The organism is Sphingomonas psychrolutea (assembly GCF_014636175.1).
GTDB lineage: Bacteria > Pseudomonadota > Alphaproteobacteria > Sphingomonadales > Sphingomonadaceae > Sphingomonas > Sphingomonas psychrolutea.
This window is the reverse complement of sequence record NZ_BMDW01000024.1, coordinates 1-57,470: the sequence shown is the minus strand read 5'-3', so window position 1 is coordinate 57,470 and position 57,470 is coordinate 1. Positions and strand designations below refer to the sequence as shown.

Annotated in this window: 52 protein-coding genes, 1 tRNA gene and 3 pseudogenes (1 of these 56 running past the window's edge); 17 read left to right on the top strand and 39 right to left on the bottom strand. The window is 65.2% G+C overall.

The window, feature by feature from the left end:
* The 8 genes from IEV62_RS15895 to IEV62_RS15860 form a co-directional block, all read right to left on the bottom strand.
* Positions 1 to 518: the 5' portion of an RNA polymerase sigma factor gene (locus IEV62_RS15895; RefSeq protein ID WP_229733271.1), read on the bottom strand. It extends 82 nt beyond the left edge of the window; only the first 518 of its 600 coding nucleotides appear in the window; its start codon is at positions 516 to 518; its stop codon lies beyond the left edge, outside the window.
* Between the two features lie 323 nt (positions 519 to 841).
* Entirely contained in the window at positions 842 to 1,762 is a 921-nt protein-coding gene (locus IEV62_RS15890) for a HEPN domain-containing protein (RefSeq protein ID WP_188449208.1), read from the bottom strand.
* A 273-nt stretch (positions 1,763 to 2,035) separates the two neighbouring features.
* On the bottom strand, positions 2,036 to 2,719 hold the full coding sequence (locus IEV62_RS15885) for a ZIP family metal transporter (protein WP_188449206.1): 684 nt from the start codon (positions 2,717 to 2,719) through the stop codon (positions 2,036 to 2,038).
* Positions 2,716 to 2,943: a hypothetical protein gene (locus IEV62_RS15880; protein ID WP_188449203.1), complete on the bottom strand. Its 228-nt coding sequence runs from the start codon at positions 2,941 to 2,943 to the stop codon at positions 2,716 to 2,718. The genes IEV62_RS15885 and IEV62_RS15880 overlap by 4 nt, the downstream gene beginning before the upstream one ends.
* 23 nt (positions 2,944 to 2,966) lie before the next feature.
* Positions 2,967 to 6,221 carry an efflux RND transporter permease subunit gene (locus IEV62_RS15875; protein ID WP_188449202.1) on the bottom strand — a complete coding sequence of 1,085 codons (3,255 nt, stop codon included), beginning with the start codon at positions 6,219 to 6,221 and terminating at the stop codon, positions 2,967 to 2,969.
* Positions 6,222 to 6,224: 3 nt separating this feature from the next.
* Positions 6,225 to 7,385 (bottom strand): efflux RND transporter periplasmic adaptor subunit, encoded by a 1,161-nt coding sequence (locus IEV62_RS15870; protein WP_188449200.1) that lies wholly within the window; start codon positions 7,383 to 7,385, stop codon positions 6,225 to 6,227.
* Positions 7,386 to 7,389: 4 nt separating this feature from the next.
* Entirely contained in the window at positions 7,390 to 8,658 is a 1,269-nt protein-coding gene (locus IEV62_RS15865) for a TolC family protein (RefSeq protein ID WP_188449198.1), read from the bottom strand.
* Between the two features lie 12 nt (positions 8,659 to 8,670).
* A complete protein-coding gene (locus IEV62_RS15860; RefSeq protein WP_188449195.1) occupies positions 8,671 to 9,303 on the bottom strand; it encodes a cation efflux transmembrane domain-containing protein in 633 nt (210 codons plus the stop codon).
* 81 nt (positions 9,304 to 9,384) lie between these two features.
* On the opposite strand from IEV62_RS15860, the gene IEV62_RS15855 reads away from it, so the two are divergent.
* The 3 genes from IEV62_RS15855 (at position 9,385) to IEV62_RS15845 (ending at position 13,188) form a co-directional block, all read left to right on the top strand.
* Positions 9,385 to 9,780, top strand: a complete 396-nt coding sequence (locus tag IEV62_RS15855; protein WP_188449193.1) for a MerR family transcriptional regulator — start codon at positions 9,385 to 9,387, stop codon at positions 9,778 to 9,780.
* 105 nt (positions 9,781 to 9,885) lie between these two features.
* Positions 9,886 to 11,112 carry an aspartyl protease family protein gene (locus IEV62_RS15850; RefSeq protein WP_229733269.1) on the top strand — a complete coding sequence of 409 codons (1,227 nt, stop codon included), beginning with the start codon at positions 9,886 to 9,888 and terminating at the stop codon, positions 11,110 to 11,112.
* A gap of 114 nt (positions 11,113 to 11,226) precedes the next feature.
* Positions 11,227 to 13,188, top strand: coding sequence for a cytochrome c/FTR1 family iron permease (locus tag IEV62_RS15845; protein WP_188449191.1), 1,962 nt, complete (start codon positions 11,227 to 11,229; stop codon positions 13,186 to 13,188).
* Between the two features lie 195 nt (positions 13,189 to 13,383).
* Here IEV62_RS15845 and IEV62_RS15840 read toward each other — a convergent pair whose 3' ends face one another.
* From IEV62_RS15840 to IEV62_RS15830, 3 genes are all read right to left on the bottom strand, one after another.
* Complete coding sequence (locus tag IEV62_RS15840) at positions 13,384 to 14,691, bottom strand: ABC transporter ATP-binding protein (RefSeq protein WP_188449189.1); 1,308 nt, start codon at positions 14,689 to 14,691, stop codon at positions 13,384 to 13,386.
* A gap of 27 nt (positions 14,692 to 14,718) precedes the next feature.
* On the bottom strand, positions 14,719 to 16,464 hold the full coding sequence (locus IEV62_RS15835; protein ID WP_188449186.1) for an ABC transporter permease: 1,746 nt from the start codon (positions 16,462 to 16,464) through the stop codon (positions 14,719 to 14,721).
* Between the two features lie 150 nt (positions 16,465 to 16,614).
* Entirely contained in the window at positions 16,615 to 17,946 is a 1,332-nt protein-coding gene (locus tag IEV62_RS15830) for a carbohydrate porin (RefSeq protein WP_188449184.1), read from the bottom strand.
* A 434-nt stretch (positions 17,947 to 18,380) separates the two neighbouring features.
* Here IEV62_RS15830 and IEV62_RS15825 point away from each other — a divergent pair, with 434 nt between their 5' ends.
* Positions 18,381 to 18,659: a metal/formaldehyde-sensitive transcriptional repressor gene (locus IEV62_RS15825; protein ID WP_093450672.1), complete on the top strand. Its 279-nt coding sequence runs from the start codon at positions 18,381 to 18,383 to the stop codon at positions 18,657 to 18,659.
* A 41-nt stretch (positions 18,660 to 18,700) separates the two neighbouring features.
* The gene (locus tag IEV62_RS15820) at positions 18,701 to 19,657 is read left to right on the top strand and encodes a cation diffusion facilitator family transporter (RefSeq protein ID WP_188449182.1); all 957 of its coding nucleotides are present in this window, start codon (positions 18,701 to 18,703) and stop codon (positions 19,655 to 19,657) included.
* A gap of 87 nt (positions 19,658 to 19,744) precedes the next feature.
* On the opposite strand, the gene IEV62_RS15815 is transcribed toward IEV62_RS15820, so the two are convergent.
* The 8 genes from IEV62_RS15815 to IEV62_RS15780 form a co-directional block, all read right to left on the bottom strand.
* Positions 19,745 to 20,137, bottom strand: a complete 393-nt coding sequence (locus IEV62_RS15815) for a copper-binding protein (RefSeq protein ID WP_188449181.1) — start codon at positions 20,135 to 20,137, stop codon at positions 19,745 to 19,747.
* A gap of 17 nt (positions 20,138 to 20,154) precedes the next feature.
* Positions 20,155 to 23,289 (bottom strand): efflux RND transporter permease subunit, encoded by a 3,135-nt coding sequence (locus IEV62_RS15810; protein ID WP_188449180.1) that lies wholly within the window; start codon positions 23,287 to 23,289, stop codon positions 20,155 to 20,157.
* A complete protein-coding gene (locus IEV62_RS15805; RefSeq protein ID WP_188449179.1) occupies positions 23,286 to 24,776 on the bottom strand; it encodes an efflux RND transporter periplasmic adaptor subunit in 1,491 nt (496 codons plus the stop codon). Before IEV62_RS15805 ends, IEV62_RS15810 begins: the two co-directional genes overlap by 4 nt.
* Positions 24,773 to 26,002, bottom strand: coding sequence for a TolC family protein (locus IEV62_RS15800; protein WP_188449178.1), 1,230 nt, complete (start codon positions 26,000 to 26,002; stop codon positions 24,773 to 24,775). Before IEV62_RS15800 ends, IEV62_RS15805 begins: the two co-directional genes overlap by 4 nt.
* 137 nt (positions 26,003 to 26,139) lie before the next feature.
* A complete protein-coding gene (locus IEV62_RS15795) occupies positions 26,140 to 26,439 on the bottom strand; it encodes a hypothetical protein (protein ID WP_188449176.1) in 300 nt (99 codons plus the stop codon).
* Positions 26,440 to 26,543: 104 nt separating this feature from the next.
* Positions 26,544 to 26,939, bottom strand: coding sequence for a hypothetical protein (locus IEV62_RS15790; protein WP_229733267.1), 396 nt, complete (start codon positions 26,937 to 26,939; stop codon positions 26,544 to 26,546).
* Between the two features lie 150 nt (positions 26,940 to 27,089).
* A complete protein-coding gene (locus tag IEV62_RS15785) occupies positions 27,090 to 28,142 on the bottom strand; it encodes a sensor histidine kinase (protein WP_188449174.1) in 1,053 nt (350 codons plus the stop codon).
* On the bottom strand, positions 28,139 to 28,822 hold the full coding sequence (locus tag IEV62_RS15780) for a response regulator transcription factor (RefSeq protein ID WP_188449172.1): 684 nt from the start codon (positions 28,820 to 28,822) through the stop codon (positions 28,139 to 28,141). Before IEV62_RS15780 ends, IEV62_RS15785 begins: the two co-directional genes overlap by 4 nt.
* 148 nt (positions 28,823 to 28,970) lie before the next feature.
* On the opposite strand from IEV62_RS15780, the gene IEV62_RS15775 reads away from it, so the two are divergent.
* From IEV62_RS15775 to IEV62_RS15755, 5 genes are all read left to right on the top strand, one after another.
* A complete protein-coding gene (locus IEV62_RS15775) occupies positions 28,971 to 29,264 on the top strand; it encodes a hypothetical protein (protein WP_445009365.1) in 294 nt (97 codons plus the stop codon).
* 257 nt (positions 29,265 to 29,521) lie between these two features.
* A complete protein-coding gene (locus IEV62_RS15770) occupies positions 29,522 to 30,793 on the top strand; it encodes a TolC family protein (protein WP_188449170.1) in 1,272 nt (423 codons plus the stop codon).
* Positions 30,790 to 31,833 carry an efflux RND transporter periplasmic adaptor subunit gene (locus tag IEV62_RS15765; protein ID WP_188449169.1) on the top strand — a complete coding sequence of 348 codons (1,044 nt, stop codon included), beginning with the start codon at positions 30,790 to 30,792 and terminating at the stop codon, positions 31,831 to 31,833. Before IEV62_RS15770 ends, IEV62_RS15765 begins: the two co-directional genes overlap by 4 nt.
* A 2-nt stretch (positions 31,834 to 31,835) precedes the next feature.
* On the top strand, positions 31,836 to 34,958 hold the full coding sequence (locus IEV62_RS15760) for an efflux RND transporter permease subunit (protein WP_188449167.1): 3,123 nt from the start codon (positions 31,836 to 31,838) through the stop codon (positions 34,956 to 34,958).
* Positions 34,955 to 36,163, top strand: a complete 1,209-nt coding sequence (locus IEV62_RS15755) for an MFS transporter (RefSeq protein WP_188449165.1) — start codon at positions 34,955 to 34,957, stop codon at positions 36,161 to 36,163. Before IEV62_RS15760 ends, IEV62_RS15755 begins: the two co-directional genes overlap by 4 nt.
* A gap of 465 nt (positions 36,164 to 36,628) precedes the next feature.
* Here IEV62_RS15755 and IEV62_RS15750 read toward each other — a convergent pair.
* A tRNA-Ser gene (locus tag IEV62_RS15750) sits at positions 36,629 to 36,721 on the bottom strand.
* 199 nt (positions 36,722 to 36,920) lie between these two features.
* Here IEV62_RS15750 and IEV62_RS15745 point away from each other — a divergent pair.
* The 3 genes from IEV62_RS15745 to IEV62_RS15735 all read left to right on the top strand — a co-directional run bounded on the left by IEV62_RS15745 (position 36,921) and on the right by IEV62_RS15735 (position 38,381).
* Complete coding sequence (locus tag IEV62_RS15745; RefSeq protein WP_229733263.1) at positions 36,921 to 37,706, top strand: DUF1134 domain-containing protein; 786 nt, start codon at positions 36,921 to 36,923, stop codon at positions 37,704 to 37,706.
* 115 nt (positions 37,707 to 37,821) lie between these two features.
* A complete protein-coding gene (locus IEV62_RS15740) occupies positions 37,822 to 38,235 on the top strand; it encodes a DoxX family protein (RefSeq protein ID WP_188449161.1) in 414 nt (137 codons plus the stop codon).
* Entirely contained in the window at positions 38,232 to 38,381 is a 150-nt protein-coding gene (locus IEV62_RS15735) for a hypothetical protein (RefSeq protein ID WP_188449159.1), read from the top strand. The genes IEV62_RS15740 and IEV62_RS15735 overlap by 4 nt, the downstream gene beginning before the upstream one ends.
* A 9-nt stretch (positions 38,382 to 38,390) precedes the next feature.
* Here IEV62_RS15735 and pyrC read toward each other — a convergent pair whose 3' ends face one another.
* On the bottom strand, positions 38,391 to 39,434 hold the full coding sequence (gene pyrC / locus IEV62_RS15730) for a dihydroorotase (RefSeq protein ID WP_188449158.1): 1,044 nt from the start codon (positions 39,432 to 39,434) through the stop codon (positions 38,391 to 38,393).
* A gap of 79 nt (positions 39,435 to 39,513) precedes the next feature.
* Between pyrC and ygfZ the strand changes: the two genes are divergently transcribed.
* The gene (gene ygfZ / locus IEV62_RS15725) at positions 39,514 to 40,254 is read left to right on the top strand and encodes a CAF17-like 4Fe-4S cluster assembly/insertion protein YgfZ (RefSeq protein ID WP_188449157.1); all 741 of its coding nucleotides are present in this window, start codon (positions 39,514 to 39,516) and stop codon (positions 40,252 to 40,254) included.
* A gap of 30 nt (positions 40,255 to 40,284) precedes the next feature.
* Here the strand turns inward: ygfZ and IEV62_RS15720 are convergent, their stop codons facing one another.
* The 12 genes and pseudogenes from IEV62_RS15720 to IEV62_RS15660 all read right to left on the bottom strand — a co-directional run bounded on the left by IEV62_RS15720 (position 40,285) and on the right by IEV62_RS15660 (position 50,201).
* Positions 40,285 to 41,586: a UDP-glucose dehydrogenase family protein gene (locus IEV62_RS15720; RefSeq protein WP_188449155.1), complete on the bottom strand. Its 1,302-nt coding sequence runs from the start codon at positions 41,584 to 41,586 to the stop codon at positions 40,285 to 40,287.
* A 243-nt stretch (positions 41,587 to 41,829) separates the two neighbouring features.
* Positions 41,830 to 42,960, bottom strand: coding sequence for an OmpA family protein (locus IEV62_RS15715; RefSeq protein WP_373868604.1), 1,131 nt, complete (start codon positions 42,958 to 42,960; stop codon positions 41,830 to 41,832).
* Between the two features lie 140 nt (positions 42,961 to 43,100).
* Complete coding sequence (locus IEV62_RS15710) at positions 43,101 to 43,604, bottom strand: DUF2793 domain-containing protein (RefSeq protein WP_188449153.1); 504 nt, start codon at positions 43,602 to 43,604, stop codon at positions 43,101 to 43,103.
* A 12-nt stretch (positions 43,605 to 43,616) separates the two neighbouring features.
* Positions 43,617 to 45,794, bottom strand: a complete 2,178-nt coding sequence (locus IEV62_RS15705; protein ID WP_188449151.1) for a phage tail protein — start codon at positions 45,792 to 45,794, stop codon at positions 43,617 to 43,619.
* 12 nt (positions 45,795 to 45,806) lie between these two features.
* The gene (locus tag IEV62_RS15700; protein ID WP_188449149.1) at positions 45,807 to 46,208 is read right to left on the bottom strand and encodes an NlpC/P60 family protein; all 402 of its coding nucleotides are present in this window, start codon (positions 46,206 to 46,208) and stop codon (positions 45,807 to 45,809) included.
* Positions 46,205 to 46,699, bottom strand: a pseudogene (locus IEV62_RS15695) (phage/gene transfer agent baseplate hub protein); the annotation flags it as partial. The pseudogene IEV62_RS15695 and the gene IEV62_RS15700, both read right to left, overlap by 4 nt.
* A gap of 28 nt (positions 46,700 to 46,727) precedes the next feature.
* A pseudogene (locus IEV62_RS18435) lies at positions 46,728 to 47,111 on the bottom strand (hypothetical protein); the annotation flags it as partial.
* 200 nt (positions 47,112 to 47,311) lie between these two features.
* Complete coding sequence (locus IEV62_RS15680) at positions 47,312 to 47,977, bottom strand: spermidine synthase (protein WP_188449147.1); 666 nt, start codon at positions 47,975 to 47,977, stop codon at positions 47,312 to 47,314.
* A 144-nt stretch (positions 47,978 to 48,121) separates the two neighbouring features.
* A pseudogene (locus tag IEV62_RS15675) lies at positions 48,122 to 48,661 on the bottom strand (phage terminase large subunit family protein); the annotation flags it as partial.
* A 119-nt stretch (positions 48,662 to 48,780) separates the two neighbouring features.
* Complete coding sequence (locus IEV62_RS15670; RefSeq protein WP_188449144.1) at positions 48,781 to 49,275, bottom strand: hypothetical protein; 495 nt, start codon at positions 49,273 to 49,275, stop codon at positions 48,781 to 48,783.
* A 151-nt stretch (positions 49,276 to 49,426) separates the two neighbouring features.
* Complete coding sequence (locus tag IEV62_RS15665; RefSeq protein WP_188449142.1) at positions 49,427 to 49,750, bottom strand: YciI family protein; 324 nt, start codon at positions 49,748 to 49,750, stop codon at positions 49,427 to 49,429.
* Positions 49,751 to 49,760: 10 nt separating this feature from the next.
* Positions 49,761 to 50,201, bottom strand: coding sequence for an ester cyclase (locus IEV62_RS15660; protein ID WP_188449140.1), 441 nt, complete (start codon positions 50,199 to 50,201; stop codon positions 49,761 to 49,763).
* Between the two features lie 84 nt (positions 50,202 to 50,285).
* Here IEV62_RS15660 and IEV62_RS15655 point away from each other — a divergent pair, with 84 nt between their 5' ends.
* Positions 50,286 to 51,188 (top strand): LysR family transcriptional regulator, encoded by a 903-nt coding sequence (locus IEV62_RS15655; RefSeq protein WP_188449137.1) that lies wholly within the window; start codon positions 50,286 to 50,288, stop codon positions 51,186 to 51,188.
* 227 nt (positions 51,189 to 51,415) lie between these two features.
* Here the strand turns inward: IEV62_RS15655 and IEV62_RS15650 are convergent, their stop codons facing one another.
* The 6 genes from IEV62_RS15650 to IEV62_RS15625 form a co-directional block, all read right to left on the bottom strand.
* On the bottom strand, positions 51,416 to 51,949 hold the full coding sequence (locus IEV62_RS15650; protein WP_188449135.1) for a glycine zipper 2TM domain-containing protein: 534 nt from the start codon (positions 51,947 to 51,949) through the stop codon (positions 51,416 to 51,418).
* A gap of 70 nt (positions 51,950 to 52,019) precedes the next feature.
* Complete coding sequence (gene dapF / locus IEV62_RS15645) at positions 52,020 to 52,958, bottom strand: diaminopimelate epimerase (protein WP_188449133.1); 939 nt, start codon at positions 52,956 to 52,958, stop codon at positions 52,020 to 52,022.
* Between the two features lie 19 nt (positions 52,959 to 52,977).
* A complete protein-coding gene (locus IEV62_RS15640; RefSeq protein ID WP_308511247.1) occupies positions 52,978 to 53,649 on the bottom strand; it encodes a glutathione S-transferase family protein in 672 nt (223 codons plus the stop codon).
* A gap of 63 nt (positions 53,650 to 53,712) precedes the next feature.
* The gene (locus IEV62_RS15635; RefSeq protein ID WP_188449131.1) at positions 53,713 to 54,792 is read right to left on the bottom strand and encodes a DUF2855 family protein; all 1,080 of its coding nucleotides are present in this window, start codon (positions 54,790 to 54,792) and stop codon (positions 53,713 to 53,715) included.
* A 33-nt stretch (positions 54,793 to 54,825) separates the two neighbouring features.
* Positions 54,826 to 55,380: an MOSC domain-containing protein gene (locus IEV62_RS15630; protein WP_188449129.1), complete on the bottom strand. Its 555-nt coding sequence runs from the start codon at positions 55,378 to 55,380 to the stop codon at positions 54,826 to 54,828.
* Positions 55,377 to 55,826 (bottom strand): DUF6456 domain-containing protein, encoded by a 450-nt coding sequence (locus IEV62_RS15625; protein ID WP_188449128.1) that lies wholly within the window; start codon positions 55,824 to 55,826, stop codon positions 55,377 to 55,379. Before IEV62_RS15625 ends, IEV62_RS15630 begins: the two co-directional genes overlap by 4 nt.
* A 91-nt stretch (positions 55,827 to 55,917) precedes the next feature.
* Between IEV62_RS15625 and IEV62_RS15620 the strand changes: the two genes are divergently transcribed.
* Together IEV62_RS15620 and IEV62_RS15615 are read left to right on the top strand one after the other, a co-directional pair.
* Entirely contained in the window at positions 55,918 to 56,481 is a 564-nt protein-coding gene (locus IEV62_RS15620) for a helix-turn-helix domain-containing protein (RefSeq protein WP_188449127.1), read from the top strand.
* A complete protein-coding gene (locus IEV62_RS15615) occupies positions 56,478 to 57,248 on the top strand; it encodes a glutaminyl-peptide cyclotransferase (protein WP_188449126.1) in 771 nt (256 codons plus the stop codon). The genes IEV62_RS15620 and IEV62_RS15615 overlap by 4 nt, the downstream gene beginning before the upstream one ends.
* Positions 57,249 to 57,470: the final 222 nt, after the last annotated feature.

Sequence of the window (57,470 nt, the reverse complement as noted above, 5' to 3'; positions counted from 1 at the left end):
CGCTCCGCGACTTCCGCATAACTATATCCATCGAGTCGACACGCCATGAAGATCTCCCGCGTCCGTGGACGGAGTCGCTGCATAGCCGTTTCGAGGCGATTGATCATATCCCGTGCTTCCAACTGGTCGTGCGGATCGCGGCCGGCGAGTGGAACTTCGTCGATCGACACATGGAAGGCGGCAGAGCGGCGCGCGGCGAACTTCGCGCGATCGCGAAGGAGGTTACCGGCTATCCGGGTAAGATAGGCTTCGGGCCGATCGACGGTGCTGCCGGGATCGTCGTCTCGACGGGCCAGCCGCTCGAACGTCTCGTGGACGAGATCGAGCGCGTCATCGTTCCCGGAACGCCGGGTGAAAAAGCGCAGCAGACGCGGCATCTGCGCCCGGTAGAGTGCTTCGATCGAGTAGTCGGACGCGCGATGCGGGACGCGGTCTTCGGGCGGCAGCGGATCGCCGTCAGCGACGCGCGGCGCCGTGCCGACAACGCCCATTTCGTCCGACGCCAAGTTCAGCCGCATCGGCCGGCACCGCAACGCGGGCTCGATTGATCGGGTGATATCCGTTCTCGGCGCATATCCAGCCTGGCTCCAGATGCGAGGCGGACTTGCGGGAGCCGGGTGTCGAGAACATGCACAAGAACATGCGCCGCCGCCTTCAGCCGGAACGGCCTGGACAGATGCGACGGCAATCCGGCCGCATCGAAGCATACGGCGGATCAATTTCTCAAGCGGGGTTCTCAAGCCCCGGCTACGCTACGCGACGCACCGTCAGACTAGGCCCAGATCAATGGCGAACGCAAGGTGGCCAATATGGCCGCTAAACGCGCGTCATCAGAGGCAAATCATTGCCCGGCTTTAGCGCGAAGCTCTTCGAGACATTCGCGCGAGACCTGCTCGACCACATCGCGCAAGTTCCGGACGCAGGCAAGGATCGCGGTCAATTCGTCGACCTCGATCTGATAGGCGGTGGAATAACGCGCCTCGACATAGGCACGCTTGAGGAGCTGGAAGCGGCGGCGGTCGAGACGCCGGTCACGCGGCCAAACGCCGACCAGCTGCGGCTCGCTGTCTTCGGCGAGCGAACGGAGGAATTTGATGTTGTGCGAGCGTGGGAAATACAAGGTCCGCACGAGCAGGAAGCAGATATAGGCGCGTTCAACTGCCTGATGCAGCGTAAACGCGGCATCTTTGCGCCAACCAAGATCGTCCGTTCCTTTCTGAACTTGATCGCCTGCCGTGGACAATGCGCGATCGATGCTCGGCAACCATTCCTGGAAATAGCCCGTCGCCATCTTGTAGGCATCGGCAGCGGTGAGCGGCATCGGTGTCGCGAGCGGATGGCACGGCATTTCGTAGAGCACGATGCCGTCGCGCGCGATATCGACCCAGAAATACTCGCCGCGTTTGAGCGACTGATTCACCTCGTCGAGCGCATGGACGATGATGTTGACCGGCCGCTTGATCGCCGCGTCGCGCAGGATGTTGTCCTCGGCGACATACCAGTAATGCGCGATATCGGTCAGGTCGCTGTGATTGACGACCACGAGCAGATCGAAATCCGACTGATAACCATTCTCGGGCTCGTCGACCCAATCATCACGCGCATAGCTGCCGAACAGGATGATCTTCAGGATCTTGCCGTTCTTGCGCGACGGTGACGTCGCCTGGCCGATGGCCTCGGCGAATTCGTCCATCAGCACGCGCTGGACGCGGTCCAGTTCGCCCCGCTGCGCTGCGGGCAAATGATCGACATCCTTTTTCATCGCGAGGATTCTGTGCGAGCGGACCGACATTGGCAAGCGTAAGGCTTGTTCACGCCGCGGATTTCGCATTATCACCAATGCGTTCGGCGGTGCTGGATGGCCGGCCTTGTCGGCACGCGGCACTCAAGCGCGTTTCTCAACTTTCGGTGCCGCCGGACACCTTCAGACATGGGTCGACGCCTTTGGCCTCAAGCCGCTTGAACATGCGCGTTTGCCACCCGACCGTATCGATCTCGAGGAAATCCAGGGAATCGCGCGTCGCGGTCGAAGACGTCAGATCAATTCTTCGAGCAACAGAAGCGCGAGGAAACCGACGAAGAACATCGCACTGATGAGCGGGCTGTCCGGCTTCTTATGCGCCTCGACGAGCAATTCTTCGATGACGAGATAGAGGAGCGCGATGAGCCCGAAGCTCAGAAAGCCGGCGACGACGGTCGGTGAAAACGCGGCGACCGGCAGCGCGACCAGCGTTCCCAGCGGCATCAGCAGCGCGAGCGCGGTCGTAATCGCCACGATGCGCAGCTTCGACGTGACGGTCTCGCCCAACTCTTCTGTCACGGTGACCCCGAGGAACAGGACTTCGAGCGTCAGGGCGATCGTCAGCAACAGCCCCGCCTTCGCCCCGGCGATAAACGCAAGCCCAAGCACCAGGCCGTCGATCAACAGGTCTGTGCCGATGGCGCCGATCAGCGCGAGCGGGCCGCGAACACGCTCTTCCAGCGACTTGAGCCCCAACATGACCACAACACCGGCGGCACCGCCCACCAGCGTTGCCAGTGGCGCGCGGCCATGCATCACGTCAGGGAGTATCTCGGTGGCTGCTGCGGCGAAAACGACGCCGGCGGCAAGGTGCTGGATCGCGCTGGTGAGCTTCGGCCCCGGCCGTTTCCATACGGCGACTATCGCGCCGATCAGCACCGCAAGGACCGGAATGATCGTATAGGCTAGCGCCGTCATTCCTGGATATCCCCGTTGTGCCGATAGCCAAGCAATCGCGGCGCGTTGACCACAACAAGCAGGGCCGCGAAAATGCAATGCATGGCAAACTCCTGACGGACCGAAAGAGTCTGGGGCGGATCAGGGCTGAACATCTCGGCGAAGATCAAGGGCGATAGGAGCCGGGCGTTGAGACCACGCTTGAGACATGGGCCGACGCCTTTGGCCGCAAGCGGCTTGGACATCCGCGTCGGCCACCCGGCCGCATTCATATGTTTGAAGTCACAGGACTGATGGGGTCATGCGCTGTCGGCGCTGCGCCCGCTTCCCCTTGGTCGTCGTGCGACCTCGGCAATCCCCGCCGGCCGTATCGCGCATAGAGCGTCGGCAGCACGAACAGGGTCAGCAGCGTCGCCGAGATCAGGCCGCCGATGACGACCGTCGCCAAGGGCTTCTGAACTTCGGCGCCCGCCCCATGCGCAAGCGCCATCGGCACGAAGCCGAGCGACGCCACCAGTGCTGTCATCGCGACGGGGCGAAGCCGGGCCAGGGCGCCGTCTCGGCTCGCCGTCGCCCGGTCGATGCCGTTGCGCATCAAATCCTGGATCGATGTCACCATGACCAGACCGTTGAGCACCGCGATACCGGACAAGGCAATGAAGCCCACGGCGGCCGAGATCGAGAAGGGCATGCCGCGCAGCACAAGCGCGAGGACGCCGCCGACCAACGCAAGCGGAACGCCGGTGAACACGATCGCGGCATCGCGCGCGGAGCCGAGCGCTCCATAGAGAAGCAGGAGGATCAGGGCGAAACAGGCCGGCACCACCAGGGCAAGCCGCGCGCGGGCCGTCGCGAGATTCTCGAACTGACCACCCCATTCGAGATAAGTGCCCGCCGGCAGCCGCACGTCGCGCGCAATCGCCGCCTGCGCTTCAGCCACCACGCTCGCGACATCCCGCCCGCGAACATTAGCCTGGACGACGACGCGCCGTTTGCCATTCTCGCGGCTGATCTGGTTGGGACCGTCGTTGATGCGGATGTCAGCGACGCTGGCCAGTGGCACCGATGCACCGGAGGGAGTCGGCACGGGCACCTGTCCCAGCCTCTCGAAATTGGCGCGATCGACGTCAGACAGACGGATGACCACGGGGAAGTGGCGATCGCCCTCGAAGATGAACCCGGCCTCGCGACCGCCGACCGTTGCGGCAATGGCCGCCTGGACGTCCTTCGCGGTGACGCCGAGGCGTGCCGCCGCATCACGGTTGAAGGCGATGTCGAGCATGGGTAGGCCTTCGGTCTGCTCGACCTTCACGTCCTCGGCGCCTTTTGCCCGGCGAAGCACGGCCGCGACCTTGTCGGCGACGTCGTTCATCTGACCGAAGTCATCGCCGAACACCTTGACCGCGACATCGCTGCGAACGCCGGCAATCAGCTCATTAAAGCGCATCTGAATCGGCTGCGTGACTTCGTAGGAATGGCCCGGAACGCCGGCCAGACGTTTCTCGATACGCTCGACCACCTCCGTCTTCGCCTCACTCGGGTCGGGCCATTGGTCGCGGGGCTTGAGCATGACGAAGGTGTCGGTCGCGTTGGGCGGCATCGGGTCCGACGCCAGCTCGGCCGTGCCGGTCCGCGAGAATACCGTCTTGATCTCGGGCATCCCGGCAAGCGCCTTCTCGATCTGGAACTGCATCTTCTGGCTTTGCTCGACCGACGTGCCCGGCACGCGAAAGGCGGACACGAGAACATTGCCCTCGTCGAGCTGGGGCAGGAACTCCTGGCCGAGAGTCAGATAGCCGCCGACCGCAAGCGCGAGCGACGCGATGGCGACGCCGATCGTGAGCTTGGGACGACTGAGCGCACGGTCGAGCCCCGGTTCGTAGCGGCGGCGCAGCCATCCGACGATTCGGCCTTCATTCTCTTCCACCGGCTTGCTCAGCCAGACGGCGATCGCGGCCGGCACGAATGTGAGCGAGAGGACGAAGGCGAACAGCAGCGCCATGATGACGGTAAGCGCCATAGGCTCGAACGTCTTGCCCTCCACGCCCTGGAGGGTCAGCAGCGGCACATAGACGATGATGATGATCGCCTGCCCATAGACCGAGGGACGGATCATCTCGCGCGCAGCCTGGGCGATCACGGACAGACGCTCACCGAGGTCGAGATGGCGACCATGGCGGTGCTGTCGCTCGGCCAGACGGCGAAGCGCATTTTCGACGATGATGACGGCGCCATCGACGATCAGACCGAAATCGAGTGCGCCGAGGCTCATCAGATTCGCGGAGACGCCGACGCGCAGCATGCCGAAGCTGGTCAGCAGCATCGTGACCGGGATGACGGCAGCCGCGATCAGCGCCGCGCGAAAATTGCCGAGCAGCAGGAACAGGACGACGATCACCAGCACCGCGCCTTCGCCCAAGTTGCGGGCGACGGTCGAGATGGTCGAGTTCACCAATGCGGTGCGATCCAGTACGGGCTCGATCACGACGTCGGGTGGAAGCGACGGGCCGATCTTGCGCAGCCGCTCGCCCACGCCAGTCGAGACGGTGCGGCTGTTCTCGCCGATCCGCATAACAGCGGTGCCGGTCACCACCTCGCGGCCATTCTCCGACGCCGAACCGAGGCGGATGCCCTGGCCGAGACGGACCTCGGCAACCTGCCCGAGCAGGATCGGCACGCCCTCGCGCGTGGCGATTACGGTGTTGCGAAGCTGCGGGATGCTGCGGATACGGGCGTCGGCGCGCACCGCCAGCCCCTCGCCATTGCGATCGACCACGCCAGCCCCGATCGCGCTGTTGTTCGCTTCCAGCGCCTCGGCAAGCTCGGCCAGGCTGAGCCTGAGCGCGGCGAGCTTCTGGACGTCGGGCACGACAAGATATTCCTTGTCGAAGCCGCCGAGCGAATCGACGCCAGCAACGCCGGCGACCGATTTGACCTGCGGCGCAACGATCCATTCCTGGACGCTGTGGAGATAGGTCGCCCGGTCGGCCTCGCTGACGAGCCGGTCCCCTTCCGGCGTTATGTAGCTGCCATCGGGCTGGATGCCGGGCTCGCCGGGCTTGTGCCGCTCATGACCGCGCTCCTGATAGTGGAGCGTCCACATGTAGATGTCGCCAAGGCCGGTCGCGATCGCACCCATTTCCGGCGTGACGCCGGCCGGCAGCGATTCCTTCAGGTCGTTCAGCCGTTCCGCTACCTGCGCCCGCGCAAAATAGATGTCGGTCGTGTCGGAAAAGACCGCCGTGACCTGGGCAAAACCGTTGCGGCTCAGCGACCGTGTGCTCTCCAAACCCTTTATGCCGGCGAGCGCGGTCTCGACGGGGAATGTGACCTGCTTCTCGATCAGCTCGGGCGAAAGCGCTGACGCCCGCACGTTGATCTGCACCTGATTGTTGGTGACGTCAGGAACAGCATCGATGGGGAGTTGCCTGAGCGATACGATTCCGATGATGGCGGCAATGACGGTCAGCAGCAGGACAAGCCAGCGCCGCGCGACCGCAAGGGTGACGATGCGTTCGATCATGGCTCAGTCCTCATCCCCACCCGCACTCTTGCCGAGTTCGGATTTGAGGGTGAAGCTATTGGCGGACGCGACTTGCTCGCGCCCGGTAAGGCCAGAGGCCACGACGATCGTCTCGCCGGACTGGGCGCCGAGCGTCACTGGCGTCGCCCTGAAGCCGCCTTCGGTCCGGACGAACACGACGGATTTTCCATCGATCGTCTGTATGGCCGTGAGCGGCACGCGAATATTGGTGTCGCCCTTGCCGGCAAGCTGGATCGCGGCGGTCACGGATTCGCCGACCCGCCATTGGCCGGCCCGGTTGTCGATGGTCGCGACGACGGGCACGAGCCGCGTCTGTGGATCGAGCGCAGGCGAAACGAAGGTTACGCGGGCCTGCGTCGTCCGTCCCGGCGCCGTCACCTCGACGGCTGCGCCCGGGCGCACCCTGCCTGCATCCGCCGGCGAGAGCGACAGCGAAAGAGAGACCGTCGACAGATTGGCAACGCGGAACAGCTCGGCATCGGCTGCGACGGTCTGCCCAAGCATGGCGTTCCGGCCAATGACCTGGCCGGAGATGGGCGCGACGATGCCGACGCGGTTGAGTGACCCACCGCCGCCGCCGGTCGCGGACAGTTGCTGGCGCGCGAGGCGAAGCGCGATGCTCGCTTCCGTCGCCGCAGTGCGCGCCGCGATCAGATCCTGTTCCGGCGACACGCGCTCGGCATAGAGGCGCTGCTCGCGCGCATAGTTCGACTGCGCGAGCGCGAGCCGTGCGCGCGCCGCCTGGACTTCGCCCTTGAGCGAGGCTGCCTCGCGGCTCTCGATCACCGCCAGCGTCTCGCCGCGCCGGACGGCCTCGCCAAGATTGCGGTTGAGCGCCACCACCCGCCCGGCAATCGCGGCGGACACGATTTGCGTGCCTTGCGGGTTGCCCTCGACGGTCGCCGGCAGTTCGATCGCGCCGCCGTTCCCGCCGATGGTTGGATGCACGATCTCGATTCCGGCCGTCCTGATCTGGTCGGCCGACAGCTTGACCGTGCCGGCCTTCTTGCCGCTCTCGCCCTTGGTTTCCCCGGCCGCTTCGGTCTTTTCGCCGCTATCCTCCTTGGCGGCATGCCCACCACACCCGGCGAGCAGCACGGCGAGGAGGAGCGGCGGGAGCGCCCGGAAACGGGATGAGGTCATCGGATCAGTCCTTGCGTGCGGAAGCGGTCAGGCGATCGAGCTGGGCCTGAGCGTCATGGAAGGCGGCAAGCGCGTCGATGGCGCTCGACCGGGTTTCGGCCAGGGTGCGTTCGGCCTCGAGTAGATCGAGCTGGCCGAACTTGCCTTCGCGATAGCCGATGCGGGCAATGCGCGCTGCCTCCTGCGCAGCGGCGAGCGAAGGCCCGGCGGCGGTCCTGGCGGCCGCTGCGGCGTTAGCGACATCGGCCTGTGCCTGCCCGATGGCCTGTTCATTTTCGAGTTCGGCGGCGCGGCGGAGCGCTGTGGCCCTGTCCCGTTCGGCGCCCGCCTGCGCAACCGAAGATGCGCCGCTGTTGAAGAACGGCAGCGGCACGGACACGCCAAACACCGCCGCCATGTCATTGTTGATCGGCAGACGTCGCACGCCTGCGCTCAACGTCACATCGGGCAGGCGCTGCGAACGTGCGAGGCGAAGTTGCGCTTCGGCCGCTTTTTCGTCGGCCCGCGCGGTCGCGACTGTGAGACTGCTGTCGGCGTCGAGCGGTGCCGGCCCATAGCCGTCCACCCGGTCGAACCAGGGCTGGTCGAGCGCGCCCGTCACTGGCCGGCCGATCCGGCGACCGAGATTCACCCGCGCCAGGTCTGCCAGACGGACCGTGCGGTCCACGGCCGCGTCGGCACTAATACGCAGCACTTCGGCGCGCTGCTCCTCCAGCGGCGAGGCGCGACCGGCCTGGACGCGAACATGGGCTGCGCGAACCGCTTCTGCCGCGATCGCCGCCTGGTCACGCGCTGTCGCGAGACGCCGGTCGGCGGCGACGGCTTCCACATAAGCTTGTGTCACGGCCAATCGGAGGTCCGCGCCGGCCGCGACCCGTTCGATTTGCGCGCGATTGCCCTGGGCATCGGCGAGCGCGATCCGGGCCGATCGCTTGCCACCCAATTCGACCGGCACGCCGACCGAGACCGTCTGCTTGGGCGCTTCGATGTCGTTATAAGCGCGCGACCCACCGACATTCTCGATGTCGGCGTTCAGCGACGGATTTGGCCGAAGGCCGGCGACACGCCGGGCTGCGCTCGCGGCGCGCACGCCGGCATCGGCAGCGTCGATATTGGGCGAGGCCGAACCAGCAAGGTCGAGCGCATCGGCGAGTGTCAGGACGGGCGCATTCGCGGGTGCGGCCGTCTGGGCGCGGACAGCAGGGGCGCCGGACGCGGCGGCGAGGACGACCGCGACGAGCGCGCAAGCCAAGGGGTTCGAGCGTGGTGGCATGGGACCTGGGACTTAGAGGGTGGGACTGAGTTCGGCCCGCGCGTTGCGGACGATCTCATAGGCAGAATGGAGGAAGAGAAGGGCGATCACGCCGGCGACCACGAGGTCGGGCCAGGCGCTGCCCGTCCAGGCAACCAGTCCGGCCGCGACAATGACGGCGATGTTCGCAACGGCATCGTTGCGGCTGAACAGCCAAATGGCCCTCACATTGGCGTCGCCCTCGCGGAAACGGGCGAGCAGCAAGGCGGACGTGACGTTGATGGCAAGCGCCACGACACCGATCCCGCCCATCAGTTCCGCTTCCGGCACGGCAGCATTCAGCGCGCGCCAGATCGCGAAGGCGATCACGCCGAAGCCCAGCGCGCCCAAGAACAGCCCTTGAGTGAGCGCCACTTGGGCACGGGCACGGGCAGACCATGCGAGTGCGATCAGCCCCAACAGGCTGATCGAGCCATCTCCAAGGAAGTCGAGCGAGTCTGCCTTCAGGGCCTGGCTGTCGGCAAGGAAGCCACCGACCAACTCGCACAAGCCAAATGCGAGGTTGAGCACGACGACGATCGTAAGCGCGTGTCGATAGGCCGGGTCGTGCTGTGCGCGTTTCTCGTCGCCATGACAGGCGCAGGATGAGGAGGCGGATTCAGTCATCAGCCTTCCCTACAATCTCCAGTCACTGTAGGAGCAAGCACTAAAGCGACGCGCTCGCAAGAAGTTGGAGACAAGAACGACATGAAGATCGGGGAACTGTCACGCGCGACCGCCACCAAGGTGACGACGATCCGCTTCTATGAGGAGATCGGGTTGCTCGATCGGCCGGTACGGACCGAGTCTAATCGGCGCACTTATGCGCTTCGCGATGTCGATCGGCTCAACTTCGTTCGCAACGGCCGCAGGTTGGGCTTCTCGATCGAGGAGATTCGTTCGCTCATTGCGCTCGCCAGCGAGCCGGGACGCGATTGCGGGGAAGCGATGGCAATCGCATCTCGCCACCTCGCTGCGGTAGAGGAACGATTGGGGCAACTCGCCGCCCTTCGCGATGAACTGGCGGCGATGAGCCGGAATTGCGATCGCCAGCGGATCGCCGACTGCCGCGTCATCCAGGCCATTGCCCGGCCCGTTGCATAGCAAACACGCCATCTCTTCGCGAAAAGGCTTGATCCTCCAGCGACTGGAGGAGGTAGTCGCCGACCGATCGCTGCGATTATCGACAGCGACCAACCGGGTAATGTGGTGAAGCGCAATTCGGACGTCTCGACCGTGCAGCGACGAGCGATACTCGCCGGCCTGCTGTATGGCAGCGGCTTGGCTATGGCTGCCACGCCGTCCCGCTTGCTCGCCATGACGGCGCATCGGGGTGGATTGTGGAGCGGGCTCGCTTCCGATGCCGCTTGGGACAGCTTCGAAATGGCAACCGGCGATACGCTGGTGGTGCGTGCGGACGTCGGCGGAATTTCGGTCGCAGCCATTCTCGACAGCGGCAGCGCCGCTTCGATCATCAGCGCTTCGCTCGCGGCGCGGCTGGGACTGGACGGTGCCGAGACGCGCACGATTCGCGGATTGGGCGGACGAGCCTCTGCGAGGATCGTCCGCGACCTCGATGTCGTGATCGGCCGGCAGGCGCGCCATCTTGCCCTGGCTTATACTGCCGATCTCGATACGGCGTCGGCCGCGTTCGGGAGGCCGATCGATCTCGTATTGGGCCAGGACGTGCTCGCCGGTCGCTGCCTGGCGCTGGATTTTGGGAATGCTCGCTACGCCTTGGCCGAACGCTTTGCAGGCGGATCGGATTGGGCTTCCGCGCCGATGGGGCACGGGAGCAATCGCGAGCTGCTGGTCTATGCGTCGATCGCCGGGCTCGATCCCGTGCCGCTCGTGGTCGACCTCGGGAGCAGCACGGCACTGATACTGTCGCACGGCTATGCCGATCGCCACGGCTTGCTGGACGGCAAGCCGCGTTCAACCGCGGTTCTCGGCGGCGTGGACGGCAAGCGCCTCGCAACCACGTTCATGGTGGATCGCACCGAGGTCGCGGGCCTCGGGGTGGATGTCATCCCCGCGCTCGCCATCGACGATTGGCTTTCCGGCAGCGCGGTTGGCAATATCGGCCTGCCGCTGCTTGCCCAATTCGACGTCGTGCTCGACTTCACGGTCGGACGGCTGTGGCTCCACGCGCCCGCATCCGGCCGCCGACTGGCCATGCTGGAGGACCATAGCGGCCTCGGTCTCGCGGCTTCCACCGACGCCCTCATTGTGGTCCATGTCGCGGCGGGAAGTCCTGCGGCGCGCGACGGTTGGGCGATCGGAGATCGGATCGTTGCGGTCGACGGCCGGCCGGTCGACATTACTTATACGCAGGGCGCGCTCTGGCGCTGGCGCTTCGGACCCGTCGGAAGACGTGTGAAGCTCACGGTCGATGGCGGTGCCGTCCGCGAAATCCGGCTAGCCGACTATTACTGATCCTGGCCGACCGGCCGGCGTCCGTGAGCTGCACCCACCGTTCCAATAATTGCTATTGCGTCGTGCTCGCAAAGTTCTTGCTTCTACAGCTACTGGAGGTTGTAGGGCCGGGCGATGTCCTACCTCCCTTTTCGCCGATTCCCAGCGGCAACGGCTCGGCGTGTCCTCGCCTCGGTTGTCGCGCTTTTTTGGCTAGTCGCGACTCCGGCCGGGCTGAGCGCGGCACCGGCAGCCAACCCGGCCGATGTGCAAACCGCTTGGCGGCTGCTCGACTATATGGCGGTGGACTATGGCGGCGCGGTCGATGGAGGCCGGATAAAGAGCGCGTCTGAATATGCCGAGATGACCGAATTCGCAGGCTCCGTGTCGGCGCGGCTCGCAACCTTGCCGCCGACACCGCAGCGCGCGGCATTGATGTCGGGCGCTGCGCGTCTCCAGGCCGTTATCGGTCGCAAGGGATCGCCGGAAGAAGTAGCATCACTCGCGCATGGACTGGCAGCAGACCTCCTCCAAGCCTATCCCGTCCCGCTCGCCCCCGCTGCGCCACCGAGCTTTGCGCGGGGCGAAACATTGTTCCAGACGACCTGCGCCGCGTGCCATGGCGCGACCGGCGATGGCCATGGCCCGAATGCGGCCAAGCTCAGCACACCGCCGATCGCCTTCACCGATCTGACCCGCGCCCGCCAGCGAAGCATATTCGCCCTGTATCAGGTCATCGGCCAGGGCATTGACGGGACCGCCATGCAGAGCTTCGCGGACCTTCCGAGCGACGAACGCTGGGCTCTCGCACTCCGCGCCGGGAGCTTTGCCCTGACCGATGCCCAAGCACGCGAAGGCGAGCGCCTGTGGAAGGTGGACCCCACGCTGCGGCAACGCATACCCGACCTCAAGACGCTGGTTTCGCTCACCCCGGCTGCGCTTGCGTCGAGTATCGGCGAACGGCCGGCGCTGGCGGTGATGGCTTATCTGCGCCAGCACCCGGAAGCCGTGGTCGCGCAGGCGCCGGCCTCGCTGTCGCTGGTTCGGCAAAAGCTCGCAGCCAGTCTCGACGCCATTCGCAAAGGGGACCGTCGGGCTGCCAAAGAGATCGCGCTCTCCGCCTATCTTGACGGATTCGAGCCGGTCGAGCCCACTCTGGGCGCGCGCGATGCGACATTGCTCAGCCGGATCGAGGGGGAAATGGGCGAATATCGCGCCGCAATCGACCAGGGCGTTTCGGCGGACGATCTCGCCAATCGCGTGCTAGTCCTGAACGGCTTGTTCGACGATGCCGAAGCGGCTCTGGCGCCGAGCGCTTCCAGCAATGCCTCGACGTTCGTGGGAGCGTTCACGATCCTGCTGCGCGAGGGGCTGGAAGCGCTGCTCATCATCGTCGCCATGATCGCCTTTCTCCGGAAGGCGGAGCGGACGGAGGTTCTTCCCTATGTCCATGGAGGCTGGGTCGGCGCCCTCGCGGCGGGGCTGCTCACATGGTTCGTCGCCACCTATGCGATCGGGATCAGCGGCGCGAGCCGCGAACTGACCGAAGGGTTCGGCTCGCTGTTCGCGGCCGTGGTTCTGCTGTCGGTCGGAATCTGGATGCACGGCAAGGCGCAAGCCGATCAATGGCAGCGCTACATCAGGGACAAGATGGCGCATGCCCTGTCGGGGCGGTCGGCCTGGTTCCTGTGCGGCCTCGCGTTCGTGGTCGTGTACCGGGAAGTGTTCGAGACGATCCTGTTTTACGCGGCGCTCTGGGCGCAGGGCAATGGCAGCGCGCTGCTCGCGGGTGCTGGTGCTGCGGTGCTGCTGCTGGCCGTGATCGCTTGGGTCATGCTGCGCTACAGCCGCCAGCTGCCGATTGCCCAATTCTTCTCCTACAGTTCGTGGCTGATGGCGGCGTTGACGGTCGTCCTCGCCGGGAAAGGCGTCGCCGCCCTCCAGGAAACCGGGATCATCGACATCGCGCCGCTGGCGGCCGCGCCACGGTTTTCGATGCTCGGCATCTTCCCGACCTGGCAGTCGATCCTGACGCAGCTTGCGGCGGCGGCCACAATATTTCTCGGCTTCTCGTTCAATCGGCGCCGAGCGTCTTGATGCAGGCCGCTCCACCCAAGAAAAGATAGCTCATGACCGCCGCATGCTCGCCTGGTGTCGATACCGGCTTCGTGTCGCTCGGTTACCAATCCCGACGCCAACGTCCGCGTCGGCGACGATTGGGATAGCGCCGACACAGGTGCCAGACCAGCACCACCCAAGTCGCACCGATGGCCAGAAACAGCAGCCGAGCGGTCATTCCGGATCTTCGAGGCTGAACTGATCGCTCCCCTCGTCATAGGCGAATATCTCACCATAACGACCCCACTGTGTCACCGTGCGCAGCGTCTCGTCGGCATAGTCGGGCGACATATGGTCCTCCAGTTCGTCGCGGAACCGGCGCGCGGGGGCGGTGTGGCTAGTGCGTTCATCAAGGATGCGGCGAATGTGCTGGACGATGGGGACATGGGCGAGCAGGGCCTGCGCGAACAGCGCCTTGCGCGCATCGACGTCGGCCTGAGCGTAATGGCGCGCCCCGGACGTCAAGAGCAGATCGGCTCCCTGCAATTCGGCGAAGCGCAGTAGCTGCAAAGTCTCGGCCATCGGGAGCAGTTCATCGACCTCCAACTGGAGCGAGTCGGCCAGTTCGGCCATGCTCGCACGCCCGTCGAACGGAGTTCCATCGACCTCCTCCATCAAGCCGGCGAGGCTGTTCGTCGAAACGCGCGGCAGCACCATCGCGATGCCCATGCCCGGAAACAATCCGTCGCGCGCCGGTTGCGTCGCCGTCGGCCGGGCGGTCATCCGCGCATAGATATCATCGACCAAAGCGCGAAAGGGCGGATCGAGCCGGTCGCGCGGCTGCGGCAAGTCCACCTTGATCTCGGCCACCACGCGGCCGGGATTGGAGGAGAAGACGAGGATGCGATCGCACATCAGCACGGCCTCCTCGATATTGTGGGTGACGATCAGGATCGACTTGATCGGCATCCGTCCTTCCGACCAGAGATCGAGCAAATCGGTCCTGAGTGTCTCGGCAGTAAGGACGTCGAGCGCGGAAAAGGGCTCGTCCATCAGCAGCAGCGAGGGATTGACGACCAGCGCGCGTGCCAGCCCGACGCGCTGGCGCATGCCGCCCGAAAGCTCCTTGGGATAGGCATTCTCGAAACCGTCGAGGCCGATCAGATCGATTGCCGCGAGCGCGCGGGTGCGGCGCTCCTCTGCCGGCACCTTCTGCGCCTCCAGCCCCAGCTCGACATTCTGGAGCACGGTGAGCCAGGGGAACAGTGCGAAGGTCTGGAAGACCATGCTGACCGTGGGCGCGCGGCCGGCCTCGTCGGCTTTGAAGCGCACCTCGCCCTCGCGCGGATGAAGCAGGCCCGCGATCGACCGCAGCAGAGTCGACTTGCCTGAGCCCGAGCGGCCGAGCAGCCCGACGATCTCGTTCTCGACCAGCGTCAGGTTGACGTCGTCGAGGACCAGATGACCGCCGGGCGCTGCGCCATAATAGTGCCGGAGCGCATCGACCTCAACGAGCGGACGGGGGGCAAGGATCGTGGCCATACATTAGGCTCCTAATGGAAAGTTGGTTTAGGAGAGGCGGAGCCGGCGCTCGGCAAAGGCGTACATCGGCCGCCACACCAGCCGGTTGAAGCCGAGCACGAACAACGACATGACGGCGATACCGAGCGCGACGCGCGGATAGTCGCCGGCGGTCGTCGCTTTGGCGATGTAGGTGCCGAGGCCGTGCGCCTCCAGCCGCTGATTGCCCCAGGACACCGCCTCGGCGACGATCGAGGCATTCCACGATCCGCCCGATGCGGTGAGAGCGCCGGTCACGTAGAAAGGGAAGATGCCTGGCAGCGCGACCTGTCGCCACCATTGCCAGCCCCGCACGCCGAACATACCGGCGGCCTCGCGCAGGTCATTCGGGATCGCGCTCGCGCCGGCAATGACGTTGAACAATATGTACCACTGCGTGCCGAGGATCATCAGCGGCGACAGCCAGATGTCCGGGCTCAGATTCCAACGAACGATCACGATCACCGCGAACGGGAACAGAACATTGGCCGGGAAGGCGGCGAGGAACTGAGCCACCGGCTGCAATCGCTCGGCCCATTTGGGATTGAGTCCGATCCACACGCCGATCGGGACCCACACGACGCTCGCCAGTGCGATCAGTATGATGACTCGCACCATCGTCAGGCAGGCGAGCCCGAACGCCTCGCCGATGTCGGCGAGGCCGAGTGTGGCAAGCACGTAATGCGCTGACCACCAGAAGGCGGCGCCGACGGCAAGCAAAACGAGCGACTGCCACAGCCGCTCCACGAGCGGGTTCGGTTGCGCTTGACGCGCCGGCCGCATCGCCGTCCGACCCGGATCGAGCGCGAGCAGGAGCCCGCCGATCCAGGTGATCGGTGCAAACAGTAGCGGTAGCAGCCGGGTGCGGCGCAGCAGGTCATAGGCCCAGGAACGGGGCCGCTCGTTACCTGCCGTTTGCTCGAAACGGAACCGGTCGGCCCAGGCCACGATCGGGCGGAAGAAGAGCTGGTCGTAGAGCAGGATGACCACCGCCATCATCGCCACCGCTTCGCCGATCGCTCGGAAATCCTGCCGCTCGATGGCGAGGGCGAGCCACGAGCCGATGCCGGGCAGGGTCACCGTGGTGTTGCCCACCGTGATCGCCTCGGAGGCGACGACGAAGAACCAGCCGCCCGACATCGACATCATAGCGTTCCACACCAGCGGCGGCGTTGCGAACGGCAGGTCGAGCCTGAGAAAGCGGCGGATCGGCGATAGCCCAAAGCCTTGGCTCACCTCTTCCAGGTCGGTCGGGATCGAGCGCAGCGACTGATAGAAGCTGAACGCCATGTTCCACGCCTGGCTGGTGAAGATGGCGAACACCGCCGCGAACTCGACGCCGAGGATATTGCCGGGGAACAGCCCCATGAAAAAGGTCACGGTGAAGGTGAGGAACCCGAGGATCGGCACCGACTGGAGGATGTCGAGCGCGGGCACGATGATCTGCCCCGCCCGCCGGCTGCGCGCTGCGAGCGTCGCCACCACCAGCGTGAAGACGGTCGAGGCGGCGAGCGCCGCGAACATGCGGATCACGGTCCGCAGCGCATAATAAGGCAAATAGGCGGGGTCGAGCGTCACCGGCTCGAGATGGAGCTTCGCCAGCGGCTCGACCGCCCCCTCGGCGCCGCGAAACACCAGCAGCGCCAGCGCGGCGAGGATGACAAAGGCGATCCCGTCGGCCCGGTTCGGCTGGGTCAGCCGCAGCATCCGCGAGAAAGGCGGCAAGGCACGCGGGGGCTGCTTTTCTGTGCTCATCTTTCGCCTCGGGGAATTGAGCGTTGGCCGGGGCATGATTTGGTGGTGGCGGTCATCACCATTTGCCTCGCCAGAAGCGCCATGAGCGGAAGGCCGTGCGAAATAATTGCGACGACGGACGCACCGAAACGAGAGTCAGCCCCGGCCATCTCAAAAGGCCCCGTGCAGTCGCAGCGCCAGCACATTGGCGGGGCCGCGGTCGCGATTGTAGGCGGGATTGGCGATGAACTGATAGTCGAAGGTGATGTTGGTGCCGCGCAACGGCTGCCAGTCATAATAGGCTTCGGCGATCATTTCAGGTCCAGGATGTGGGAGTTTGCCATCGCCGACCAGCACGCCAATCCCGCCGGCATTGAGGTAGCGTTCGTGCGCCTTCGAGATGCCGTTGACGACTGCGGCAAAGCCGACCGTGTCTCCGGCGCGACCCCAGCTCTTGCCCTTCAGAGCGCCGCCCAGCGCGGCGGTGCGGTCGATGTCGGTGAAGTCATAAGGCTCGATCGCACCGTCGGCGACGCCGGCGCGCGCAAAAAGCCCGAGCGTGTCGGTCACCTCCTGCTCGATATTGATGTCGCCACCCGGCCGGCTCATCCGGCGCCGGGTGAGACTCGCATCGACTGGTCCGCCGGTCGCCTGTGCCAGCGCCACTGCGTCGTCGAACCGGCTGAAATTACCCCGATTGCGGAACAGCGTCACACGCACCGCCCCGGCATGGCCGGCGATACTGTGGCGATGCTCTATCTCGCCGACGAGCTGGTATTGGCTGAAATCGCTTTCCAGCGTCTCGCCATTGGGTACTTTGGACAGGTTGAACGCGCCCAGCCGCAGCGCCCACGGCCCCTGATACCATTCCGCGGCGACTCCATAGCTGTAGCCCCAGGCATCGGCGGCATAATCGAAGCTGCCGGCGTCGATGACCGACCAGTTGAGGAAATCACCGCGCGGATCATGCGCGTAACGGTTTGTGTCGAACACGTCGCCGACGCCGAGTTTCCCCAGGGTCAGTACGAGCCGGTTGGCGGTCTGCGTACCCGCGAGCTGATTGGCGGCGCTTGCGACGGCCTGGGCCTCGCCGCCTAGGTTGATCGTCTGGCGGAAGAACAGGCGCTGCAGGCGAACATAGGGACTCGATTTGCCAACCTTATAGGCTTCCGCGCTCGGGAACCCCGCAGCGCCCAGCGTGTTCGACAGGCCGAAACCCTGATCGATCTCGGGGTTTACCCATAGTTCCGCACCAGCCCACGGCCGCACGCCAGCATCGAGCGTTGCGTCGAAGGTTTCCTTGACCTGGTGCGGCGCCAGGCTGTTCGGCCCTTCATAAGGCGAAGCAAAGCCGAACACGCCCTGCGTGACGAAGGTCGCCTGGGCGTGCAGCGCCCAATCCTGCGTCGGTGTCGGCTGCGCTGCGTCCTGTGCCGCCGCCGGAGCGGCACCCAGCATCAGGCCGAGCGCCACCGCGCTCGAAAATGTCCAGATGGTCATCATATGATCCCCCTTTTGCGCCGGTCTAGGGGCGCAGTGTTACAGCGGGCGCGACAATGCGCGGCGCCGGTGCGAGGGGACGGGGATCAGCTATGCGCGGGCGGACAGCAGGGAAGATTGGGGTCATGGGCGGCTTCCTTGTCAGAACTCGGTTGCACCGAGCCCCGAAAGGCGTCGCCCGATCGGTCAGCTTTTAGGCCGATCCTCGGACAGCGGCCTTTTCCGGACCCGGTCGTTGTCGGCAATGGTCAATATCGAGGCCGAGCCTCGACTGTCGCCATCGCCGGACGGGGGGCTGGATCGACTGTTCATTGCGTTCCTGTGCTCGCGTTGCGGTGCCGCTACCCGCAGCATCGGCCGGGCCGCTCCAGCGACTCGACAGGACGCCTCCTATACCCTAGGGGACTATGTTATCAAGAGACTTGGGAACCGAAATAATGAGTCACGTCGCGAAGGAGAAACAGAAGCTCCTCAACCGGCTCAAGCGGCTGCGCGGCCAGCTCGAGGCGATCGAGCGCGCGGTCGAGGCCGACACGGAATGCGCGCGCGTGCTCCAACAGGCGACGTCCTGCCGCGGCGCGCTCGACGGGTTCATCGCCGAGGTGATCGAAGATCATATCCGCGAGCATATGCTCGACCCGGATGCGCCGCGCGACGATCCCCGGACGCAGGCGGCCGAGGAGCTGGTCGCGATCGTCCACGCCTACCTGACGTGAAGCGCGGGGAATCTGCCGGGAAAGTCGCTGACGGGGATAGAATGACGCAGGATCACGCACATCATAACCATAACCACCACGATCACGGCCATCATGAGCATGGCAGCGGCCATAGCCATGCTCCGGCGAGCTTCGGCCAAGCCTTCGCCGTCGGCACCGCACTCAACCTCGGCTTCGTCGCCGTCGAGGCGGCTTATGGCCTGATCAGCGGCTCGGTGGCGCTGCTGGCCGACGCGGGTCATAATCTCGGTGACGTGCTCGGGCTGTTGATTGCCTGGGGCGCGGCAACGCTCGCCAGACGGAGTCCCGGCGGCCGATACACCTATGGCCTGAGAAGCTCATCGATCCTGGCCGCGTTGCTCAACGCGCTCATGCTCCTGGTCACGCTCGGCGTGATCGCGGTCGAGGCGATCCGCCGTCTTGTCGAGCCCAGCCCCGTATCCGGAACCACCGTGATGATCGTCGCCGCCATCGGGATTGTCATCAATACCGCGACCGCGCTGCTGTTCATGCGCGGGCGCAAGGGTGACCTCAACATCCGCGCCGCCTTCCTCCACATGGCGGCCGACGCGGGCATCTCCGCGGGCGTCGTGATAGCCGGCCTGCTCATCGTGCTGACTGGCCAAAGCTGGATCGACCCTGTCACCAGCATCGTCCTGGGGGTCATCGTCGCGATCGGCACATGGGGACTGTTGCGGGATTCGGTAAACCTGAGCCTGCACGCCGTGCCGCCGGGCCTCGACCCTGAAGAGGTGAGCGCGTTCCTGGGTGCCCGCGAGAAAGTGGTGGCGATTCACGACCTGCATGTCTGGCCAATGAGCACTACCGAGACCGCGCTCACCGTCCATCTCCTCGTACCATCGGGCTATCCCGGCGACGGGTTCACGACCGAGATCGCGGCCGCGCTCAAGCGCCGGTTTGGAATCGATCATGCCACGATACAGATCGAAACCGATGCAGAGACGCCTTGCGCGTTCGAGCCCGCGCATGTTGTGTAACCTGTGCCACCTGCGGGATGGCGCGATTTCGGGACGCTGGATTTGGTGGGGCTGGCGCCGCGCTTAAGCCACGGCGCCAGCATCACCTCACTGCTTGTGGATAGCGGTCACCTCGCCCGCACTGCCGGTCAGTGTGACGTCAAAATCGACCTTGTCGCCGATCTTGACCGCGTCGGTGATCGCAGGCGCTGCCTTGAACGCCATCGTCATAGCTGGCCACTTGGCTTCGGGGATCGGGCCATGGTCGAGCGTGATGGTGCCCGCGGCCTTGTCGATCGCGGTGACCGTGCCATGGCCCTTGGCCTTGATTGCCGTGCTGGCGGCAGGTGCCATCGCCATGTTGCCCATGTCGCTACTCATGGCTGCGGCGGCGGGCACAGCCTGGTTAGTCTCAGCCGCAACGGGCGTTTCCGCTTTCTTGCCGCACGCAGCAGTCAGCGCGGCGAGGCCGAGGGCGATGGTCAGTCGTACATAGTTCATGGTCTTCTCCTTGCAGGTTAAACGGGTTGGGGTATCGGCTTGGTCTTCGGCCGCCGGAGCAGCAGATAGGCGGCGGGAAGGACGAACATCGACAGCAGCGGCGCGGTCAGCATGCCGCCAATCATCGGCGCGGCGATCCGGCTCATCACTTCCGATCCCGCGCCCGAGCCGAGCAGGATCGGCAGCAGGCCGGCAAGAATCACCGCCATCGTCATCGCCTTGGGGCGGACGCGGAGCAGCGCGCCTTCGCGCACCGCGGCCTCGACCTGACCGGCATCCGGATCAGTGCGCTCTTCAAGCGCATTTTTCAGATAGATCAGCATCACCACGCCGAACTCGGCGGAGACGCCGGCCAGCGCGATGAACCCGACCCCGGTCGCGACCGATTGGTTGAAGCCCAGCAGGTAGAGCGTCCAGATGCCGCCCGTGAGCGCGAACGGCAAAGTCCCCATAATCAGCGCGGCTTCGTCGAACCGGCCGAAGATCATGTAGAGCAACACGAAGATGATCAGCAGCGTTGCCGGAACGACCAGCTTCAGTTTGGCAACGGCGCGCTGGAGATATTCGAACTGGCCGGAGTAGGCGATGCTGACGCCGGGCGAGAGTTTCACCTGTTTTGCCACGGCGCGTTGCAGGTCGCCGACTACCGAGGCGAGATCGCGGCCGCGGACATCGACATAGACCCAGGTCGATGGCCGGGCATTCTCGGTCTTGAGCATCGGCGGCCCCTCGGCGATCGAAACCTTCGCCACCGTGCCGAGCGTGATCTGCTGGCCCGAAGGGGTCAGGACCGGAAGCGTGCGCAGCCCTTCGAGGCTATCGCGCAGCTCGCGCGGATAGCGCACACTGATCGGGTAGCGCGCCAGTCCCTCGACCGTCTCGCCGATGGACTCGCCGCCGACAGCACCCGAGACGATCGATTGCACTTCGGCGATGTTGAGCCCGAACCGGGCGGCTGCGGCCCGGTCGATATCGACATCGACATAGCGCCCGCCGGTCAGCCGCTCCGCAAGCGCCGAACTGACCCCGGGCACGGTCTTAGCGACCGTCTCGACATCATGGGCGATGCGGTCGAGTTGGGCGAGATCGACACCCGACACCTTGACCCCGATCGGGCTCTTGATACCGGTCGCCAGCATGTCGATGCGGTTCCGGATCGGCGGCACCCAGACATTGGCGAGGCCGGGCAACTTCACGGTACGATCAAGCTCATCGACCAGCTTCTCCGGTGTCATCCCCGGCCGCCATTGGTCGCGCGGCTTGAATTGGATCGTCGTCTCGAACATCTCAAGCGGGGCCGGGTCGGTCGCGGTTTCGGCGCGGCCGGCCTTGCCGAATACGCTCTCGACCTCGGGCACGGTCTTGATCAGCCGATCGGTCTGCTGGAGCAGTTGCGAGGCTTTAGCCGCCGACAGCCCCGGCAATGCCGAGGGCATATAGAGCAGGTCGCCTTCGTCCATATTCGGCATGAACTCGCCGCCGAGCCGGGTCAGCGGCCAGGCCGTTGTTGCAAAGGCGAGCGCAGCGATCAGCAGCACCGTCTTCGGTCGCTGCATCGTCCAGTCGAGCGCCGGTCGATAGATATTGGTCAGCCAGCGATTGACCGGGTTGGACTGCTCGGGCGGGATTTTCCCCCGGATCAGCAGACCCATCAGCACCGGCACCAATGTCACCGACAGGATCGCCGCCGACGCCATCGCATAGGTTTTGGTGAAGGCGAGTGGTGCGAACAGCCGCCCTTCCTGTCCTTCGAGCGTGAACACGGGGATGAACGACAGCGTGATGATCAGCAGGCTGAAGAACAGGGCGGGCCCTACCTCGGCGGCGGCTTCGGTGATGACGATCCAGCGCTTCTCGCCTTCGAGATGCTTGCCGAGATGATCCTGCTCCCAGCGCTCGATCTTCTTATGGGCATTCTCGATCATGACGACCGCCGCATCGACCATCGCGCCAATGGCGATGGCGATGCCACCCAGCGACATGATGTTGGCATTGACCCCCTGGAACCGCATCACGACGAACGCCGCCAGCACACCAAGAGGTAGCGTGAGGATCGCGACCAGCGCCGAACGGACGTGCCAGAGGAACAGGCCGCAGACGATCGCGACAACGATGAATTCCTCGACCAGCTTGTGCGTGAGGTTCTCGACCGCGCGATCGATGAGCTGCGAACGATCATAGACCGTCACCACCTCTACGCCGGGCGGCAGGCTCTTCTTGAGGTCGGCGAGCTTGTCCTTGACCGCAGCGATGGTTTCCCGGGCATTCTTGCCCGAACGCAGGATCACGACGCCGCCGGCGACTTCGCCTTCGCCGTTGAGCTCAGCGATGCCGCGCCGCATCTCTGGGCCGATCTGGATCGTGGCGACATCACCGAGCCGGACCGGCACGCCGCCCGCTGCCGTCTTCAAGGGGATTGCGCGAAAATCATCGAGCGTCTTCAGATAGCCCGAGGCGCGGACCATATATTCGGCCTCGGCCATCTCCAGCACCGAGCCGCCCGCTTCCTGATTTGCCTTTTGAATGGCGTCGACGGCTTGAGCGTGGGTGACGCCGTAGGCGGCGAGCTTCACCGGATCGAGCAGCACCTGATACTGCTTCACCATGCCGCCGATGCTGGCGACCTCGGCAACACCCGGGACGGTCTTCAACTCGTAGCGCAGAAACCAGTCCTGCAAGGTTCGGAGCTGCGACAGGTCGTGCCTGCCGGTCTTGTCGACCAGCGCATATTCATAGACCCAGCCGACCCCGGTCGCGTCGGGACCGAGCGCGCTGCGGGCACTCGCCGGCAATCGTCCCTGCACCTGATTGAGATATTCGAGCACGCGGCTGCGCGCCCAATAGAGGTCGGTGCCGTCCTCGAAGATCACATAGACGAAGCTGTCGCCGAAGAAGGAATAGCCACGCACTGTCTTCGCGCCCGGCACCGACAACATGGTGGTAGTGAGCGGATAGGTAACCTGATTCTCGACGATCTGCGGTGCCTGGCCCGGATAGGAGGTGCGGATGATGACCTGCGTATCGGAGAGGTCGGGCAGTGCATCGATCGCGGTCGATCGCACCGCCCAGACGCCGACGCCGATGAGGGCCAGTACGCCGATCAGGACGAAGAAACGGTTCCTGACCGACCAGCGGATAAGATGGGCGATCACTGGCCTGCCACCTTGGTCATGCGTCGAATCGTCGGCCCCGCGGGAGGCTGGTCGAAGCCGAATCGAACGCGGTCCCCTGTCTTCAGGCCACGCGTGATCTTCGAATCGGGAAGCTGGAAGGTCATCGTCATCGCCGGCCAGCCGATGGCGGGCACCGGTTCATGGCTGAGCGTCACCGAATTGGCGGTGATCTGCTCGATCTTGCCGACGGTTTCGTAAAGCGTGCCCGTAGCCGGGTGCTTGGCGGTAGCAGCAGAGGCTGCGCCGCCGATCGGCCGCGCTTCCACCCCGGACAGACTTGCTTCGGAGTCGATCAGGAACTGGCCTGACGCAATGACCTTCTCGCCTTCGCTCAAGCCAGCGAGGATCTCGGTATCGTCACCGGCTTCCTTTCCGGTTTGCACCTCGGCGGGCCGATAGCGGCCCTTGTCGAATGCGAGCATCACCAATGTCCGCTTGCCGGTACGGATCAGCGCCTCGGACGGCACCAGCAACGCCGATTGTGCGCTGCCCCCAAACGAGACGGTGGCGAACATGCCAGGACGCAGGCGCCCGCCGCGATTGGGCAACTCGATACGAACGGTCAGCGTCCGGCTGTCGGCCTGGGTCTCCGGCAGGATCGCCGACACCCGTCCAGAGATGATCTCGCCCGGGAACGCCGCAAGCGTTGCGTGCACGGTTTGGCCCGGTTTGAGCGGGCCGGCGATCGCTTCGGGCACGGCGGCATTGAGCCAGACCGTGCCGAGGCCGTTGACCTCGGCGAGCGTCTGCCCAGCCGTCATGGTCATGCCAGCCCGCACGCTCAATGTCTTGATCACGCCCCCGGTTGGCGTGGATATCGTGACGACATTATGCGGCCGTCCCGTTCGCTCGACCGATGCGATGGTGCCTGCCGGCATGCCGAGCAGCATGAGCCGTTGCCGTGCCGCCTGGGTCAGCGCCGGGTTCCTGGTGCGGCGAACCGCAAGAAATTCGGCCTGCGCGCCGCCCCATTCCGGCACCAGGATATCGGCAAGTGGTGCGCCCGCGCCAACCACGTCCCCTGGTGCGCGACCATAGACCCGCTGGACGAACCCGCCCGCGCGCGCCTGGACGATCGCGACATCGCGCTGGTTGAAGTCTATCGTGCCGGTGGCGGTAAGGCTGCTCGCCAGTTCTCCGCGCCGAACTGCGACCGTGCGAAGCCCAAGCGTCTGCGACGTCGCGGGGTCGACGCGGACGCCCGGTCCGTCACCGCCGCCTTCGTCGACGTATTTGGGGATGGTCTTCATCCCCATCGACGAAAGCGTCTCAGGATTGTTGTAGTGCTCTTGCGGCACCATCGGATCGTACCAGTAGAGCACCTTCCGACCCGCATCTCCCGACTGCACTGGCAGCTCCTGCTGCCCGCCCAGATGGGCGATGCCATAGCCTGCCCCGCCCGCCACCAATGCGATCAGCGCGGCGGCAAGACTCAGCCGGGCACGCTGGGGAATCTCAAAGCTCATTGGTCTGCGCTCCGGTAGGTGAGGGTCAATCGGGCGCCGTCAGCGGCGACCAGCGCTTCGCGGTCGAGGGTCGTGAGGGTGGCGTCGGCGAGCGTGGCATAGGCGTCGGCGATATCGACCAGGCTGGCGCGCCCAGCGCCGTAACTGGCGGTCTCCAACTTGACGCGCTGATCAGCGAGCGGGAGTAGCGTGTCTCGCGCGCGCATCCACTGCTCATGATGCATGACATGGTCGGCGAGATCAGCATCGAGGTCGGCGGCGAGCGCGCGCCGGGCCGCCTCGCGCTGGGCCATTACACGTCCGGCGTTGGCCTGAGCCTCGGCGACCTGAGCGTTCTGACGATTGCGGGTGAAGAACGGCAGACTGACCGTCGCGCCGGCCGAGACATAATCGCCGAAGCGGGGATCGCGACGCTGGTAGGCAAGGTTGACGCCGAAGTCGGAGCGCCGGCCGGCATCGGCCATTCGAACATCCGCATCCGCCTGGCCGGATTGGGCATCGATCATCCGGATCGTCGGTTGACGATCCAGGCCAGCTCGCAGGGCGGTTGCGTCGACCGCGAAATCCGGGATCGGCCCGGCAATCTCAGGCACCGGATCGCCCGTCCAGCGCGTCAATGTAGCGCGCGCGCGCGCGACGTTCGAAACCAGTTCGCTGCGGCGATCCTGCAGCATCGCAACCGCCTGCTGTCCGGCAAGTGTCTGCGCCGGCCGGGCGTTGCCCGAAGCGACCGCGCTGGTCGTGGTTCCTACCACGCGCTCGAGGCGGGACAGAACGTCGTCGAGCGCGGCAAGCCGGCGCTCGGCATAGGCCAGGTTGATCCACGCCAACGCCGTGCCGACCTCGACCGTGCGTGCCTCGACCACCGTGTCGGCCTCCGCTGCCGCAATGTCGCTATCGGCGCGCGCCTGCTGGGCATGGCGCTTGGCGAGATTGGGAATGTCCTGGGACACGCCGACCCGCGCCATGGTGAAATCGTCGCGCTGCGGCTCGAACGCGAGCGGTCCCGAGATCGGGAAGCTCTCGACACTCACGCCGAGCGTCGGATCGGGCAGCGCGCCGGCCGCGCCGCGCGCGGAACGCGCGGCATCGGCGCCGAGCGCCTTGGCCTTGAGCGACGGAGCTTCCTGCCGGGCGCGCTTGAGCGCGGCTTCGAAGGTAAGCGGCCCAGCAAATGCAACACCGGGAATCGCCGCGAGCAGCGGCAGACATAGAAACAATCGCATGAAAATCTCCTGATCGCGAAATCAGTCCAGCGCGGCTTTATGGGACGAGGCACGACGATGTCGGTGGAGCGGAGGTTCGCTCCACCGACATCTCAGACCTGACCGTCAAGAAGAACCGGACCAGCCAGGATCTGGCCTTAACCGGCCGACGCGCCAGAAGGAGAGGCCATGCCAGGCATCCCCTTCATGCAGGCAGCGGCATCGGTGCTGCTCATCTTCATCATGTCGCAGTTGCAGCTTGCTACCTGCGTGGCATCAGGCACCCAGACACGCTGCGGCGCCTGTAACGGTGCACGCGGCCCATATTGCGGAGCCCGCTGCCACTCATAGTGCCCCTGAGCTTGGCCGGATGCGAAGCCCTGCGCGAACGCGGGAGCGATGGTGAATGCGGAGATGGACGCCGCAACGATGGCGGCGGCGATTTTGAACGTCTTCATGACACTATTCCTTTGGGGATAATCGTAGAGTGGCCGCAGGTCAGACAGGATATTCCGGTGCGCGATACGCGCACCGATCCTGCCAGCCGGACGGCCGGATTCGATCAGCCAAGGAGAGTGGGTGGTTCCGGTTCGGGAGTAAGATCACTGCCACGAAGGACAGTGGTGGTCGGCCAGAAGGCCAGGGACGGATCGGCCGGGCGCGCCGCAAGCGCCGGTGCGTCATTGCGAACGGCCATGGGAACGACGCAGCCCATCGCGGCGATGCACGCCAAGGTCATACCCTTGCAGGGTTTCTGCGCGGGCTGTTGTTGCTGCGCCATCATCTTCATGCAGTCTTCGGACATGCCTGGGTCGTTCATCCCCGACATCGCCATCGGCGCGGAGACCGCAGGCGGGACGGACGCATAAGCGACCGCCTGGCCGAACAGGCCGATCAGGGCTCCCAGAAGGAGAAAGAGATAAAGCGCACGTTTCACTGATGTAATCAAATAGGCCAATGAGGGGTGAGACGCAACGACATGTACGTAGCCCTGACGCGGCGGCGATGTTCATATCGCTGCATTCGCGGGTCAGTACCGGCAAACACACTCACCGATCGAACGAATCGCCCTCCTCACGGACGCACGCCCAAGCTTCGTAGCCATGCGCTAGGCTTGGATCGCTTCGTTGGCCATTGGCAGTACCACCCTAATCTGGCATGGCTTCCCCGACTCGAACGCCACATTTCCATCGTGGCCGCGAGCGATCTCCCGGACAATCGCGAGGCCAAGGCCATGGCCGATGCTATCGGGACTGCCCTTGCGGAAACGGTCGAACACGGTGTCACCAAGCGCCTCCGGCACGCCGGCCCCTTCGTCACTCACTGAGATGTAAGCCAGTCGCTCATTGCCGACACCAATCTCCACGCCCGCGACCAATCGTATTTCACCACGTCCGTGGATCAGCGCGTTGTCGAGAAGGTTGCGGATCATGTCGTACAAATCCTCCGAACTGCCTCTCACCGCGAGGTTGTCGGGCAAGTCCACATCGAGCGACCGGCCTGCTTGGTCTGCCAGCGGGAAAACTGCTGCGGCTGCCTCGCGCGCCAGGCGTGAGAGATTGATAACGGGCCGAGCGCTCGCGACCTTCGTCTGGCGGGCATGCTCCTTGCGGGCGAGATCGAGCAGTTGGCCGACGAGTTTGTTCAGCTGTTCGACGTCATGGTCGATCGTGCCCCAGTCGAGCGTTCCTCCCAGCTTCGCGCGCTGGAGATGGAGGCTGAGCACGGCGAGCGGGGTTCGCAGTTCGTGCGCGGCATCGGCGACGAAGCGCTGCTCGGCCTGATAAGCCTCCGTCAGCCGATCAAGGGCGCCGTTGATAGCGCCCACCAGCGGGCGAACCTCTTCGGGAAGGCGCTTCGTCGAGATGCGGGCGCCCGGGTTCCCTGGTCCAACGACCGCGGCTTCGCGCGAGGCCGAGGCAAGGTGTCGAAGGCTCCAACCGCTCACGAGCCAAATCAGCAGGATCGCGCCCGCGCTGTACACCAGCAGTATCAGGACGTCCTGATAAGGGTCCTGGAAGAGGAAGACGTCTCTTCCGGCGATCGCCTGAGCCTGGCGATCGAGCGGGTCCAGCGCAAAAGCTCCACCAAGTCCAAGCGAAAACATGAGCAGCATTCCGGCGACGAGCCGCCCGCGAAGGCTGCCGAGCGATCGGCTCAAAGCCCCACCCCCGGCTGCAAGCGATAGCCGATGCCGCGCGCCGCCTCGATCCGCACACCGGATCGGGCGGACAGAAGCTTGCGCCGCAGCCGCGAGACCGAAGCCTCCAGGGCGTTGGAACCGACGTCATCATCGAAGCCATAGACGCGCTCCTCGAGCGCATCCTTCACGACGATTCGCCCGCCGGCACGGATCAACTCCTCAAGAACCGAAGCCTCTCGGCGTGTCAGGTCCAGCGCGGTGTCCACGACCGCGGCGGATCGCGAGGCAGGATCGAACGAGAGGTCGCCGTAATGATAGATGACGGCGCGCCGCGTGCCTGGCCGTCGGAGGACGGCGCGCAATCGCGCTTCGAGTTCGGTGAGATCGAATGGCTTGAGGATATAATCGTCTGCCCCGGCATCGAGACCGCCGACCCGGTCCGCAATTCCATCACGCGCGGTCAGGATGAGGGCGGGCGTGTGCGGGCCGCGAGAGTTCCGTAGTTCCCGCAGGACGTCCACGCCGTCCATGTCCGGCAGGCCAAGATCGAGAATGACCGCGTCATAGGCCGCGACCGCCGCGGCCGCCAACGCCTCTTCGCCCCGGCCGACCGGATCGACCGCGAATCCGCAAATCCTCAGATGCTCGGTGATCGTCTCGCGCATCGCGCGATTATCCTCAACGAGCAGCACTCTCATGTTCCGACTCCGTGTCCGCCAGCCACCACCTGTACCACAGACCTGACGCGAGGCTGACGGCGGCGGTAGCGCACGGTTTCAAATCAGGCGCAGACTCGTGTCGCAGCCCGGCACCGCGTCCTATACGCTTGGCGCAAGCACGACGATTGTGGCGCGGATCGATGCAGCCGCGCCGACACCGACGAAGCGCGGGCCATATGAGAAAAGGCAACCTGACATGCACATGGATGGCTTGACATGGTTTGGCCTCTTCGCTGTCTCCGCGATGCTGCTCTGCTATGCCATGGAAAACAGGTCGCGCTGGTGGATTCTCGCCTTTGCATTTTCTTGCATCGCCGGATCAGCCTATGGCTTCATGCAAGGCGCTTGGCCATTTGGCCTGGTCGAGGGCATTTGGTCGATCGTCGCGTTCCGTCGCTGGTGGCAGGTAAACTCAACCTGAGACACTACCCGATGGGCGCGTGGCTCGCCCACCAAACATCGACAATCTGACATGCCGTCAGCCTCGCGTCAGCTTGGGCTCCGATAGCTCCCCTCCAGCGATCGGGGAATGCGGACACAATGCGGGCGGGTATGCACAGGAGGAAAGATAGACACAGGGCGGTAATTTTCCTGACCATCCTGTTGACCGGCTGCGCATCCGTACCGTCGAGGCCCCTGGTTCCGGAGATCAACGCAGCCACGCTGGACGCCCGCTCGTTGAATGATCCGAGACTGCAGGCATTTCTCACCGCGTCCGACGCCGCCGCAGCACCAACGGATCCCTGGGATCTACACCGCCTCACGCTTGCCGCGGTCTTTTTTCATTCCGACATCGAAGTTGCCGATGCGCGGCTTGCCGTGGCGGAGGCAGCCATCAGAACGGCGGCGCAGCGCCCCAATCCGTCATTCAACCTGACCCCTCAGTTCAACGCGACCAACGCGAACCCGACCGCCTGGACGATCGGGACGGCGGTCAACCTGCTGCTTGAGTTGTTCGGCAAGCGTGAGGCACGAACCGGCGAGGCGAAGGCGCTGGCCGAGGCGGCGCGGTTCGACGTCGATAGCGCGAGCTGGCAGGTTCGCGGTCGGGTGCGCGCGGCGATGCTGGCGCTGTGGAGCGCCGAACGGCGCGCCTCGCTGGTCGCTGAGCGCCGCGATCTCCAAATCGACTTGACCCGCTTCGTCGAGCGCCGCCTTGCTGTGGGTGAGGCATCCTCGCTCGATGCGGGCCGCGAGCGCGCCAGCCGCGACGCGGCGGTCCTGGCGGTCTCAGACGCGGCGCGCGATGTCGCCGACGCGCGGGTGTCGCTCGCCACCGCGATCGGCGTTCCGGTGCGCGCCCTTGATGGCATCCGGCTGGATTACGCCGCCATCACGGATGCCCCCCTACCGACCGATTTCGCCACTTTGCGCCGGACCGCGCTGACCACGCGCAGCGACATCCAGGCAAGCCTTGCCCGTTACGCTGCCAGTGAAGCAGCGCTGAAACTTCAGCTCGCGAACCGCTTTCCCAACATCGCGATCGGCCCGGGCTATCAATATGACCAGGGCGATAACAAGTTCGCGTTGAGCATCCAGGCCGATCTGCCGATCTTCAATGCCAACGGTGGCCCGATCACGGAAGCCGCAGCGCGCCGCCGCGAGGCAGCAGCCAATTTCACAGCGCTCCAGACACAGGTCATCGGTGACATCGACCGCGCTATCGCTGCCTACCGAACCGCCAGTGCGAGCCTTGGCGCGGCGAACGCGCTCGCCGCGCAACAGGCCGACCGCAAGGCGCTCAACGCCCGCGTCTTTCGCGCAGGCGCGATCGACCATGTCACGCTGCTGATGGGCGAGATCGAATATGCGGCGGGTGAGGATGCCCGGCTGCAAGCCCTTACCGCGCAGCGGACGGCACTGGGCCAGCTCGAAGACGCCTTGCGCGTCCCGATCTTCACGGCGGCGCTGCCGCCGACCACCAGCAGCAGCAGCAGGACAGCGCCATGACGATCACGCCACGGCTTCGAATGATCTTCGCTGTCGCCATCGGCATTGGACTGATCGCGGCCGCGATCTGGGCTATTGGCGCGGCGCGCACGGAAGCGAGCGCCGAGGCCGATCGCGAGCGGCCGGTGGCGACGCCGCAGCGCGTCTTCACCGATGACGGCCAGACGGTCCTGCGGCTCGATGCCGCGACACTCGCCCGTAGCGGAATTGTCACCGGGCGGCTCGCGGCGAGCGATGGCGCGACGACGGTGCCTGTGTTCGCAACCGTCGTCGACACGGCCCGCTTGACCGACCTTGCCAATGCCTGGGCGGTGGGCGCTGCACAGGTTTCCGCCGCGCGAGCGCGTGCGAGCGCCTCCAAGGCAAGCCTTGTCCGAACCCGCCTTTTGTACGCGGATGCGCAGAACGCCTCCCTCGCGCAGCTTCAAGCAGCGCAGGCGACCTATGCCGCGGACCAGGCAGGCGCCAATGCGGCGCAGGTCCAGGCCGCAACCGCGCTTGCCAGCGCGCGCCAGGAATTCGGACCGGCGCTGACGCCGGGCTCCGCGCTGGTGGATGCGATCGTTAGCCGCCGGTCCCTTCTGCTACAGGTCGCGTTGCCGCCTGGCGCCGGAGCGCCACCACCGACTATGCTCGTCGAAGGGGACGGCGGCGTCCGCGCATCCGCACGGCTGATTGGCGCCGCCGCGCGTGTCGATCCGCGCGTGCCGGGCCGAGGTGCCTATTACATCCTTCCCGGATCGAGCGGCCTGGTGCCGGGGATGAGCGTCACCGCCCAGTTCGCAACCGGCAGCCGTGCCCAAGGCACAACGGTGCCCGCATCCGCCATCGTGAGCTGGCAGGGCAGGAACTGGATCTATCGCCGCCGGCCCGACGGCGCATTCGTGCGGGTGCCGGTCTCCACCGAGCAACGCGACCCGGCGGGGAGCTATGTCGTCCATGATGTGCCCCCTGGTACACCTGCCGCGATACGGGGCGCGCAGCTTCTCCTGTCTGAGGAACTCAAGAGCCAGACGCCGACCGAGAGCGACGGGGATTGAGCGTGGAACATTCAAAAGGACCGCAAGCCGCTCTGATCGGCTTTGCGGTGCGCTTCCGTGGCATCGTCGTCGCGCTCGCCTGTCTCCTGGTCGCCTATGGCGTCTTGAGCCTGCAGCGCGCCGAATATGGCGTCTATCCAGAGTTCGCGCCGCCGCAGGTCGGCATCCAGACCGAAGCGCCAGGGCTGTCGCCTGAACAGGTCGAACTGCTCGTCACGCGGCCGATCGAGGCCGTCGTCACCGGCCTGCCCGGCATCCATGCGGTCCGTTCGAATTCGATTCAGGGGTTGTCGGCGATCACCTTGGTGTTCGCGCCCGGCAGCGACATCTATCTCGACCGGCAACTCGCCTCCGAGCGGCTGGCATCGGCGGCGCAGTCGCTGCCTCAAGGCGTTGCCGCACCGACATTGACCCCGCTCACCACATCCACCAGCACCATTCTTGTCTTCGGCCTGACGTCCGAGCGGCAGTCGCTGATGGCGCTTCACACCACGGCGGAATGGACGATCCGCCGCAGCCTGCTCGCAGTCCCCGGCGTTGCCGATGCGACCGTGTTCGGTGGCGAGACGCGCTCGATCCAGATCCAGATCCATCCTGATCGGCTGCTCCGCTACGGCGTTGCGACCAACGATGTGCTCTCGGCGGCCCGCAACGCGACGGGCCTGCGCGGCGCTGGCGTGATCGACACGAAAAACCAACGGATCGTGCTCGCTAGCGAGGGCCAGGTCCTCGACCCGCAAGGCCTTGCGCGGACCATCGTCTCGTCGTCGCCAACCGGCCGGGTGACGCTGGGCGATGTCGCCGACGTGGTCGAGGCCCCCGAACCGCCGATCGGCGCCGCAGGCATCATGGGCAAGCCCGGCGTTATCATCAACATCGCGCAGCAATATGGCGCCGACACGCTGACGGTGACACGAGCGGTCGATGCCACTCTGGCGGACCTCAAGCCGGCGCTGGCGGCCCAGGGCATCGTGCTGCACGAGAACCTGTTCCGCCCCGCCAATTTCATCGGAACGGCGCTTTCCAATATCCAGCACTCGCTGCTGCTCGGCGGCATCCTGGTTGTCGTCGTGCTCTTCCTGTTCCTGTTCAACCTGCGCACCGCCGCGATCGCTTGCACTGCCATCCCGCTGTCGCTGCTGACCGCGACCTTGCTGCTTTCTCGCTTCGGGATCACGCTCAACACGATGACGCTGGGCGGCCTCGCCATCGCGATCGGCGAGGTCGTCGACGACGCGGTCATCGGCGTCGAGAATATCGTCCGGCGCCTGCGCGAGAACCGGTCGCTCGATGCGCCGCGTCCGAGAGCGAATGTCGTGATCGACGCCGTATTCGAGGTACGTAGCGCGGTCGTCTATGCGACGCTCGCCGTTATCCTCGTCTTCCTGCCGGTCATTGCGCTGTCGGGGCTCGCCGGCCGGCTCTTCGCGCCGCTCGGGATCGCCTATATTCTCGCCGTGCTCGCCTCGCTGCTGGTCGCGCTCACCGTCACGCCGGCGCTCGGCATGATGTGGCTGTCCGGCCAGCATCACGAGACCGACGACCCGCCGGTCTCGCGGTTCAGCCGCAAGCGTTACGAAGCGCTCCTCGCGCCGATCATCGGACGCACGAAGGCCGTCATCATTGGTGCGACGGTCCTCATTCTGGTCGGTTGCGCTGCGCTGCCGTTTTTCTCGACGAGCTTCATCCCGGAGCTGAAGGAGGGGCACTTCATTCTCCACATGTCGGCGGCACCCGGCACCTCGCTCGACCAGTCGCTCGATCTCGGCGCGCGGGTCACGCAGGCGCTCCGGCGCATCCCGGAAGTCCGCTCGGTATCGCAGCGTGTCGGCCGCGCGCAGAAATCGGATGATATCTGGGGGCCGCATTACAGCGAATTTGATATCGACCTCGTGCCGCTTGGCGGCGAGGAAAGCGAAGCTGTCCAGGGCCGGATCAACAAAGCGCTCAGCGGCTTCGCGGGTGCTAATATGTCGCTCAAGACGTTTCTGACCGAACGCGTCGAGGAGACGCTGTCGGGCACGACCGCACCGGTCGCGGTCAATATCTACGGTGACAACCTCGACACGCTCGACGCGAAGGCGGCGCAGATCGCGGCCATCCTGAAGGGGATTCCCGGCGCTGCCGATGTCCAGTTGCTGGCCCCGCCCGGCCTGCCGCAACTCGGGATCAAGCTGCGCCCTGCCAATCTCCAACGCTGGGGACTGAACCCAGTAGAGGTGCTCGACGCGGTCAGCACCGCCTATCAGGGCAACATCGTGGGCCAAGTTTATGAAGGCGACCGGGCGTTCAACGTGATCGCGCTGATCGACCGCGTCAATCGCGACGATCCGTCAAGTATCGGCACGCTGCCGATCAGGACGCCTGGAGGCACGTTTGTGCCCTTGTCACAACTCGCCGACATCGTCCCCTCGTCGGGCCGCTATCTGGTGCGCCACGAAGGGGCTCGCCGCGTCCAGACGATTACTGCCAATGTTGCGGACAGCGACGTCGCCGGCTTTGTCGCAGCAGCGAAGGCGCGGATTGCCGCCAACGTAAAGCTTCCGGCGGGAACCTATGTCGCGTTCGCCGGGACCGCCCAGGCCCAGGCCGACGCCCGCCGCGAACTGCTCGTCAACACGCTGATCGCGGCCGTCGGAATCATATTGCTGCTGTCGGTCGTGACGCGCAATTGGCGCAATCTCCTGCTGGTGCTCGCCAATCTGCCCTTCGCCATGGTCGGGGGCGTCCTCGCCGTTCTGCTGACAGGAGGCCAGTTGTCGCTCGGCGCGCTGATCGGGTTCGTGACACTTGCCGGCATTACGCTACGCAATTCGATCATGATGATTTCGCACTTCGAACATCTGGTCGCGATCGACGGGCGCGACTGGAACGCGGCCACGGCGATGGAGGGCGCAAGCGACCGGCTGGTGCCGATCGTCATGACATCGCTCGTCACCGCGCTTGGGCTGCTCCCGCTCGCGGTCGGCATGGGCGATCCCGGTCGCGAGGTCGAAGGCCCAATGGCAGTCGTCATCCTTGGCGGCCTGATGACGTCGATGGTGCTCAACCTGCTGGCGTTGCCGACGCTGGCGCTTGCCTTCGGGCGGTTCGGCCCCGAGCAGAACAAGGTGGCCCAGGCATGAAGCCACTCGTCACGGCAGTGCCCCGGACAGTCTGGATGCTGGGGTTCGTCAGCCTGTTCATGGATCTGTCGTCCGAAATTATCCATGCGCTCCTGCCGCTGTTTCTTACGACGACGCTTGGTGTCAGCGTCGCCATCGTCGGCGCAATCGACGGTGTTGCCGAAGCGACCGCCTCGATCACAAAGGTGTTTTCGGGCTATATTTCGGATCGCATCGGCAAGCGTCGTCCGCTGATCCTGATGGGGTATGGGCTCGCGGCGCTGACCAAGCCGCTGTTCGCGCTCGCCGGTACCGCGCCTGTCGTGCTCGGCGCCCGCTTCGCCGATCGGATCGGCAAGGGATTGCGCGGCGCCCCGCGCGATGCGCTGGTCGCCGATGTCACGCCGGCCGAGATTCGAGGCAAAGCCTTCGGGCTACGTCAGTCGCTCGATACGATTGGTGCGTTTGCGGGTCCGCTGCTTGCCGTTGGCCTGATGGTAGTTTTCACCAACGACATCCGATCAGTCTTCTGGTTCGCGACCATTCCAGCGGCCATTGCAGTTCTGCTCGTGGTTGTGGGCATTGAGGACGCCAAGCCCATTGGTGACGGGGAGCCCGTTCGACCGCCGATCCGGTTTGTCGACCTCAAGCGGCTGGCGCGCCCGTTCTGGGAACTCGTGTTCGTCGGCGTCGTCTTCACGCTCGCGCGATTCAGCGAGGCCTTCCTGATCCTGAAGGCAAATGCGGAGGGCCTGCCGCTCGCGCTGGCGCCGCTGGTGCTTGTTGCCATGAATATCATCTACGCACTGGGCGCCTATCCCGCTGGAAAATTGTCCGATCGCGTATCGGCGCGCGCCATTCTCGCGGCAGGCATGACCTGCCTGATATTTGCCGACCTCGCACTGGCAATATTGCACGGCATCGGTGGGGCATTTGTCGGGATCGGTTTGTGGGGAGCCCATATGGCGTTGACGCAAGGGCTATTCGCCAAGCTCGTTGCAGACAATTCGGCGCCGGAACTCCGGGGCTCGGCCTACGGGCTGTTCAATCTCACGACCGGGTTCACAATGCTGCTTGCAAGCGTCATTGCGGGCGTCGTTTGGGACAGGTTCGGTGCCGATGCGACGTTCTTCGTCGGCGGGGCCTTCGCGCTCCTCGCGATGGTGCTGCTTTTCGTTCGGCGCGGCCCCAAGGCACGCGCGCGGGAGCTTCCCGGCGAGCGGTGAGAATTCTGGTTTCGTGGCCTGTGTTAGTTGCCCGTAGACACCCAGACACCACCGATGCCGCACAGAACCTCGTCCTTCACCTCGGCGTTTCGTCGCAGCCTGTTCACGGCTGGTCGCAGCAGTTCGCAGAAATCCGCTTCAAAGACCCGGACGGAGACCCGGACGCGCCGGACAATTTCAGAAAAAAATCAATAATTTCAATAGGTTTTGGCGGAGCGGGAGGGAGGAGGTCCCCGTTGATTAGGATCTCTCTAAGCGCAAAATTGCGGGCGTGGCGCTCCTGTCCGCACACGCGCCGTCCCACGATCCAGCGCAGTAACGCGGACGGGCGCGTTTTGAGGGCTATTAGCTCAATTCATCCGAGAGAGCCCACAGTTCGCCGCACCGTTCCACGCGGAAAACCGGGTCGCTAACCGGGTTGCCGGCCCTTTATCTGTCGAAAAATCAAATTAAATCAATGGCTTTTGGCGGAGACGGAGGGATTCGAACCCTCGGTGGGAGTAAACCCCCCACGGCGGTTTAGCAAACCGCTGGTTTCAGCCACTCACCCACGTCTCCGGATCACAGCGAAACGCGGCTATAGCCGCGCCTGCGCCCTTGATCAACCACGCATGACAAAGGCGCTTGGCGCGAAATCGACTCGCTTGGTCGCGCCGTTCATTGTCGGGACAGGCTGTGCGGCGCTACCGTCGGTCCCTCAGTTCCGGGGGAGACGATAATGCGGCGGTCAGCGACAGGATTTGCAAGAGCGGGCGTGATGCTCGCCGTTGCAATTATGACGGCGAGTGTGCCGCTTGCCGCGCAACAGGTGCGCACGATCGATCCCAATCAGGCGATCGACGCCGATTTGCGCGCGCGCGGCACGCCCCGCGCGCCACAGACCAGTTATCCCGCGGTGCAATCTGCCGCGCCGACCGATCCTGACGTCCGGCGCTACCCCGACGCACCGCAATCGAACGAACCGGTTCCCTCCGGACCGGCACCAGCGCCCGCACCGCCGGGGGAGCAAAGCGCCCAGACGATCGCGCGGGACGGGGCCGATGCCGAATCGGCGGCGAGCCAGACGTTTCAGCAGCAGGAATTGCTGCGCGCAGCCGAGACCACGTTCGGCAAGGGCGCGTCGGGTCTGGCCGGGATTCTCGAGCGGACGCTCAAGGAACAGGGTCGCCCCAATGCCTATATTGCCGGCCGGGAGGGGTCGGGTGCGGTCGTCGTTGGTCTGCGCTACGGCAACGGCACGCTGTTCCACAAGGTCGAGGGTCAGCAACCAGTCTATTGGACTGGTCCGTCGGTCGGGTTCGATCTTGGCGGGGACGCCAACAAGGTGTTCGTATTGGTCTACAACCTGTATGATACGGAGGAATTGTTTCACCGTTTCCCCGCAGCCGAGGGGCGGCTTTATTTCGTCGGCGGATTCGCCGCGACCTATTTGCGGCGCGGCAATACGGTGCTGATCCCGATCCGACTCGGCGTCGGCTGGCGGCAGGGCGTGAACATCGGCTATATGAAGTTCAGCCACAAATCGAAGTGGTTCCCGTTTTAGGGCGCGGCGCCGCGCGACGCAGTCGGCGCGACCAGCGCAAGCCCGGCCAGCGGGCTTTAGCCCGGCTGACGACGCGGGCTTTGCCCGCGTCCTGCACACGCGCTACGCTGCTCCAATGCCGCTAACCCCCACCCGTCAAACGCTCCGCGTGCTCCTCGCCGCCGCCTATCTCCTGGCCGGCGCGCTGCACGTCCTTAAGCCCGCCCCCTTCCTCGGCATCATGCCGGCCTGGGTCCCCTACGCCCCGCAAGTCATCCTCATCACCGGGCTGTGCGAAGTGGCGGGTGCGATCGGCCTGTTCGTGCCGCGCCTGCGCTGGTGGGCGGGGATGGGACTCGCGGCCTATGCAGTGTGTGTCTATCCGGCGAATGTGAAGCACGCGCTCGACTATCTCACGCATGGCACTGGCGGCCTAAGCCTGTGGTACCATATCCCGCGGCTGGCGTTTCAACCTGTGATCGTGTGGTGGGCGTTGTTCGCCGGTACGGTCATCGACTGGCCATTCAAGCCCCGGAGAGTGCGCGCATGAGCATTGACGACACGATCATCGACACCCCCGATGGCCCGATGACCTTCGCGCAGTGGAAAAAGAAGCACCCGGTACAGGTTCCCTCGCGCCGCACCAAAGGGAAGGACCTCCCGGTCAAGGTCAAGCGCTTCACCGATCCGAAGTGAGTCCCAGGTTTACGCTGGATCGACCAGCCGCCAAGCGAGCGTTTCCCCGGCATGAAACGGCACCACCGCCGTCTCGCCCGCACCGACCCGCTCGGGCACCTGCACCCCGCCGCGCTCGAGCGTCACCGTGTCCGCATTGAGTGGCAAGCCATAAAAACGCGGGCCATGTTCGGACGCGAAGCCCGCAAGCTTGTCGAGCGCGCCCTCCTCGTCGAACACCGCCGCATAGCTTTCGATCGCATAAGGCGCGTTGAAAATTCCGGCACAGCCGCACGCCGCCTCCTTGCGGCCAATCTCGTGTGGGGCACTGTCGGTGCCCAGGAAAAAGCCGGGTGCGCCCGAAACCGCGGCTGCGCGAACCGCCAGCCGGTGCCGCTCGCGCTTCACCACTGGCAGGCAATAGGCATGCGGGCGAAGCCCGCCGTCGAACAGCGCATTGCGGTTGAGGTGGAGGTGCTGTGGCGTGATCGTCGCGGCGACCGACGGGCCGCTCGCTTTGACAAAATCAACCGCCTCCGCAGTGGTAATGTGTTCGAACACGATTTTCAGAGCCGGAAAATCGCGCACCAGCGGCGCGAGTGTGCGCTCGATAAACACCGCCTCGCGATCGAAAATGTCGATGTCGTGGTCTGTCACCTCGCCGTGGATCAACAGCGGCATACCGATCCGTTGCAACGTCTCAAGCACGGTGTTCAGCGCGCGGATATCGGTCACGCCGTGGCTGGAATTGGTCGTCGCATGCGCCGGGTACAGCTTGCACGCAGCCCACACACCGTCGGCAAAGCCGCGTGCGATTTCCGCGGCATCGGCAGCATCGGTCAGATAACAGGTCATCAGCGGCGTGAAGTCGGTCCCCGCAGGTACCGCCGCTAAAATCCGCGCACGATAGTCCTCCGCCCCCGCGATCCGCGTCACCGGCGGGGATAAATTGGGCATGACGATCGCGCGCGCGAATTGGCGCGCGGTATAGGGCACAACCGCGCGCAACATCGTGCCGTCGCGCAAATGCACATGCCAGTCATCAGGGCGGCGGATCGTCAGGCGTTCGGTCATCGGCACTGCCTAGCGCGCGCTCGGGAGAATCGCCAGCCGCCCCATTGCGGGTGCCAGGTGCCGCGCCTAGCTAGAGTGCATGGCCGCAACCACCCTATCCGATCGCGCTGTGCTCCGTGTGTCCGGCGACGATCCGCGCGGATTTCTGCAGGGCCTCGTCACGCAGGACACCGCAAGCGTCACCCCGGCCACACCGCAATATGGCGGATTGCTTACCCCGCAGGGCAAGGCACTGTTCGATTTCATCCTGTGGGCGGACGATAACGACCCGGCCAGCCACACACTCCTGATCGATTGCGAAGCTAGCGTCGCCGACGCCCTCGCCCGCCGCCTGACGCTTTACCGCCTGCGCCGCGCGATTACGATCGAGCGTACCGGCAGGACGGTGCACTGGTCGCTTGAACCAGGCAAAGGCGTCCCCGATCCGCGCCTTGCCGCGCTCGGCTATCGCTGGCTCGGCGAGTCCGGCGAACCCGCCAGCGGCTGGCACGTGCACCGATTGTCGCTCGGCGTTGCCGAGGGCATCGCTGAACTTGGCAGCGACCAGACGCTTTGGCTCGAGACCAACGCGCGCGAGTTAAACGGCGTCAGCTTCACCAAAGGCTGTTACGTCGGGCAGGAAAACACCGCCCGAATGCACCACCGCGCCAAAGTAAACCGGCGCCTGATGGTCGCGCCGGTGACCGAACCCGGCGCCCGCACCCGCGCAACCTATCCCGAACTTGGCCTGATGGTTGAACTCCGCCGCATCGAGGCGCTCGGGGATGCGATCATACCGGGGTGGTTGGCGCAGGCGCTTGCCGAGAGTGCAGACGCCTGATCCCCTTTCCCGAAGGAAAAGGGCGGCAAGTCACCGCCCGATCGAGCTATACGCAAACCCTGCTTTTTCCACGTCGCTTGCGCGATAGACGTTGCGCAGGTCGACCATCACCGGTGCGGCCATCGTGCCCGCAAGCCGCTTGAGGTCTAGCGCGCGGTAAATGTCCCATTCGGTCACGATCACGACCGCATCCGCACCCGCCGCCGCTTCATAGGCGTCGTGGCAGTAGGCGATTTCGGGCATCATGCCCTTGGCGATCTCCATGCCTTCGGGGTCATGCGCGCGCACGGCAGCACCAGCATCGAGCAAGCTCTGCACAATCGCCAGACTCGGCGCGTCGCGCATGTCATCGGTATTGGGCTTGAAGGTCAGGCCGAGCACCGCGACGGTCTTGCCCTTTGCGTCACCGCCCAGCGCGGTGATTACCTTGCGCCCCATCGCGCGCTTGCGCGTGTCGTTGACTTGCACCACCGCCTCGACGATCCGCACCGGGGTTTCATAATCCTCGGCGGTCTTGAGCAGCGCGAGCGTATCCTTGGGGAAGCACGACCCGCCATAGCCGGGGCCGGCATGCAGGAACTTCGAGCCGATCCGGTTGTCGAGCCCGATGCCGCGCGATACGTCCTGCACATTCGCGCCGACCGCTTCGCACAAATCGGCGATTTCGTTGATGAAGGTGATCTTGGTCGCGAGAAATGCGTTGGCAGCATATTTGATCAGCTCGGATGTGCGCCGCCCGGTGAACAGGATCGGGCTCTCGTTGAGATAGAGCGGGCGATAGACATCGCGCATCACTTGCTGCGCGCGCGCATCCTCGGTGCCAATGACGATCCGGTCGGGACGTTTGAAGTCACCGATCGCGGCACCCTCACGGAGGAATTCAGGGTTGGAGACGACCGCGATCGGGAAATCGCCCGCCAGCTCCTTCAGGATTTCCTCGACCTTGTCGCCGGTCCCTACCGGCACGGTCGATTTGGTCACGATGACCACCGGCCCGTCGATCGCCTCGGCGATTTCACGCGTGGCGGCAAAGACATAGGTCAGATCGGCATGGCCATCGCCGCGCCGCGAGGGGGTGCCGACCGCGATGAACACCGCATCGGCCCCAGCGACCGCCGCCTTGAGATCGGTCGTGAACTTCAGCCGGCCGGCGGCAACGTTGGCCGCGACCAGCGTATCGAGCCCCGGCTCGAAGATCGGCATCTTGCCTGCTTCGAGCGCGGCGATCTTGCCCGCATCCTTGTCGACGCAAATCACGTCATGCCCGAAATCCGAAAAGCATGCGCCAGATACCAGGCCGACATAGCCCGAGCCGATCATTGTAATTCGCATGATGCTCCCTTCACCTCGCCAAAGGTCGGCGCTCCGTCTTTCGGATCGCCGGCCCCAGAGTTGCCGCTCGCTCTAACCGATCACTTCGCAAATGCCAGCCCTGTGTGCGCTGCAACATGATCGCGCCGGGAGGGTGCGATCAAGAACGGAACGAAGATCGGGAGCGTCGTACCACTCCCACGAAAAAGGGGAGACCAGCCATGGCTGATCTCCCCAATTTTTCGACACTAGGTCGGGTCGGACTTAGTTGCCCGAACCCGGACCGTAGGTGACTTCGACGCGACGGTTCTGGACCTCACGGACGCCATCGGCAGTCTCGACGCGCGGACGGCTCTCGCCGAACGCTTCCGAGGTGATGACGCCAGCCGGGATCGAATGCGCGGTCAGGTACGCCTGAACCGAGTCATCGCGACGCTGCGACAAGCCTACGTTGTAAGCAGGCGAACCCGACTTATCGGCGTGACCGGCCAGCATGACCTTTGCGCTGCCGCAATTCTGATACTGCGCAATCGCGCCGTCCAGAATGGCTGCTGCCTCAGGCGTAACGTCGGACTTGTCCCATTCGAAGAAAACGATGAACGGACCAGGCGAGCAAACCGGAGCAGGCGGCGGCGGCGGAGGGGTAGGCTCCGGCGGCGGCGGTGGCGGGGGCGGCGGCGGCGGCGGTGGCGGTGGTGCCGCTGGCTCACCGAAATTGTAGGTCAGGCCACCAAGCAGGCTGTGCGTACGGAACTTACCGTTGAACGACGTCCCTGCCACGTTGACCAACTTGACGTTGTCCGCAGTGAAGAAACGATACTTCAAAGTTGCATCGATATGCTTCGTGATCGGCGCACGCACGCCAGCCAGACCCTGATAAGCGAACACTGTGTCGCTATCATCGAGGAAGTTCTGACGGGTATTGAGCTGCGCTTGCACCTTCACGCGGGCAACGCCGACACCACCGCCGACAAAGCCCTGGATGCCATCGTCATCACCGAAATCGATGAGGCCGTTGACCATGAAGCTCAGCGCCGAACTGCGGCCACCGGCATAATCATAGGTCCCCGGTACCAACGTTGCCGGACGGCCAAGAGAGTTGAGCACTGGCGTCCCAACCGACGTACGATACGCGTCGATCGTTGCAGCCTTGTAACCGACTTCGGCTTCGAGCCGGAAACGACCCAAGTCGTAACCAATTACGCCATCGACATCGTAACCGTAATTGTGATCGACGGTACCAGCGGCCTTAACGGTGCCGATATCAAACTTAATGTCTTCCACGACCATGGCGCCACCTTCGACGCCCACGTACCACGAATTATCGCGTGCGAGGGCTGGTGTGGCGACGAGAGCAGTGGAGGCAAGCGCCATAGCAACGGCAAGCTTCCGCATAAAAATCCCCTTCTTCTGGTTGTCACTCGGACAGCGCTAACTCCCTACCCAAAGCTTGGTTTCCACGCAAGCGCACAAATACATGCGCTGTGGCCGATCGGCCACAGCCAAGCGGCGAAGTGCTCGTCGGTCGCGCGGGGTCAGCGTGCGATCAGTCCGTGTGTTCGCAGTGCAGCAAGAATTGCGGCAATCGTGGCACGTGCCGCCGCGTCCGTGATGCTGCCGCCCGCGGGATCGGCGATCGCCGCTTGCCGCGTAGCAACCACCACATTTCCTCCCAGCACCACCTCCGTTCCGCTGACCCGCCCGACGGTCCACGTTCCGCCTGAAAAGCGCGCAATCGCGCCATCGGCAAGGCTCCACGCGGCTATGCCGTCGCGCGCCGCGACGAAGCGCCAGCCCGCCTCACTCCATCCGGCAAGCGCCTGGGCCTGCCCGGTCCATGCCCCGCTCGGCGTCGTGCCGACCACCCAGCAGGCGCCGACTACGGGCGAGGCGGGGGGCGCGTTTACCCCGACCGATTCGACCACAGGCTGGACCGCAAAATCGAGCAGCGTCAGTGCTTCGTTATGAGACAATTCCTTCTGCGCCTGCCCGCTCTGCAACAATGGCAGGCCCAATCGCACGCTTGTTTCATCGCTCACGCTTGCTCTCCCTCACATTGCCCAATCCGGAATCTGGATCGCCGCAGCAACCGATTCGCCGTGCGCGCCGACTTGCCGCACCATCAGCGTCACGCCGCCCGCGCGGTCGGCTTGCGTCACCAAAACCATCGCTGTGGTCGTCTCGATCGTTCGCGCACCCCCATCGCCCCGCACCAGCGTCACGCGGTACGCCTCGCGCTCTTCACCCAACGGTGCATCGACGCCATCGATCCAGCGCCAACCAAGTCTGCTGCGACGCAGCCATTGCACTGCGGCATCACCGTCGCCCATTTCGTGCCACTGCAGCCCAACCGGCGAAAGCGGCAGGATTGAAGCGCCGCGTACCGGCACCCGAACCTCCGCCGGCGCCGCGATGTCGCCGGGCCCCGAAGCGATAATCCGCACCTCGCCGCCCAGCGCCGACAGCGGAAGGTCGAGGGACAAGGCCGATTCGGCCTCGATCAGCACGAATCGATCCCCGGTCGTCTGGGTGCCGATCGCCGCTTCGGTCGCCCGCCGCCCGCGCCATAAGGCCGAGAGGCGCCAGCGCGTCACCCCGATCTGTTCAGCCACCCCAAATTGCACCAATTCGTCCCCGACCAGCGCCAGATTGGCCCCGGCATCGCGCGTACCCGCATCGGCTCCCGCCAAGCTCATCTCGGCATGCGCCAGCTCGACCTCGAATCCGTGCACCCGGTCGGCGATCGCCGCGCCCGAGGGTCCCGGCACGGTGACGATCCGCCCGATCACGCCCGGCGCGGCGGTCGCCCCGAGCGTGCTCCAGCGCGCCTCGCCGTCGATGCTGTACGACACCGCCGCCCGTCGCCACCCTGGTGCGGTCCCTGCAGCGACCACCGTCACGCGCGGCGCGCTGAGCAGCCCATCGTCGAGCGGCAGCGTTTCGAACGCAGCGAGCACGGTTTCACCCGTTGCTACATCGGATGCCGACACGGCGCGTCCCGCACTGCCATCCATCGGCAGCGTCCGCGCCGCCAGCCGCACGCACTCCAGGCTCAGCACGCTCTGCTCGAGCGCCCAGCCGCTCACCCGCCACGCACCACTTACTCCCGCGAGCGTCACGCACGCCCCCGGCGCGACGTCGAGCGACTCCCACCCAAGCGTCAGCGTACGTCGCTCGCGCCCCGCTTCGGCGCGCGACAATACGGCCTCCGCCATCGTTTTCGCCGCCCCGGCATCGATCGCCGCCGGCATTTCGACGCGCTCTTCCCGCGTGCCGGCGCCCGGCCGCCGTGCTTGCTGCAAGCCGGTCTGAAAATCACGCGCCGGGTCGTAATGCGTCAGCAGCACCGTGCGCGGCACGGTCTCCAGCGCAGCGATCGCCCGCCCGTGTTTGCCGCGCGCCGATCCGATGGCCGTCGTCTCACCATCGGCAATTGCCCGGTCGGTCGCGAGACCAGCGCGCATCCGCACGCCATTCCCTGCGGGCGCGAACCAAGCACCGCCAGCCACTGCCAGCGTCTCGACCACGCCGCGCACACTGTCACCATTTGCCGCGAACCCGACGAGCATTTGCCCGCCCGCATCGCCGACAACCGCGCCGCCCGATATTTCGGCGGCAATCGCCCCGACCGAAACCGGTCCGGCATCGGCGATCACCTCAAACGTTAGCGCGGGAAGGCGATTGCCATAATCGGCCAGCTGGAAATGCTCGAACACCGCGTAAGCGATGCCGCGATGCGCCGGCGTCCGCCCCGCCCCTTCCGCCGCCGCGATCAACGGGTCGACCGCTTGCGCTTCGTCGCCCAGATGCAAGCGGAACCCGGTCGCGCTTTTGAAGTCCCCGCCGCTCCCGCGCAGTAATTTCCCATCGGCCCAGATCCGCCCAACCCCGATAATCGCCCGCGCCGACAGCGCCACCGCAAACGACGCCGAATAGCTGTAGTTGATCGTGCTCGGCTGGCCCTTGCCATTACTGCTCTTCGACTTGCTCTCGATCAAATCGGTTGACCAGATCACGCACCCGCCGATCCGAATCGTGCCGAACAGAAGTGGGATTTGCGTGCCATAGCTCGACGTCTGCAGCTTGAGTTCAGTCAGCCGCGGGCCTTCGCGGCCCTTGGGCTTGAACAGGACGTCGCGGTCGATCGCATTGCCGATCAACCCGCCGATCGCACCGCCGATCGGCCCGCCAATCACGCTGCCGATCGTCGTCAGCACCAAAGTCGCCATCGCGCTGCTCCTTCAATCCCCAATAACGCGCCAGCAGCCGAGCATCAGCCAGGGCGGCACGCCCGGTCGCTCGACCACGCGGCGAAGGCCCGCATCGGCATGGACGATCCCACCGGGCACAAGCACGGCCATGTGAAACTGCGCCGGCCCACTCTCGAACAGCACCAGATCACCCGGGCGCGGCGCATCGCCACGCACCAACCCGCTCGCATCGAGCCGCGCCGCCAGCCCCGCCGCATCACCCCCACGCAAGCCATAATCCGCCGGAACGACTCCTTCGAAACCCGCCGCGCGCATCGCCAGCGCCGCCAGCCCGACACAATCGAGCCCGAACGCCGGATCGCGCCCCTGCAAGCGGAACCGCACGCCGATCGCACCGCGCGCGGCCGCCACCGCGCACGCCGCACCCTTCATGCGCCGGGATACCGCGTGAGCAGATCGATCCCCGGCAAATACGGCTCACCGCGGAAATTCACCGCGTTACCAAACCGCGCCGCACAGGTGGCGAGACTCTTGTCACACCCCTCGATCAGCTCGACCAGATCGCCCGCCGCCACCGGCAGCGCAGGCTCGGCGCGCAGGGTCACGCGCGCGCCGTCGGACACGGAGATCGCGCTCTCGAGCCCCGAATTCTCGCCCCCGATCCAGCGCAGCAGCCCCGCGCCGTAAGCATTGCCGCTCGGCTCGGTCGTATCGAGCGTCGCCACGCGCTCGTCACACGTTGTCACGCGCGCGACGCGCCGCCGCCCCGCCATCGCCACCCGGCACCGCCGGTCGCCCAGCTCGGCGCGACATTCGGGCGAGGTCGCCTCGACCACCGGCCGCTCCAGCCGAGCCGCACTCCCGCGCAGTTCCGCCGTGAACGCTTGCCCGTCGGTCTCGACCGCGCCGATCGTCGATCCGCCCGATGACGCGAAGCCCGCGTGCATCAGGCGCAATCCGCTCGATCGCGCCGATCGGCTGCCCATGATGATGCCACAGCAGCGGCACCGGCGCGGGTGCAGCCCCGAACGCCCCCGCCCGGATAACATCCCCACCCCGGTCGACCGTGTCGAACACGGCAGCGTAGCCTGCGAACCTTAGCCCCTCCCCTTCAGGGGAGGGGTTGGGGTGGGGCCGTGCAGCAAATTCGACGTTGGCAGGTCGCGGAGAGGCCCCACCCCCAACCCCTCCCCTGAAGGGGAGGGGCTTGCCGTGGAGCAGCAAATGCCCCGCCACCGTCGCGGTCAGCGCTTGCCCAGCCGAGCGCGCCTGCACCAGCGCCAGCACCTCGGGCGCGGCGGAGAGCGGCGCATCCCCCACCGCATCGGCAATCATCCGCACGGCCCTTTGCGCAATCGCATTGCGCAGATACAGCGCGCGCATCTGCCCCTCATAATTGAGCGGGACATCGCCAACGGCACCGCACGCGAAGCGCGCACGTCGAAACTCGAGCGCCGGACGCGACTCCTCGCGCCCGGCCGCCTTGCGACCGAACATTTTCATTGTGCTATCCTTTATGTGGGAAGCCGCGCGCCTCAGCGCGCGCGCGCAAACCAGATCACGTGGCGTGGGCCCTTGCCGTTCGACCGCGCCTTCACCGCAACTTCCTCGACCGCAAAACCAGCGTCGTTCAACCGCCGCACGAACTTCGCATCGGGCCCGGCCGACCACACCGCGAGCACGCCGCCCGGCGCTAGAGCCGCCTTCGCCGCTGACAGCCCGCGCGGGGCATAAAGCCGGTCATTCTCGGCACGCACCAGCCCGTCCGGGCCATTGTCGACATCGAGCAGGATCGCATCATAGCCCCCCGCACGAATGACATCCGCGACATCGCCCTCGACCAGACGAACGCGCGGATCATCGAGACACCCCGCCGCCACCGCCGCCATCGGCCCGCGTGCCCAGGTGATGATCTCGGGCACCAATTCAGCCACCGTCACCACCGCCGCCGGACCCACCGCGCCGAGCACCGCGCGCAGTGTAAACCCCATGCCATACCCGCCGATCAGCACCCGCGGCGCCTTGACCTCCGCGATCCGCTCCAGCGCCAGCGTCGCCAGCGCGATCTCGGAACCGTTCATCCGCGTGCTCATCAATTCGTTGCGGTCGACCACGATCATGAAATCGGTCCCGCGCGAATAGAGCGACATTTCGTCCCCGCCGGGGATCGTCGCCCGACCGATCAATTCGCGCGGCACCATCAAACCCTCCAAAGCGCCGCAGGCATCGGCTTTTATCCGTCTTGTGTCTTCTTGCTTTGTGCCTTTGTGTGAGAAAATTCCACCTCACACAAAGACACAAAGCCGCAAAGGCTTATGGCGCTAGCGCGCGGCCCCCGCCGCGTCTCACAACTGCCGCACCCGCGCCGCCTTGCGCTTCTTGAGCAACAGCTCGCTCAGCGCCCACACCAAAGCGTCGGCGCGATCGGGCGACCCGCCCGGCCCGTCATACCCCCCGCCGATCACGAAGCCGCACAATTCGTCCTCCAGATCGGGGAACCCCCCAACATGGCTGACCCGGCCCTGCTCATACAGCAGCGACACCGGCTCGGCCCGCAGCGTCTTGCCCTGCGTCGCATGCACCAAAGCCAGCGGCAGCGCGGCATCGGCGGCGAACAACACGCTCGCCACCATATTGCCACCCTGATTCTTCTCGGCGATCACGCGGTCGGCCCGATGCCGCGTGGCACAGCGCACCACCGCGCGCGCCCATACCTCGGGAGAGAGACCGCGCACGCTCGCATCCTCGAGCACATAGCCGCGTCCGTCCTCGCCCAGCCCCACCGCGACGATCCCGCACGCATCGCCCTCCGCACTCGCGGGCGGATCGACCGCCACGACGGTGCGCACCAGCGCAGGCGCGGCACCCACGCGGCACGCCTCGAACAACCACCAGGCATTGTGCAGTTCGCGCTTCTGCGGCTCGCTCAGCTCCATAATCGCGACACGCCGACGGTCGGGCGGCAGCGCGGCGAGCCGCCATAACACGGCGCGCATTCCGTCGCTCATGTCGCGGTCCCCAATTGCTTCGCCATCATGTCGAGCTTGTGCAGCAACGCCGCCTCGACCTCTTCGATCGGAACGCGAACGTAGCGCGGACCGCAGTCCGTCCGCCCCCCGCTGCCGCCACGCGCGGCGAGCCGGTTGCGCTGCGCCAGCAATTTGAGCGCGGCATCGGTATCGAATTCGGGCACCACCGTATCGGGGTCGGCGGGAACATAGTCGTCATGGCCCAGCGCCCGCGCCAGCAGCTTCGCCTCGAGATGCTCATACCCCGCCTGCAGCGCCGCTGACCATTGTTCGGCAAATGCCGGATCGCGCCGCCGTTGCGCATAGCACGACCCCGGCCACATCCCCACCGCCGCGGCCGATCGCACGACGTTGCACGTTGCCGAGAGGTGATCGAGAAATACCGCGCGCCGCTCGGGCGTCCACTCGACCGTCGGTCGCCGCCGCACCTGAATCCGACGGTTCTTGCCGCCCCTGTCCGCTCTGTCCATGACTCCACTCCTCCAAAACAAAAACGGGCCGAAGGCGTCGCCGCCCCGGCCCGAATCGCAATTCTGCATCGTTCCTGATATGTACCAAATCAGCGTTGCGATGTCAAGTGTTTTGTACCGCTTTGGTTACAGCAAAATGGCTGTGGTCGCATCAGGCTGGCCACCATAACGGCATTGGTGTGCCTTCAGCCTCATGGACCTGCGCGACCGCTGGCATGCCGATCAGCGGCCAGTATTCGAACTCGATCAAGCCCTGCCGGACTTGCGGATACGTGTCGAACCGTGCCTTGGCCGCTTCAACGCTCTCCGCCTCCAAGATCATGAAGGTACGGCTATAGTGCGGGTCCATATAGGCCTCAACGATCAATCCCTCGCGATAGAAGCGGCGGCCCGCCGCTATCTCGTCCTCCATGTCAGCCATCAGTTCCTCGGTCGTCGCCGAAGCTGTCGGTTTGCTGGTCGCGAAGATGCGCATCTCGATTTTCCTACTTGAGGATTAGGGGGGCCAGTACCGGTGCCATCAGCATCTCGAACTCGAGATTGGTCGCGGAGACGATATTTTCGACGATGCGACCATCCGCCACGCGCGTCACATGTGTTTCATCGAACAGGATGACACGCCCGGTTGGCTCGATCCCGAAATACGGCTTGTCGTGGCGCTGCCGCGACTGAAACCGTGTCACCACGCGTGTCCCATCTGCCGATTCAAACGGATCGACGATCTGCAGCGGCTCTGCCGCGGGGAATGCCGCCACAAACCCGGCGATTATTGCCTTATATTCATCAAGCCCATCGATTGGGCCACTTGGCTTGAGCCCCGTTATGGCCTGCACGCCGCGCGCGAGCGTATCTTCGCCCGCCCTTTCGTCCCCCTTGCCAAGGAAATCGGTGATGAAGCGGGTGACTAAATTGATATGGTCGGACATGGGCGCCTCCTACGTGCCCAGAATTAGCGTTCCGGTCGAAGAGTTACTATGCCGCCACTATAATAGTCAGTATGCCGAGCGCGCATGACCGTCTCGACGATAGACCTCAACCTGCTTGTGGTGTTTGAAGCGATCTTCGAGACGCAAAGCGTAACGAAGGCCGCTGAACGCCTTGATATGCGTCAACCGGCCGTAAGCGCTGCGCTTTCTCGATTGCGTAACGCCTTTGACGATCCACTGTTCGTCCGTGCGGCAGGCGGCATGCAGGCAACGCCGCGTGCCATCCGATTGGCACCGCGCGTGACGCTCGCATTGACCGAATTGCGCGGCGCGATGGTCGACGTGCCCTTCACCCCATCGGCCGCAAAGCGGACCTTCCGCATCGCAAGCACCGACTACACGACACTCGTGTTACTGCCTGGCGTTCTGGAGACGGTACGGTCGGAGGCATCGGGCATCGACTTGCGAATCATCGGGTATGACAAAGGCGATGTGCCGACATTGATCGATACGGGCGAGGTCGATGTCGCGCTCGGCACCTTTCCTAAGCCTCCTCTGCAAGCCGTGCTGCAGAACCTTAGCCGCGAACGGTTCGTCGGGCTGGCTCGGCACGATCATGTCGGGTTGCAGACAGGCACCATGTCACTGGACAGTTTTGTGGCTGCCGATCATGCGCTTGTGTCGCTCAGGCGGGATGCCACAGGCGAGATCGACCGGATCCTGGCCCTACGCGGATTGGCACGGCGGGTGGCGCTGGTATTGCCGCACATGCTGTGTTTGCCGGATATCTTGACGCGAACCGACCTGATCGCCGCAATCCCGTGCCGAGTCGCGCACCGTGTGGTCACCGCGCGACTGAAGGTCTTCGAGCTGCCGATCGAAGTCCCCGCCTGGCATGTGCAGATGCTTTGGAACCCTGCGACGCGCGGCGACACGGCATTGGCCTGGCTGCGATCCCGGATCACTCAGGTCGCCCGGACATTTTGATCGCTTCGGCTTGACCGATGCAAGGTCCACCGCCCCACATGAGCGCGATCTTCGGCATCCTCCGCTTCGACGGGAATGAGGTCGCGATCGCCAAGCTGGCGCGGCTACCGACCGCCCTCAAACACCGCGCGCCCTGCGCGACCGGCGCAACCGCTATCTCGCGTGCCGCGCGCTGGCCCGACGATCACAATTCGGGCTGGGGGATTGCCCGGTCCACCACGGTCCGCTCAGCGGCAGCGCACCTGCGCATTGTTCTGATCGACGCTCTTGCCGACGAGCCCGCCCGCAAGCGCCCCCAAAATCGTCCCGACGCCGCGCGAATGTCCGCCGTCTATAATATTTCCTAAAATCCCACCCCCAACAGCACCAACTATAAGTCCAGTAGTGCCATCATTCCGTCTACAGTAAAGTTGCCCATCACTGCCGCGATATACACGGTCATTACTTGAAAGCACGCGTTCCTGATAGCGAGAATCATTCCGATAGTAACGCGAGGGATCGTATCCAGCCTCATCCCGATCGTCATACCGAGGATCCGCGTAGCGCGAATCGTCGTAGCTGCCGCGCGGATCGCGATAGCCGCGGGCGCGGGCTTGCTGATAGCGATCGAACTCGGCGCGAAACGTGTTCAGTTCGCCGTTGAACCGCTGCTGCGCCTGCTGGAAGCGCTGCTCCTCGGTCTGCGTCTGCGCCACCGCCGGGGTAGCTGCGGCGAGGCAAATCCATGCCAAAGCGGGGACAAATTTCGAAAGTGGACGCATTACAGGCTCTCCTGGGAATGTTGCACCTGCCCAACGATACGCTTGCCATTGGGTTGCGGCAATTCGTCGATCAGCCAACCGCCGCGACCGCCGCCCGCCATGCCGTAGTCTCCGCTGCGAAGGTCTGCGTCACCCGCACCGCGCCCGCGATCGATCCAACCACGTCGACCGACCCGGCATAGTCATAGGTCGCATTCCCCGACAACCGCACCATCCCATCGGCGGCGGCCTCGGCGCGCACCAACCCGCCGCGGTTGAACACGGTCGCTTCCGCCTCGAACGCCAGCCGCCCGGTCAGGCACGCGGCATAGGTCGACGCCGCCATCGCGCTGCCGCAACTGTCGGTCAGCCCGACCCCACGCTCGAACGTCCGCACGAACAGCGCATCCGCGCCGCGCAGCTCGACGAACGACACATTTGCCCGGTTGGGCAGCCATACGGGTGCCGCCTCGCACTGCGTTCCCAGCGCCACCAGTTCCGCTTCGTTGATCGCCGCGACGAAGCTGACCAGATGCGGATTGGGGATCGCCACCGCCGTGAACGCACGGCTACTATCCAATGCGGGGATCACGGTATCCACCACCCGCGTTGTGCCGGTGTGCATCGGCCACCGCGCGACGTCGAGATCGACCGGCCCCGCCACTTCGCGGATCGTCACCACCCCCGGCGCGAGGTCCGGATCGCGCATAACATCGGCACGGGACATCTTCAGCCGCACCGTCGCACGCTCCAGCCCCAACGCCGCGAAGCCGGCACGCGCAACGCAGCGCAAGCCGTTGAGACACGTCTCCGCTTCGCTCCCGTCGGAGTTAAACATCCGCATCCCGAAATCATGCGCATCATCGCCCGCGGTGAGCAACAGCAGCCCGTCACCCCCGACCGTCCCGGCGCGATCCGCCAGCGCCAACGCGATCCGCGCCCACTCGGTATCGTCGAGCGACAACGCACGCGCGTCGATCATCGGAAAATCATTGCCCGAGCCATGGCATTTGATGAAATCGAACCGCATACCCGCCGCCATAGCGGCTTCACCCGAACTGCGCGACCATCCTCTGCTCGGCCGCGATCAGCGGCGCAAAGCTCGGTCGCGCGTGAATCCCCACCAGATAGGCCCCCGCCTTGGGCCAGCGCGCTGGATCGACCACCACATCGACGTGCCCCAGATTGACGAACGGCGAGGCCACCGCGATGTCCGCTACCGTCAAACGGTCGGCAACCAGGAACCCGCTCGGCGGCACGACCCCCTCCAGATAGTCGAGAATCGGCGGCAGCTCGTGCGCCACCGCCGCTGCCGCAATGCCTTCGTCGCCCCCGGCCTTGAGCACTTTCGGTGCGACAAAGCGGTTGAAGAAGATCTTCGAGCCCATCGCGAACAGGATCGTATCGGCGAATTCCTCGAACCACACCGTCCGCGCCCGCCCAATCGGATCGATCGGGATCAGCGGGTTTTGCGGATACTTTGCCTCGAGATAGGCGATGATTGCGGTCGAATCCGAAATGCAGAAATCCTTGCCGCCGTCGGCACCGGGATCGCGAAAACCCGGCATCTTGCCGAACGGACTCGTTTCCTTGAAGTCCGGCCCGCCACGCCCGAGCCCGGCTGCGACGAGTTCGAGAGTCAGGCCCTTTTCGGCGGCATAGACCAGCACCTTGCGCACGAATGGCGACAGATTCGAACCATAGACGATCATCGTAGCCATCCTCCCTTGGCGATCACAAACGCCAACGCAGGGTGCGATTCAAAACTAGAGTGCCGCGCGACGTCATATCCGCACGATGAACCCGGTATCGGGCTTGGCCTGCCCGGCCACCTGCGCGCGCCAGATGCGCTGCAACGCGTCCATCCCGCTCTGATGCTCGACGGTCACCAGCTCGGTGGCGGTGTCGACGAAGCCGCGCCACTGCGCCGCCACGCCCGTATTGAAGCCATCCTGCCCGATCTCGCCGATCAGCGCAGTCGCGGCATCGGGCGCGAAGAACCACACTGGTTTCGGCCCCGGCAGCACCTCGCCCTCGCCGCGATCGTCGTGATGCGTGACGCCCACGCGCAGACACTGCGCCAGCCGCCCAGGCAATGTCGCATAGAGCGACTGCAACAACGCCATATTCCCGGCGAAATCGATCACTACTACGCCCCCCGCACCGTCGAGCGTCCCGAGCGCATCGTACGCGACCACTTGGTCATACAGCCCGGTCCGCTCGACGAACGCGACGTTGTCCGCGCCCGTCAGTCCGATCCGCCGCACCGCCGGACTGTTGGCACGGCAGACATAGGCCGTGCCAAGCGCGGTCTTGCTCGAAGCACTGGTCAGCACGACGGTATCTGCGCCATGCCAGCCCGCGCGGCGCAGCGTATCCTCGATCAGAAAACTCGTCAGGAACAACGGCTCGAACAGCATCCGCATGTCCTCGCGCGCCGGGTCGTGCGCCGGGTCGGCAGCCAGGCGGCGGTACTGATTATAGACCGCGCTCATCGGCTGGCGATGCGCCGCCATGTCGCGGAACAGCCCGTTCGAGATCTTGCCCGGCTGCACCATCAGATGCGACGCCATCGGGAGGTAGCCGTACACCCGCTCCCCGACCGCAATCTCCGGCACGGCCGACGCGATCACCCGCGCATAGCCCCACACCGGCACGATCCCCCAGCCTTCGGGCGCGGGAAAGAAATTCCAATACCCCACCTGTTCGCCGACCACCGCATAAGTCACGTTGTTGGCGGTCACGGCAAACGCCTCGACCGCCAGCAACACCTCGCCCGCCGCACATGCGGGCGCGATCGTCTCGTTGATGGCGATTTGCGTGAGCTCGTCACGCCGTACCAGCATTTCGCGTTTTACGGGCATCGTATGGCTCCAAAGGTCTGCGGAAAATCAGGTCTAAACCATCCCAAGTGGTCGAGGGTGGGCCGGCACTTCTACAACGTGAACAGCATCACCTGGTCGCACCACGCCGCCGGTTAGAACAATCGCCATCACCCCCGCCTTGCGCACTAACGATCCATCGGCTGCTCGATCCAGCGTCGCGGCCATCAGTCCCTTCCGTAACCGATCGATCTGCAGGCACGGGTTCCGCAGCCCGGTCACGCGAATCGTCGCTTCATCGCCGAGCGCGAGCACACTACCCTCGGGCAGATCGAGCAGCGCGATCCCCCGCGTCGTGACGTTTTCCCCCAATTCTCCCGGTCCTACCACAAAACCGCGCGCCGACAGTTCGTCGAACAATTCCGAATGCAGGAGGTGCACTTGCCGCAAATTCGGCTGGCTCGGATCTTTCGCCACGCGCGATCGATGCTGCACCGTCCTGCCTAGATGCGCGTCACCCTCCACGCCCAGACCGGCGATCAAGCGGATTTCCGCACGACACGGCTTGGCGAAGCGGTGGGCCCGATCCGCCGCGACCGCTACGATCTGTGCGTGTTCGCCCTTGCTCATCGCAGCCCATAATGATCTCCCAAGCGGTCGAGCGCCAGTGTCAGGACGATGCGACCGGCGCGCTGGGGCCAGCCGAGCGCCCTTTCGGCGACCGGCAGGCCCTCACCCGCGCAGACAACGCGCCAGAGTATGTCGCGCAAGCCCCGGCCGACGCCCGCCATCGCGGCATCGAAGCGGCACTTGGCCGCGATCTGCGCGAGCGTCGGGTCGAGCCCCGCGGCACCGCCATCGACGCGCGCCGCCCACTGCATCGTCACGCGCGGGGCCAGTGCCGCCATTTCATAATCCGCGCGCAGCCGCTCGCCCGCCTCGAACTGCCGCGCATCGATCAGCGCGCGCGATCGCAGCCAGCCGAGCGGCGATTCGGCACGGTTGACGGTCACGCTCCGCCGCGACCGCGCTGGCATGTCGCTACCGTCGATCGCGCGTTCCACCAGCTCCCGCATCGCTTTATCTCCCGTTTCGAGTCGCAAAGATGATTGCCATTGCGGCGTGAATGTAGGACAGAGAAAAACCGATCTGGTTAGGAGCCGCGCCGTGATCACCGCCATTCGCGAAGTCCGCCGCGCCAAGGGGATGACACTCGACGATGTCGCGCGCGCGTGCGTGCCGCCCACCACCGCGCAGACGATCGGCCGGTTGGAGACGGGCACGCGCACCGTCTCGGTTGGCTGGCTCAACCGCATTGCCGACGCGCTGGGCGTGCGCGCGGCCGATCTGGTGACCTTGCCCGATCGCGCCGATATCGCGGTCGCTGCCATGCTCGACACGAGCGGCGCGCATGGCCTCAAACACCCCGCCACTATCGTCCCGCCGACCGCCGCGCCCGATCATGTTGCGGTATCGGTGCAGGCCGGGGTGGGGGATTACCGCGCTGGTGACGAAATCTGGTGCACGCGGATCGCGCCCGATCGCTTCGCCAGCGCGCTCAATCGCGACGTGCTCGTGCCGCGCCCCGCCGGACGCTTCCTGTTCGGGCGGCTGATCGGGCGCGAGGATCACAAGCTCCACGTGCTTCCGCTCGGCCCCGGCGCGCGGCAGCACATCGTCGCCGATCCGGCATGGATCGCAATGGCCGCCACGTTGGTTCGGTCGTTATGATCCGCATTTTGCTTCTCGCCGCTGTGTTCGCGCTGCAGACCGCACCCGAGCCCGTCGCGCCACCGCCCCCACCAATCGAACAGGCGCGGATCGTTGCGACCTATCCACACGATACATCCGCTTTCACCGAAGGTCTGCTGATCGACCGCGGTCATCTGTACGAAAGTACCGGGCGCGAGGGGCAATCCGACATCCGCCGCGTCGATCTCAAGACCGGCCGCGTGCTAGCGCGGGCAAAGATTGCCGCGTCGCTGTTCGGCGAGGGGATCGTCGCGTGGCGGAATACGCTGTTCAGCGTCACTTGGCATGGCGGGCAGGGCTTTCGCTGGACGCTCCCCACGTTGAAGCGCAGCGGCGGCTTTCGCTATGCCGGCGAAGGTTGGGCGATGACCGATGACGGCCGCAACCTGATCCTGTCGGACGGTACGCCGGTGCTGCGCTTTCTCGATCCCGTCACGCAAAAGGTCGTGCGGCGGCTGACCGTAACGATCCAGGGACGCCCGCTCGAACGGCTCAACGAACTCGAATATGTGAAGGGCGAGTTGCTCGCGAACGTCTGGATGACGCGCTACATCGTGCGGATCGACCCGGCGACGGGCAAGGTCAAAGGGATCATCGACCTCACGCCGCTGATCGCGCAGGTCGCGCTCGGCGATCGCGATTCGGTTGCCAACGGTATCGCCTATGACCGCGACGCGGGGAAACTCTATGCGACCGGCAAGAACTGGCCCACCCTGTTCGAGATTGCGCTGCCTGCCGGGCTATAGCGGCGCGCGCGACTCTGTATCAACCGGCACCGTGGCAGCATCAATTTCACGACGATTTCAATTTCACGACGATTTCAGAAAAGCTCTACTGACCTGCGCGTATGTGATGCGCGGAAATGGTGCCCGGAAGAGGAGCGAGCGCGTTCTTCTGGCCGAGTTCCTTGGGTGAGGTGGGATTAAGTCCTGCTTTTTCAGTGATGGGTGGTTCGAGTCCCGGAAGAG

Coding starts and splice junctions, on each gene's coding strand:
- IEV62_RS15890 (WP_188449208.1), bottom strand. CDS start 1,762: ATGAAAAAGGATGTCGATCATTTGCCCGCAGCGCAGCGGGGCGAACTG.
- IEV62_RS15885 (WP_188449206.1), bottom strand. CDS start 2,719: ATGACGGCGCTAGCCTATACGATCATTCCGGTCCTTGCGGTGCTGATC.
- IEV62_RS15880 (WP_188449203.1), bottom strand. CDS start 2,943: ATGTCCAAGCCGCTTGCGGCCAAAGGCGTCGGCCCATGTCTCAAGCGT.
- IEV62_RS15875 (WP_188449202.1), bottom strand. CDS start 6,221: ATGATCGAACGCATCGTCACCCTTGCGGTCGCGCGGCGCTGGCTTGTC.
- IEV62_RS15870 (WP_188449200.1), bottom strand. CDS start 7,385: ATGACCTCATCCCGTTTCCGGGCGCTCCCGCCGCTCCTCCTCGCCGTG.
- IEV62_RS15865 (WP_188449198.1), bottom strand. CDS start 8,658: ATGCCACCACGCTCGAACCCCTTGGCTTGCGCGCTCGTCGCGGTCGTC.
- IEV62_RS15860 (WP_188449195.1), bottom strand. CDS start 9,303: ATGACTGAATCCGCCTCCTCATCCTGCGCCTGTCATGGCGACGAGAAA.
- IEV62_RS15855 (WP_188449193.1), top strand. CDS start 9,385: ATGAAGATCGGGGAACTGTCACGCGCGACCGCCACCAAGGTGACGACG.
- IEV62_RS15845 (WP_188449191.1), top strand. CDS start 11,227: ATGTCCTACCTCCCTTTTCGCCGATTCCCAGCGGCAACGGCTCGGCGT.
- IEV62_RS15840 (WP_188449189.1), bottom strand. CDS start 14,691: ATGGCCACGATCCTTGCCCCCCGTCCGCTCGTTGAGGTCGATGCGCTC.
- IEV62_RS15835 (WP_188449186.1), bottom strand. CDS start 16,464: ATGAGCACAGAAAAGCAGCCCCCGCGTGCCTTGCCGCCTTTCTCGCGG.
- IEV62_RS15830 (WP_188449184.1), bottom strand. CDS start 17,946: ATGATGACCATCTGGACATTTTCGAGCGCGGTGGCGCTCGGCCTGATG.
- IEV62_RS15825 (WP_093450672.1), top strand. CDS start 18,381: ATGAGTCACGTCGCGAAGGAGAAACAGAAGCTCCTCAACCGGCTCAAG.
- IEV62_RS15820 (WP_188449182.1), top strand. CDS start 18,701: ATGACGCAGGATCACGCACATCATAACCATAACCACCACGATCACGGC.
- IEV62_RS15815 (WP_188449181.1), bottom strand. CDS start 20,137: ATGAACTATGTACGACTGACCATCGCCCTCGGCCTCGCCGCGCTGACT.
- IEV62_RS15805 (WP_188449179.1), bottom strand. CDS start 24,776: ATGAGCTTTGAGATTCCCCAGCGTGCCCGGCTGAGTCTTGCCGCCGCG.
- IEV62_RS15800 (WP_188449178.1), bottom strand. CDS start 26,002: ATGCGATTGTTTCTATGTCTGCCGCTGCTCGCGGCGATTCCCGGTGTT.
- IEV62_RS15795 (WP_188449176.1), bottom strand. CDS start 26,439: ATGAAGACGTTCAAAATCGCCGCCGCCATCGTTGCGGCGTCCATCTCC.
- IEV62_RS15780 (WP_188449172.1), bottom strand. CDS start 28,822: ATGAGAGTGCTGCTCGTTGAGGATAATCGCGCGATGCGCGAGACGATC.
- IEV62_RS15765 (WP_188449169.1), top strand. CDS start 30,790: ATGACGATCACGCCACGGCTTCGAATGATCTTCGCTGTCGCCATCGGC.
- IEV62_RS15755 (WP_188449165.1), top strand. CDS start 34,955: ATGAAGCCACTCGTCACGGCAGTGCCCCGGACAGTCTGGATGCTGGGG.
- IEV62_RS15745 (WP_229733263.1), top strand. CDS start 36,921: ATGCTCGCCGTTGCAATTATGACGGCGAGTGTGCCGCTTGCCGCGCAA.
- IEV62_RS15740 (WP_188449161.1), top strand. CDS start 37,822: ATGCCGCTAACCCCCACCCGTCAAACGCTCCGCGTGCTCCTCGCCGCC.
- IEV62_RS15735 (WP_188449159.1), top strand. CDS start 38,232: ATGAGCATTGACGACACGATCATCGACACCCCCGATGGCCCGATGACC.
- pyrC (WP_188449158.1), bottom strand. CDS start 39,434: ATGACCGAACGCCTGACGATCCGCCGCCCTGATGACTGGCATGTGCAT.
- ygfZ (WP_188449157.1), top strand. CDS start 39,514: ATGGCCGCAACCACCCTATCCGATCGCGCTGTGCTCCGTGTGTCCGGC.
- IEV62_RS15720 (WP_188449155.1), bottom strand. CDS start 41,586: ATGCGAATTACAATGATCGGCTCGGGCTATGTCGGCCTGGTATCTGGC.
- IEV62_RS15715 (WP_373868604.1), bottom strand. CDS start 42,960: ATGCGGAAGCTTGCCGTTGCTATGGCGCTTGCCTCCACTGCTCTCGTC.
- IEV62_RS15705 (WP_188449151.1), bottom strand. CDS start 45,794: ATGGCGACTTTGGTGCTGACGACGATCGGCAGCGTGATTGGCGGGCCG.
- IEV62_RS15700 (WP_188449149.1), bottom strand. CDS start 46,208: ATGAAGGGTGCGGCGTGCGCGGTGGCGGCCGCGCGCGGTGCGATCGGC.
- IEV62_RS15680 (WP_188449147.1), bottom strand. CDS start 47,977: ATGGTGCCGCGCGAATTGATCGGTCGGGCGACGATCCCCGGCGGGGAC.
- IEV62_RS15670 (WP_188449144.1), bottom strand. CDS start 49,275: ATGGACAGAGCGGACAGGGGCGGCAAGAACCGTCGGATTCAGGTGCGG.
- IEV62_RS15665 (WP_188449142.1), bottom strand. CDS start 49,750: ATGCGCATCTTCGCGACCAGCAAACCGACAGCTTCGGCGACGACCGAG.
- IEV62_RS15660 (WP_188449140.1), bottom strand. CDS start 50,201: ATGTCCGACCATATCAATTTAGTCACCCGCTTCATCACCGATTTCCTT.
- IEV62_RS15655 (WP_188449137.1), top strand. CDS start 50,286: ATGACCGTCTCGACGATAGACCTCAACCTGCTTGTGGTGTTTGAAGCG.
- IEV62_RS15650 (WP_188449135.1), bottom strand. CDS start 51,949: ATGCGTCCACTTTCGAAATTTGTCCCCGCTTTGGCATGGATTTGCCTC.
- dapF (WP_188449133.1), bottom strand. CDS start 52,958: ATGCGGTTCGATTTCATCAAATGCCATGGCTCGGGCAATGATTTTCCG.
- IEV62_RS15640 (WP_308511247.1), bottom strand. CDS start 53,649: ATGGCTACGATGATCGTCTATGGTTCGAATCTGTCGCCATTCGTGCGC.
- IEV62_RS15635 (WP_188449131.1), bottom strand. CDS start 54,792: ATGCCCGTAAAACGCGAAATGCTGGTACGGCGTGACGAGCTCACGCAA.
- IEV62_RS15630 (WP_188449129.1), bottom strand. CDS start 55,380: ATGAGCAAGGGCGAACACGCACAGATCGTAGCGGTCGCGGCGGATCGG.
- IEV62_RS15625 (WP_188449128.1), bottom strand. CDS start 55,826: ATGCGGGAGCTGGTGGAACGCGCGATCGACGGTAGCGACATGCCAGCG.
- IEV62_RS15615 (WP_188449126.1), top strand. CDS start 56,478: ATGATCCGCATTTTGCTTCTCGCCGCTGTGTTCGCGCTGCAGACCGCA.